The organism is Nicoliella sp. ESL1149, from assembly GCF_058107265.1.
This window is the reverse complement of sequence record NZ_JBYLUE010000004.1, coordinates 460,761-518,431: the sequence shown is the minus strand read 5'-3', so window position 1 is coordinate 518,431 and position 57,671 is coordinate 460,761. Positions and strand designations below refer to the sequence as shown.

Annotated in this window: 4 protein-coding genes (2 of these 4 cut by a window edge); all 4 read right to left on the bottom strand. The window is 43.5% G+C overall.

The annotated features are described in order from the left end of the window. A protein-coding gene (locus tag AC3B6G_RS08260; protein ID WP_489849941.1) for a hypothetical protein crosses the window boundary here: on the bottom strand, positions 1-2,846 show its 5' portion. It extends 1,060 nt beyond the left edge of the window; the window shows 2,846 of its 3,906 coding nt (coding positions 1-2,846); it begins with the start codon at positions 2,844-2,846; its stop codon lies off the left edge, out of view. 113 nt (positions 2,847-2,959) lie between these two features. Then, on the bottom strand, positions 2,960-7,438 hold the full coding sequence (locus AC3B6G_RS08255) for a hypothetical protein (RefSeq protein ID WP_489849940.1): 4,479 nt from the start codon (positions 7,436-7,438) through the stop codon (positions 2,960-2,962). Positions 7,439-7,442: 4 nt separating this feature from the next. Next, on the bottom strand, positions 7,443-17,399 hold the full coding sequence (locus AC3B6G_RS08250; protein WP_489849939.1) for a beta strand repeat-containing protein: 9,957 nt from the start codon (positions 17,397-17,399) through the stop codon (positions 7,443-7,445). 377 nt (positions 17,400-17,776) lie between these two features. Beyond that, positions 17,777-57,671 carry the 3' portion of a DUF5776 domain-containing protein gene (locus AC3B6G_RS08245; RefSeq protein ID WP_489849938.1) on the bottom strand. The gene runs 1,967 nt beyond the window's last position, so the window shows 39,895 of its 41,862 coding nt (coding positions 1,968-41,862); its start codon lies beyond the right edge, outside the window — the gene reads right to left on this strand; it ends in the stop codon at positions 17,777-17,779.

The following is a 57,671-nucleotide window of genomic DNA, read 5'->3' as shown; positions in this document are numbered from 1 at the left end:
TGGGTATTAGCACTTTGAGCAACAGTGTTAGCGGAACTTACAACGGCAACTTCACTATTTACAGCGGAGTCAGCATCAGAAGCGGTTTGCTTTTGAACTTGCGCATCAGTATTAGCACTGTTGATGACGATCATGGCACTAGATGCAACAGCAGAAGCACTCTTGATCGTGGAATTAGTAGTATTAGCACTGTAGAAGCTGTTGATCTCATTAGCAGTTTGACTGTTAAGGACGGCATTAGAACTTACTACTGAAGCAGCAGAACTAGCAACTGCAGCATAACTATCAGCAGCTGACTTATCAGCACTAACTGAAGTTACATCATTAGAAGTTGCGCTAGCAGCGGAACTAGCCGCACTAGATGCAGAACTAGCAGCCTTAGATCCCTTAGAACCATTATCAGAAGCAGAACTAGCCGCACTCGAAGCACTGGAAGTTACGCTAGCATTGAAGGATACGGTTTGAACATCAGCAGATGCTTGTGCAGCAGCCTTACTTGCAATGTTAGTGTAGCTTTGGATGGCAGTGGAGTTAGCTTCAATTTGTTGAACGTATGAACTAGCAGAAGCAACTTGAGAAGTAGCATCCTTAGCGTAGCTATCACCTTGAGCGGTACTACCAGCTAAGTAAGCGGAATTAGCTAAGCTGTCGTAATTATCTACAGCACTGGATGCGGCAACTACACTAGCGTTCAATGCGGAGTTAGCGGAATTGATCGTTTGAGCGGAACTGTTAGCACTAACCGCGATACTAGATTGAACGTTAGCATCACTATCAGCAGCACTAACGGCAGCCATAGCAGAACTGGCAAGCGTAGCATAACTAGCTAAGGAAGTGTTAGATGCGTTTTGACTAGCTAAAGCACTAACGCTGTTGTATGCCTTTTGAGCATCGGCAGTATCTGTATTAGCAGTCTTAGCGTATGAAACAGCTTCACTAGCATATTGACTAGCTAAGTTAGCATTCGTTTGAGCCCCAGTTGATGCAGAGTTAGCAGCACTCTTAGCAGAGTTAGCAGAACTACTATTGGCACTGGAACCACTATTAGCGGAACTAGCTTGACTAGCAGCACTCGAAGCATTCGAGGCATCACTAGCAGCGGAACTAGCAAAGGCAGAAGCAGAACTTTCATCAGCGATGGCCTTTGCAGCAGCACTATCAGCAATTACCCGAGCCGAACTAGCGGCGATCGAAGCGTTCGAGGCATCAGTTTCGTATTGCGCCATGCTGGCAGCAGACGTATTAGCTTGGTTAGCGTAGATACTTCCACCAGCAACATCACCGGCAGCATAAGCACTATTAGCTTGACTGATCAAGTTGTTAACGTTTGAATCAGCCGTCGAAGCATTCGTGTTAGCTTGGTCGGCACTTCTAGCAGCGGAACTAGCAACTTGGTAAGCACTAGTTGCGATGCTTGCTTGAACGATCGCATCTGAATTAAAGGCTGATACTTGAGCCGCAGCAGAACTAGCCGCACTATTAGCACTAGCGACCACACTGTTCTTAGCATTGGCACTAGCAAAACTAGAAGCAACGGCAGCTTCACTCGTAGCAGCACTGTTGTAACCAGAAGTTACGGCCGCAGCAGAGTTAGCTTCACTGGCATCAGTACTTGCTTTGGCAGCATCACTATCAGCACCAGAAGCATAAGTAGCGGTCTTATCAGCAATACTCTTAGCACTGGCAGAAGCACTGGAGTTACCAGAAGTACCGGAACTAGCAGCCGAACTAGCACTGGATGCGGAACTGGCCGCACTGGAAGCCGTACTATTAGCGGAACTAGCGGTACTGTTATCGCTAGAAGCCCGACTAGCAGCCGAACTGGCCGCACTGGATTGGTTCTTAGCGTCATTAGCAGCACTGGAAGCAGCATTAGAGTTGATGATGGCATTGGATGCGGCACTAGATGCGATACTTGCATCGGTCGAAGCTTTCGCACTGTCACCCTTTTGAGCAGCAGAACTAGCATCAGAAGCAGCACTGGATGCTAAGGAATTATCGGAACTAGTAGCACTAGCAGCAGAACTGGCAATTGCATTGTCACTTTCGGCGGCACTAGCAGCGGAACTAGCATCCTTGCTTGCGGAGTCAGCATCAGAAGCAGCTGAACTGGCAACGGAAGCGGCACTCTTGGCAGTCGAAGCAGCGGAACTGTAAGCACTGTTCCCAGATGCGATACTTGCAGCTTCACTAGCAGCGTTAGAAGCAGAACTTGCTTGAGCATGGGCAGAACTAGCATCGGAACCAGCAGCATCAGAAGCCTTCTTAGCATCGGAAGTAATGGAACTTACCGTTGCGGAATCCTTCTTAGTACCGGCATCAGCACTAGAAGCAATGCTTGCATCACTAGATGCATTAGAAGCATAACTATCAGCACCACTAGCAGTCGAAGCAGCACTCATCGCAGCAGCGATCGAATCGTTCAAAGCACTAGCTTGAGCTTCGTCACTCAAAGCAACGGAAGAAGCATCTTCAGCAGCCTTCGTAGCAGTAGCGGCATTGGAAGCGTAACTACTTACCGTCGCCACGGAGCTAACGACTTGATCAGCGTAGCTCGTAGCTAAGCTATTGAACTTGGTGATATCGGAAAGATTACCAGCTTGAACGGCTTCACTAGCTTGCGCAGCATAAACACTGGCCATGTTCGCATTGGAAACGGCACTCGCATTAACACTATCAGCAAGACTAGCAGCAGTACTTGCCACACTGTAATCGGAAGCAGCAGAACTGTTAGCAGCATCGGCGTTCTTGGCAACCGAGCTCAAAGCAGCACTGGCACTTTGGAAGTTGGAGTTAGCAGTACTTACAGCGGAGTTACTAGAGTTATTGGCAACATAGCCACTCATGATGGCACTGTCTTGATCAGCAGTGTTGGAGTAACTGTGAACGACACTGGTTGCAGAACTAGCAACACTAGCAGCTTGGCTAGCGACCTTAGCATTAGCATCGGCCCCACTAGCTAAGCTAATGGTGGCAGCACTTCCGGATGATGCAGCAGAACTGGCGGAACTAGCAGAACTGGAACCACCACTAGTGGCACTACTTTGAGCCGCACTATTAGCAGATGATGCAGTGGAGGCAGCGGAACTAGCAGTACTGTTATCATTTGAAGCAGCACTCTTAGCACTGTCAGCATCAGAAGCGGCACTCTTAGCAGCACTGGCAGCGGAACTAGCCTTGTTGCTATCACTGGATGCAGCACTAGCAGCGGAACTAGCAGCAGATTCAGCAGAGGAAGCAGCCGAACTGTTACCACTTTGCGCAGCCGAACTGGCAGCAGAAGCGGCACTAGATGCGATCGAAGCTTGAGAACTGGCATCGGAGTTAGCGGAACTAGCATCGGAGTTCGCAGAACTGGCAATGGAGTTAGCGGAACTAGCGATACTTGATTGCTTAGAAGCATCGGAAGCAGCGGAACTAGCAATTGAAGCCGCACTCGATGCCGAGAAGCATCAGAGGCGATCGAACTGTTAGTTGGGTTAGCAGAAGCGGCACTCTTAGCAGCACTAGCTGCGGAACTGGCATCGGAAGCATGGGAACCAGCTTGACTAGCAGCAGAGCTAGTTGCACTAGAATCACCACTAGTATCAGCGGAAGCTGAACTAGTTGCAGCGGAAGCACTGGAAGTACCGTTAGAACCAGCGGCACTCGATGCATTGCTTGCTTCACTCGATGCTTTCTTAGCACTACTATCAGCAGCACTAGCATCTGCAGCGGAACTAGCTTGAGCACTGATGACAGCTAAGACGCTGTTAGCAGCACTTTCATCGGTGATGGCTTGGGTAGCTGCACTTTGAGCAGCCTTAGTTTGCTTGTCGATATCATTAGCAGAATTTTGGGCACTACTGAACAAGGTGTTGGCACTGGCAGCAACCGCAGCATTGGAACTTTCGTCCTTCGCAACGGCACTGGCGTCACCAGCAGCAGCGTCATTTGAAATTTGCGTAGCAAGCGAGTTAGCAGAAGCGACGTAACTCTTTGCAGTGGCGTCAGCACTAGTTAAACCATTGTAATCAACAACGGCATTACTGTATGCAGCACTGGCAGCTTGGTTTTGGTTAGAAGCATCGTTGTTCAAGCTGTTAAGAACGACGTTAGCACTTGAGATCGCAGCAGATGCACTCGTAATAACGGGGTTAGTAGCATTTGATGAGTTCGTGTTATCGTTCATGATGCTATTAACAGTCGTAGCGTAACTGGATCCCTTTGCGGAATCAGCATTAACAACAGTTGCAGCAGAACTTGCTGCGATACTTGCAGCTTTGGCAGCATCTACATCGCCACTAGCAGAAGTTGCTAAGGAAGCAATGCTGGAACTGATACTGTTGATAGCCGAACTGGCGGAACTACCACCACTGGCATTACTTGCATTGGAAGCAGCTTTGATGGCGATATCAGCCATGGAACTAGCGACGTTTCGATCACTGATGGCCTTCGAAGCAGCAACAGAAGCACTCGTAGTGACACTAACGGCAACGGAAGCCGCACTCGTAGCACTAGTTTCATAAGCACTCATACCAGCGATCAATGCACTAGCTTGAGAAGCAAAGGTACTACCAGTACTATTGTCACCCTTGCTGAAGGCACTATTAGCTTGCGAGATCAAAGAGTTAGCTTGACTAGCAGTGTAACTAGCATTGGCATTGTTACTATTAGCAACACTAGCAGCACTAGATACCGTAGCGGAGTAACTCAAAGCAGCGGAAGATTCAACGATGGCATCGGATAAGGCTGCACTAGCGGTATTAGATGCGGATCTAGCCACACTGTTCTGACCACTGACCACGGAGTTAGTTGGGTTAGCATTCGCAATACTTGCAGCAAGCGAAGCATTGTTGCTTACTGTGGTGTTGAAGCCACTAGTTGCGTTCGCAGCGGAAACCGCTTCACTAGCGTACTTGGATGCGTCAGAGTTAGCAGCATTGGCAGATGATGCTTGAGCACTCGTAGCATCAGACATACTATTAGCGGAACTGGATGCTCCACTATTAGCCCCACTTTGGGCGTTACTGTTGGCACTGGATGCCGTGGAAGCAGCGGAACTGGCGGTACTTGCCGCACTGGATGCAGCGGCACTAGCAGAACTAGCATCGTTAGCCGCCTTGGATCCATCTGTAGCAGCTGATGAAGCCGCACTGGAATCAGCCTTAGCCTTGGAATCGGCAGATGAAGCAGATTGTTCAGCCGATGAAGCTGCGGAGCTATCACCATTTGAGGCCGCAGAACTAGCAATACTGTGAGCGATGCTGGCTTGACTAGCAGCAGAACTAGCATCAGAAGCCGCACTGGATGCAATACTGTTATCGGAAGCAGCCCGACTAGCGGCACTGGAGGCCTTCGAAGCATCAGATTGAGCATCAGAAGCAGCGGAACTAGCAATACTGGAAGCACTCTTAGCAGTCGAAGCAGCGGAACTGATGGCACTGTTACTTGGGTTAGCAGAGGCAGCACTGGCAGCCGCACTAGCGGCACTGGATGCGATACTAGATGCAGAGTTTGCACTTTGGGCACTGTTAGAAGCAGCGGAAGCATCTGAACTAGCTTGACTAGCAGCGGAACTAGCTTCAGAAGAACTACTACCGGCACCATTGGAACCAGTAGCGGCACTGGAAGCTTCACTGGCTTCACTAGCAGCCTTAGAAGCAGAACTATCAGCGGCACTAGCAGCTTGAGCACTAGTCAAAGCAGCGTCAACGGAAGCCTTGGCAGCATCGGCAGCAGCTTGATCACTAGCAGCCCGGACCGAAGCACTGGATGCGGAACTGGCAGCAGATTGGGCAATCGAAGCTTGTGATTGAGCGTTCGTAGCATCTTGAGCAGCAGCATTACTTGCATCAGTAACAGAATTACTAAATGCGTCTCCAGAGGATTGGTTACCAGCGGAGTAGTAACTATTAGCAGTCGAAGCAGCACTAGATGCGATCGAAGCTTTGCTACTTGCATCAGCAGCATAACTATCAGCACTCTTAGCAGCAGTACTTGCGGCACTATTAGCACTAGCAGCGTCACTAGATGCGATCGCAGCGTCACTGGAGGCACTGGATACAACGGCACTCGCAGAGTTAGCCGTACTTACCGCATTGCTGATAACGGGGTTACCAGAGTTAACGGCTGCACTTGCGATACTTGCGATCTCACTAGAAGTGGAACTAACGTTAGTGGAATCAGCGATGACTTGTGCATCAGCGGAACTAGTTGCGCTAGCGGAATTGGATGCTTCTACAGAATACTTATCAGCATCAGTAGCAGCAGCAGAAGCTTCGTTCGCAGCATTACTTGCATTCGCAGCGGCATGGGAAGTATTAGATGCACTCCCACTTCCGGCACTGGCAGCATTCGAAGCCGTATTGGCTGCAGAACTGGCCGTATTAGCAGCGGAACTAGCGGTACTACTATCGTTAGCAGCCGCATTACTTGCCGCACTAGCGGAGTTCTCTTGACTTTGGGCGTCAGAAGCCGCACTAGCGGCCGCACTCGATGCACTGGATGCAATGATCGAATCCGCACTCGCAATCGCTTCAGCCGATGAAGCAGCGGAACTATTTCCTTGACTAGCAACAGAACTAGCCACACTAGCAGCCGAACTAGCATCCTTAGCAGCAGAACTGGCTAAGGAAGCCGCACTACTTGCGACAGTATTATCAGAAGCAGCCCGACTGGCAGCAGATGAGGCAATGATACTTTGTGATTGCGCATCGGAAGCAGCGGAACTTGCTTGACTAGCGGCACTCTTAGCAACTGACGTTGCTGAACTGACCGTGGAGTTCTTTGGATTTGCAGAAGCGATCGCAGCCGCAGAGTTAGCGTCGCTTTCCGCAGCACTGGCATTCGTAGAAGCACTTTGGGCGTTCTTAGAAGTACCTTGAGCATCATTAGAAGCAATGGTAGCAGCCGAACTAGCTACGGATGAACTAATTGCAGCCCCAGAAGCAGACGCACTAGCTCCACTAGCTTCAGTAGCTGCCTTTTGAGCACTACTATCAGCGGCACTAGCAGATTGGGCACTAGCAACTTCATTGCTGATCGTAGCTAAGATACTGTTAGCGGAACTTTCATCATTGATAGCTTGACTAGCTGCACTTTGAGCAACCTTAGTTTGACTGTCGACCCCATTAGCGTAACCTTGGGCACTACTGAACAAGGTGTTGGCACTGGAAGCAGTTTGCGAATCTAATTTTTCATCATTTGATACTGCAATGGCATTTCCAGCGGCAGCGTCATTAGAGATTTGCGTAGCAAGCGAGTTAGCAGATACAACATAACTAGAAGCAACACTTTGGGCACTCGTCAAACTATTGTAATTAGTTTGCGCACCGGAATAAGCCCCACTGGCAATGGAACTTTGTTTGGTAGCATCAGCGCTTAAACTATTGAGTGCACTATTAGCATTGGAGATCGCTGCTGAAGCACTAGCGATCACTGAGTTCGAACGGTTCATAGAATTAAGGACTCAAATCGGTCATCTTAGCGACCGTTTCAGCATAACTAGCACCTTGACTTGAATCCGCACTGACAACCGCAGAAGCACTTGCTGCTTGGGAATTAGCGATCGAAGCTGCAGTGATGTCGCCACTTGCGGAATTAGCTAAGGAAGCAATGTTAGAACTGATACTACTGATAGCGGAACTAGCAGAACTACCACCACTGGCATTACTTGCGTTCGAAGCAGCCTTGATGGCAATATCAGCCATCGAACTGGCGACCGCTTGGTCGCTGATGGCCTTCGAAGCAGCTACTGAGGCACTTGCAGTCACACTACTTGCAACGGAAGCGGCACTCGTAGCAGCACTTTGGTAACCACTCATACCAGCTAAGGCAGTATTAGCTTGGGAAGCAAAGGTACTACCCAAACTATTGTTACCTTGCGCAAAGGCACTATTTGCTTGCGATACCAAGGAGTTGACTTGACTAGCCGCAAAACTAGCAGTGGTATTATTACTATTTGCCACACTAGCCGCACTGGATACTTCTGTGGAGTAACTTAATGCAGCGGATGATTGAACGATCGCATCGGATAAGGCCGCACTAGCAGTATTAGATGCCGATTTAGCAAGACTATTTTGACTGGATACCACGGAATCACTAGTGTTAGCACTGGCAATACTTGCAGCAAGCGAAGCATTGTTACTTACTGTGGTGTTGAAGCCACTAGTAGCGTTCGCAGCAGAAACCGCTTCACTAGCGTACTTAGAAGCGTCAGAGTTAGCAGCATTGGCACTGGAAGCAGCCGCACTCGTTGCATCTGACATACTATTAGCAGAACTAGAGTTCCCACTGTTGGCTCCACTTTGGGCGTCACTGTTGGCACTCGAAGCTTGACTGGCAGCGGAACTGGCAGTTGAATTATCGGCACTGGCAGCATTAGATGCGTCACTAGCAGAATCTGCAGCACTCTTAGCCGCACTAGCAGCGGAACTTGCTACACTAGAATCAGCCTTAGCCTTGGAATCAGCAGAACTAGCGGATTGTTCAGCGGATGAGGCAGCGGAACTATCCCCTTGTGAAGCAGCCGAACTGGCGATACTGTGAGCAATACTTGCTTGTGAAGCAGCCGAACTAGCATCAGAAGCCGCACTGGATGCGGTATTAGCATCTGAACTAGCTTGACTAGCATAACTAGAAGCCTTAGATGCATCTGATTGGGCATTCGAAGCAGCGGAACTGGCCGTACTTGCCGCACTCTTAGCAGTCGAAGCAGCGGAACTGATCGTACTGTTACTTGGGTTAGCAGAGGCCGCACTTGCGGCGGCACTAGCATTGCTAGAAGCTGCACTAGCTTCAGAACTAGCACTTTGGGCACTATTAGAAGCCGAAGCAGCATCAGAAGCAGCGGAACTGGCAGCCGAACTGGCGATCGATGAACTACTACCGGCTCCATTGGAACCAGTGGCAGCACTGGATGCTTCGCTGGCTTCACTGGAAGCCTTGGAAGCATAACTATCGGCGGCACTAGCAGCTTGGGCACTAGTCAAGGCCGCATCAACGGAGGCCTTCGCAGCATCAGCAGCTGATTGATCACTAGCCGCACGAACCGAAGCACTAGAAGCCGAACTAGCGTTCGATTGCGCAATAACCGCTTCACTTTGTGCATTCGTAGCATCTTGAGCAGCAGCTTGTGAAGCAGTATTTACAGAATTACTGTAAGCATCTCCAGAAGCTTGGTTACCAGCCTTGTAGTAACTATTGGCAATTGAAGCATAGCTAGAAGCGTTCGATGCCTGGTTACTTGCATCGGAAGCATAACTATCAGCACTGGAGGCAGCAGTACTTGCCGCACTCTTAGCACTAGCAGCTTGACTAGATGCGATCGCAGCGTCACTAGAAGCACTGGAGGCAACTGAACTTGCTGAAGTAGCAACACTAGATGCAGATGCAATCACGGGGTTACCAGAGTTAACGGCATCGTTAGCGATTGAAGCAATGGCACTAGATGTAGTATTGATAGCATTAGAATCATTGATGACTGCAGCATCAGCAGAACTAGTAGCACTAGCGGAATCAGAAGCGATCTTAGCATAACTATCAGCCGAGTTAGCAGCTGTCCGTGCTTGGTTAGCAGCGTCACTGGCATTCGCAGCCGCGTTAGAAGTGTTAGATGCACTATTGCTACCTGCGGTCGCAGCACTAGCGGCCTTGGAAGCAGCCGAACTAGCACTATCGGCAGCATTGGAAGCAGCGGAACTATCATTAGCAGCGGCCGTAGATGCAGCTTGCGCCTTACTGTCTTCATTCTTAGCGTCAGCAGCCGCATTACTTGCGGCGATCGAAGCACTTTGGGCAGAATTAGAATCATTGCTTGCGACAGCAGCAGCGGATGAAGCCGTGGAGCTATCACCCTTAGAAGCAGCGGAACTTGCCACACTAGCAGCAGAACTGGCATCGGAAGCTGCTTTACTTGCGATGGCAGATTGTGAACTAGCAACCTTGGCATCGGAACCAGCTTGACTAGCCGCACTGGATGCGATCGCAGCTTGACTAGATGCATCGGAAGCAGCCGAACTAGCGACAATAGATGCAGATTGAGCGACAGAGTTAGCAGAGCTTATCGTGACATTACTTGCGTTCGCAGCTGCAATGGATGCCGCAGAACTAGCATAACTAGATGTCTTAGCGGAGTTACTAGATGCACTTTGGGCATTAGCAGAAGCCGAGTTAGCAGCATTCGATGCATCAGAAGCATATGAACTAGCTTCAGAAGAACTACTACCGGCTCCATTTGAACCAGTGGCAGAACTAGCAGCGGAACTAGCGTCACTCTTAGCAGCAGAAGCATAGCTATCAGCAGCACTGGCATCTTGAGCGGAATTCAATTCTGCTTGAATGGTTGCATATGCTACAGCAGCACTTGAAGCATCCAAGGAAGCTTGCTTTGCAGCAGAATCAGCAGGATTTTGATCAGCAGTAATTTGATTCGATGCCACACTTGCTTGAGTCATAATTGCATTAGCATTATCTACATATTGGTTAGCAGAATTCAATAAGGTTTGCGCATCTGACATATTACCAGCAGCCACGTCTGATTTAATATTTACTTCCAAACTATTAACTAAACTAGCATATGAACTACCGACAGCTGAAATACTGCCAATAGAACTATTTTGATTTGAAGCATCAGTATATGCCGAGTTAGCGACTGAACTTTGATTAGTTACATCAGCCGATAAACTAGTTAAAGTTCCAAAAGCATTACTAATAGCGGTTGAAGCACTTGTGATTATTGGATTGCCTGAGTTAACTGCATCATTAGCAATACTAGTCATGGTTGAAGCATCTGATGAACCACTGGTGTAGTAATTATTTACCGAAACACTTGCTGAATTAGCAGAAATACTGTCTTGTTTAATCTTATCAAATTCTGCAGAAGCAGCACTGCTAATAGTGTTAATTTGACCTGAAATACTGCTTGCAGCACTACTTGCACTTGAACCACCACTTGATGCTGAACTATTTGCTTTAGCGGCATCATAATCACTTTGAATAGCACTAGATTGAGCACTCATCTTATCTTTAAGACCACTCATTTTGGTATTCAAATCTGTTAAAGCTTGCGAATCTGCTTGAATAGTCGAGTTGTCATCAGAAGCCTGTGTTGCCATTGACATTGGTTGAACAACTTCAACATTACCTGAAGTTAAATTATCCTTAGCTGAAGCACTATTCCCGGCATTGGCATATGAAATTGCAGCATTTGCATAACTTTTGGCACTTGTGACCGTGCTACTAAAACTAGCCATATCAGAAGCAGATTGTCTAGCGATAGCAGCAGTAATTGTCGCGTTGTAAGAAGAAGCCGTTGAACTTAGAGCCTGCATTGATTTCCAATCCACAATCAAAGAAGCATAGGCAGTGGAAGCATTTTGACTATACGATTGAATTGCAGTATTAGAAGCATTATTAGTTGCTAAGGAAGTCATTTGTGATTCGGTAGCAGATGCTGAATTGTAAATATTTTGAGCATCATTATACCCGTTCGTAATATCACTGTAAGTTGCCTTAGCACTTGAAGCAGCAATGTCTGCACTAGCAGATTGACTAGCAAACGTTGAGCTTGCTGAATTAGCTTCAGAAATGATCTTATTAGCGGCATCAATATCTGCGCTACTGTTATATGCAAAACTACTTAGTGATCCAGCATTGCTTGTAATTACATTTAAAGCATCTGCAGCAGCACTAGCAGCAGCTTTGGCAGTGCTTGCAGCTTCCTTTGCCTTAGCAGCAGCTGATTGCGCTGTAGAAGATGCTGAGTTAATGGAATCAACTTGTGCTGAGGCAGTACTTGCTGCAGTTTCCGCAGAAGATAGGGCTGATTCAGCTTTGCTTTGAATCTCTGATGTATTTGATCCTCCACCACTTAAAATAGCTTTTGCACTTGAAACAGCAGCACTAGCACTAGCAGATGCAACTGAAATTGCACCAGATGCCGAAGTAATTGAAGCAATTTGTGAATTGGCAATTGATGCTTCACTTTGAGCTGCACTACTTGCACTTTGGGCAGTCGATGAAGCTGCTGATGCATTTGAAGCAGCACTAGCAATGGTTGATGTAACAGCAGAAATTGCAGCGCTATTGGCTGGATTCATTGAAGCTTCAGATTCAGCTTTCGAAATGGCAGAACTAGCGTTAATAGAAGCTTTCCCTGCCGTATCGGTAGCACTACTTGCTGCATCACTTGCAACCGTACTGGCACTTGTAGCTTCTGATGCATCATTACTAGTTGACGGTTTAGCACTATCAGCTATAGCTGCCGCAGAAGAAGCAACAATTGACGCCATACTTGCAATTCCATCAGCTTTATTACCGTTGGCAGCAACAGAACGGGCAATTGATGCTAATTGACGTTCAACATAGGCAGTTGAACTGGCAGCAATTGATGTGGTTGTCATTTGACTATCAGCTGCACTTAAACTTGCAAACGCATTGGAAATTGCCTTAGAGTCTTCATCTACTTTCAAGTTACTTACTTGAGTTGCATCTACATAAGAACTTAAAACAGCTGAGTTAGATAATGCCAATTGAAGAAAGGCCCCAGCTTGTAAAGCAGTTGCACTATCTTGAGCAAATGATCTAGCAGTGCTCATATTTGCAATCGCTTGAGATGCTTGAACAGTTGCATCAGTAGCTTGAACACTAGCTTGGTTATAATTTGAAATCATATCAGCAATACTTGCACCAAGTGATTGATTAATGGCATCAATTCCATCAGCTTCACTGTTTAGTGAATCATTATACTTACTAAGAGCTGTTACAACTGTCCCAATATATTTAACTTGCAAATCTTTAATGGTTGGATCATCATTGTCAAATTGGGCAATTGCTTGAGCAGAGTTCACATTTCTCTTAGCAATTGAAGCAAACGAAGACGTGTAGCTAACGTAGTAGCTACCATTTTGGTTAAACGAAATAAAACCAGTAGAATTTGGATAATTAGTGGCTGACTGTGCAGCATCAGATTGTTGAATGGCATAAGCAGAAGCAGTGTTGGCATTACTTGCGGCAAAACTAGCATCTTTATCAAATTCATTGGCCAAATCAGTGTAAGAATTATATGCTTGTGTTTGTCCTATAGCGGATGCTGAAACAGCTAAGCTTCTCATTGTACTTGCATAGGCACTATCAGCTTTAGCATATCCACCATTATAAGCACTAGAACCAGTGGAAGATCCCATTTCAGTAACAAAACTATTATTAGAGTCGTAATCGCCACTATTAAAGGTAGCCGCAGCCTTATTTGCTGCTGAGGCAGAACTACTCGTGGCATTACTTGCTAAGGAATAACTGTTATCTGCAGCAGAAGCATTCTTAATTGTGGCATCCTTATTTGGATTAGCAGAAACGTCAGGTTTATTGGTATAACCATTTTCATAACCTAATTGATAGTGAATTGATCTTTGATAAATTCCATTATCAAAAGTTAAAGCTGCTTTACCAGCCGTGTATCCATTGTTATAGTCAATCCCATTCTTATAAGAATCTTTATCAGCATCAGTACTATCATTGCTATTTGAAGCATCATTTTCACCATCAAGATAAGCTTGAAGGTTAGTAGTCGAAAATTGATCCTTAACGTTATTTAAATGAGAATAAACAAGAGTTGTATAGTTATCGTTGGAAGCTTTAACTGCATTTCTGAAATTTTCTGGAACAGTGAAGCTCCAGTTACCTTTGGCATCAGTTTTAGCAACATACAGGTTCTTAGTGATTGGCTTTGTGCTAGTATCAGTTGGATCTGTGTACATTTTGTCAGTTGTGATATTAACTGTTTGTGGAGCAATATTTCCCGTTTGAGGAGAAACATAAGAAGCACGAATATATGAACCTGGCGTAGCATAACCAGTCATAACACCAGTAATTGGATCATACTTAAGACCACCAACTAAGGTATCTGCAACATGATCCATTTCTAGATATCTATTAAAGGTGCTTCCGGCAGGCATAGCAGTTCCACCTGAAATAGTACCAGAGTTACTTACCGTAACGTTCGTGTTATCATAACCAAAGTTAGCAGTCTTGAATGGTCCATACACATTTCCATTTTTATCAGTTACGGAAACGTAAGTTCCATTGAAGAATGAGGTACTACTCATTAACTTACTTCCACTGGCTGTATTATTGTGCAAGTCAAGGATAATTTGTTGTGGATTTTGAACATTAAAAGTGGCCGCACAATCAAATACGGTTGAGTTACATGTCGAATCCCCATCCATTCCTAAATCAAGATTAGAGGTATTCGTAAAGTTAAAGATTGATCCATGTTGCATATGAACTAATGAAATTTGAGTACCAGTACCAGTATTAGAAATATTAGCTGCTAATTTACCTTGATTATCCAAAGTAACCGTTGAATTAGGTGATAGGTCAATTAAACCTCTTCCTTGATGAACATCACCATTACTAGGCCCCCATTGACTATTTACTAAATCATAAACGTTCCCGTGAGCATTGGTTGCACCACTACCCTTAGCAACAATGTTAACCGATGCACCATTAGTAATGTTAACGTTTGCAGCACCATTAGAAACAATTGCCCCCTGTAATTGAGAAGCGTTAACAGTTTGTTGTTGTAATCCCGAATTTTCTTGCCACTGTGAATTAACTGTGGCTGTAATTGAATAGTCAGGAAGCATAATCGGCGTAATGTTTAGATTTGCACCAGCATTAACGTTTACACTACCCTTGTTTAGAAGCATAATAGCAGAATCCAAACCGCTAGAATTATTTTGACCAGTACCAAAACCAGCGATATCCATATTAACATTTGTTCCGTGATCAATCGTTGCGGTTCCACCATCTGCAATGGTTAAAGTATTACCATCATAAGTATAGCCTGTATATGTTACTCCTGGTAAAAATTCAACATTTTTAGCAATGACAGTGTCATTCCCATTACCATTACCTGTAAAACTATTTCCATTCGCATCGTTAGTGTTACTATTATCATTTGGATTAGTAAAGTGAAATCCATTCACATTGTAAGAATTACCGTCACTACCAGTTCCAGAATTATTGATCGTGTAATTTTCACCAGTATGAACATTGATCGTACTTACTGTTGGATTATCACCAGTTGCATAATTAGGATTCTTGGTATCTGATGTATTAACTTGATTCCCAAAGTAAACGTTAGCAGTATTATTGTTAAATAATGCCGCACCGGTATAACTAAAGTTATCATAGTACATATTGGCACTTGTAGCTGTGGTCGTAACAGGACCATTTTCATTCGTTCCATAAGCACCAATGTTTTCCATTGTCACATTTGAAGTAGCTAATTGATAAGATGCTCCTCCGAAGTCGATGGCATTACTACTACCGTTCATCTGAAGTCCATTAATTACAAAACTACTTGCGCTGTTAGCAACTGAAACATTAGAATCTGTAGAAGCAGCATAAGAAGATTCCAAGTTAAAGCTAGAATCAACGTTAATTTGCGTAATAGCTGTATTTTGCATTGCGGCATCAAAATCCGTTGCATTGGAAACATTAACGACTCCAGAAGCAGCAGACATGTTACCGGCAAAAGCATTGGCATTCGATGCAATTGTACTAGTAGCATTCGATGCACTTACTGCATAACCACTAATAGCAGTTGACCCAGCTTGTAAACTGCTCAAGACGCCGTTAGCATTTGCTGAATAAGCACTGGCATTGGAAATAGCAGCACTAACTTGGGCTCCAATACTAACAACACTATCTTGATCAGGATTGGTTGCCGAAGACAAACTATTAATTTGAGTTGACAATGATGTGACTGCTGAATCAGTGTAGCTGACATAAACACTATCGATCAAAGCTTGATTATAGTTAGATTTTTGTTGATCATATTCTGTAACAGCAGCTTTATAAGCTGAACTCGCAGCAGAATTTGGATAACGAATTGCTAAAATTCTAGCTTCATTAATTGGTGCGGCTAAATTACTAACTAAATCTTGAGCACTTTGTACTGTTGTTTTAGCACTATTAAGAGTTCCGGCATTATTGAGGCTTGAGATGGCTGCTTGAATGCCTGCAATCGTGGTATAACTATTAGTAAAATTTTGATAATCAGCATCTCGATAAGTCAATTCAGTTTCATCAACAGCACTAGAAGTTGAAGCAAATGCTACTACCATGGCATCATTAATGTCCGGATTATTATTCAAAATCGTTTGTAATTGTGCAAAAGCCGAAGCAGTACTATCAACAGCAACCGAGTCATCATTAACTTGGTTTGCTCTCGTAACTGCTACACTAGCAGCTGACATTGCTAATTTAGCATTATCAACGTTACTCATGTTCATACTTGCTTGTTGAGCATCTAAACTGGCATATTCATGAGTTTGAAGGTTTGCAGAAAGAACCGCAGTGGTATTAGCACTTGCGGTTAAATTATGCATGGATGCAGTTTGAACATTAGTATTCAAAGTAGAAAGTGCACTATTAGCGAGTGATTGGGTATCACTGTCACTAAACTTTGTCCAAAGAGCTTGAGCAGTAACTGAGGCATTAACGCTTAAACTGTTCATAGCAGACGAAGCGTTATTAGAGTTCATTACAGCGTTAGCTAAAGCATCGTCAGCAACTGAAACAGCGCTCTTACCATGATCACCGGCAGACAAACTAGATGCTGATGAACCTTGTGCATCAGCGGAATTAGAACTGTTGGTATTCGCAGAGCCTAAAGAAGCAGTTTGATTAACTGTTGTTTGGACTTTTTGCACTTGTTCTTCACTAGAAGTAGTAGCATTGGCGTTTGCTTGTTGAATCGTACTTTGGTTCAACTCATTAGCATTAGCACTATTACTAGCACTTTCATTGTTACTGTTACTACTTACGACTTGATTAGCTTGCGTAGCGTTATCATATGTACTACTTGGGACAACGCTTGAAGTATTTGCATTTACGCTAACTTTATCATTTTGACTACTTACGTTCACGCTAGTGTTATCGCTATTGCTACTCTTAACAACATCACTTTGACTGCTATTAGAATTATAAGCACCAGATACTTCTGCATTTTTTTCAGTGGTAATATTACTAGAAACATTTGCATTCTCTTCGCTTGAACTGGAATCAACTGCCGTATCACTAGAAGTAGTATCAGATGAACTAGCAGTTACTTCACTTGTACTTTCAGAAGAACTAACTGCATTTGAAGAACCTTCATCTGATGATTGAGAAGCAACAGAAACTGGTGCTGAAGAAATACTATTACTACTATCACTAGAATATGAACTTCCATGATTGGCATCAGATGTAGTATCGGCATGAACCGTCGTCGCATTGGATTGAATCATGTGAGTTAATCCATATCCTCCAATGACAGTGAAAAGGGAGGCAGACACAACAACCCATTGTTTCTTAACTTTTTTCATTATTTTTTTATCGTTAACTTTTTTAAATTCAAATTTATTATATATCAAGTATATTCACCCCATTAAATTTACTTAAATGATTTTATATAAATGTATGTAAACACTATTTTCTTTATAACTAATTTAATTTTAGCACAATCACATAGTCTTATGAAATATATTGAACAATTTAAACCTTTTTAATCATTTACTATATCTTTCATGAAATACATTCTAAATATTTATCATAAAAAGCTAGATTTAAAAATCTATACATATTTTTTAATAAATAGTTTCATTCATATTCTATTTAAAAATTAGACATTCCGTTTAGATAAATATTTTTGTAAAATAATTATTCTTTTTACGCATATTACACATTTACGTAATTCCTTTTTTTAGAATTAATTAAAAAGGACATCCCCTTTTGGAGATGTCCTTTTTAATTAATCAATTGCCTTAACCCATTTCTTATTACTTGTAATATAACGACCATCACTTAGATAGAATCGTGTAATTGATCCCTGGGTCACGGTCCTTACAATCTTAAATTTACGTCCTCTAGCAACCCATTTTCCTTTTCCATTAAAGTCTTTAGATGAGTGGATTTGAATTCCCCCACGTTTAGTGACTTTAATCATTTTTACTTTATCACTTGGTTGATAATAAACGTTGTAGAAATGATTTTTTTTAAGGATATAATTACCATCAGCTAATTTATAGAAAGTCTTTCCGTCAACTATAACTTCTCCAACGATCTTAAATACTTTTGCTTCATTTAATTTTGTTGGATTATAGTAGCGAACTCGAGGTCCATTAATGTTTGGTTCTTGATATATTTGAATCCCTTCAGTTGAATAAATGTGTTTTACACCAGCATCTAAAACAACATCAGATGATGAACCCGGAATCTGATTCTCAGAAGCAGAATTAGTTGGAGTTATTGAACCGCTATAGATATAACCGTCATTACCACCATTTGAAATGTAATTCGAACTTGGAATAATGCTATTTGAAGCACTCGATGCATTTGAGCTAGATGATGCATGACTACTATTCGATGATGACGAACTCGAAGCACTTGAACTTGCATGACTACTATTCGATGATGACGAATTTGAAGCACTTGAACTTGCATGACTACCGGAGGAAGCACTTGATGCATTTGAACTAGATGATGCATGACTACTATTTGCCGATGACGAACTTGAAGTACTCGAACTCGTGTGACTATCGGAAGAAGCACTTGATGCATTTGAGCTAGATGATGCATGACTACTATTCGCCGATGACGAACTCGAAGCACTTGAACTAGATGATGCATGACTACTATTCGCCGATGACGAACTTGAAGCACTTGAACTAGATGATGCATGACTACTATTCGCCGATGACGAACTTGAAGCACTTGAACTAGATGATGCATGACTACTATTCGCCGATGACGAACTTGCAGAACCAGAGTTTGAACTATTGCCAGAAGAAGCTGAACTAGATGAATTTGAACTAGCAGCTGAACTAGCAATACTATCATCACCAGCAGCAGTAGAATCAGCAGAAGTTTCTTCACTAATTAATTTAGCATATAGATCACTATTAATCTCTATACCAGCATATACTGATGTCATTGCAGCACTAGCAGATTGAGCAGTGACACTATCCAAACTACCCTTGGAAATATCACCAGATGCTAAATCAAATTTAGCTTGTGCACTAGCACTATTTAAAATGGTTGATAAACTAGCAATGTTAGCAGCCCCACTATTCAACTGATTCTTTGCGTTCACAGCAGCGCTAGCATAACTACTTGCTATTGCACGTTCTTTTTGAGCAGCTGCACTAGCAGAAGCAATAATTGGATTAATTGTAGCAATCAAAGGACTAACATTAGCATTGGAAATAACAGCAAATTTGTTCACATTTGAATTTAATTGAGAACTAAGGGAATTAATAGAATTCATAATACTATTAACCGTTGAAGTAATCATTGCTGCATTGGAATTCCCAGCAGAAGCAGTACTGTCAACTCCAGACATGATGGAATTAGCAACACTAACATTGTCGACAGCAACACTCATTGCTGAAGCTGCAACACTATTGGCAGCACTAGCTCTTTGACTAGCCAATGTTGCTTGACTATCAGCACTGACCGCACTACTTGTCATTGTATCAACAATTTGAGCAGCAGAACTTGCAGCTACTTCCGCAGATTGAACTACATTAGTGTCATTTGCAACTGTTATAGCAAAATTATCACCACTTGTAATTCCATTACGATATGCTAATACAGCTTGACTTGCCATGTTATTAACATTTGTAGCAGTAGATTGAGCAATTGCATTATTGTCATCAACTATTTCTACTGCTGCAGAAGCTTGGGCATGTGCATCATTTGCAACTTGCTCAGCTGAACTAGCAGTTATACTCGTCATATTAACAGTACTCATTGCATTGCTAATTACAGCACTTGCACTAGCTACAACAACATTTTGACTACTATTCAACGCTAAGCTATTAACAATCGTTGCCGCAGATTGAACTAATGAAGTTGAATGCTCAACCAACGCATTCATTACACTAGTTTCCACTTCTGCTCTATCAGCATTGCTCATCGAAGCATTTGCTTGCGAAGCAATGATCATGGCTTGTGAAGCAGCACTATCAGCAGCTTGTTTTTTAGCATTAACACTATCAATTTTAATATTCATTACGATATAAGAAGCAGAAGAAAAGTCACTACTAATCGATGCTTGTTGATTGACAATCATATTATCAATTATCTGGGCTTGACTAGCAGCTTGAACTGCTTGTGAGCCATCTGAACTAGCATTATTCATGGCAAATGATAATTGACTCATCGCTCCATTCAAATCTCTGATTGCGTAACTAGCTTGTTGCATATAAATATCACCAATTGCTTTTTCACCGGCTCGATAAGCATCATTAGCTTCAGTAGTATTTCGATTTGCAATTGAAATTGCTTGATCAGCAAAACTAGCTTGAATATTTGCCAAACTAGCTGATCGATCAGCACGACTTGCAGCATCACTAGCATTATTAGCAACACTAGCTAAACTTCTAGCAGCATTACTAATATTATCAGCTGCACTTTGAGTTGCAATATTCATTGATGATAAAGCAGAATTCGAATAATTATTAGCGAATGAATTTACCATTGCTGTTTGACTAGCGGTTACTGGAATTAAGCTTTGGACTTGACTATTAACGCTATTAGCATAACTAGCAGCTTTATTTGCATCAGTTGCAATTGAATTAACTTCGTTTAAATCATTAGCGACTTGAGCACTCATAACAGCAATGCTGTTAGCTATAGAATTAGCACTATTATTACCATTACTATTTCCAGCTGACGTTAAGCTAGCAGCTAAGTCTTCGTCTTGAATCCCTTGGCTAGCGGCACTAGAAGCAACCTTAGTAGCAGTACTAATATTACTTGAAACTGAACTAGCACTAGCTGATGAAGCAGTTGCACTAGCTAAACTAGTTTGATTAGCAATTGAAGCACTTGCAACAACTGAAGCTGCACTTTGGGCCAAACTAACGTTGTATTGAGCAAGGTCATTTTGAGCATTAGCACTAGCTAAATTAGCCATCGATACATAAGACTTCATTTCAGAAGCAGCAATCGAACCAGTCCGATAATTATCGTTGGCTTCACTAGCTTCCATACTTACCGCCGTCGAAGCCATCACAATTTCTTGTTGAACTTGTTCAACGTATCTCGTAGCATTTGAAGCAATCGTGTATTGACGTTGAGCATCCCGAGCGAGACTTGCTAATACTTCGTCATTCTTTGGATTATCAGCATAGTAACTAGCAACTTGACTAGCCGCAGAGGCAGCGATACTTACATAATCATTAGAAACACTCGCATTCAAACTAGCTTGAATCGAGGAACTAGTTAAGTCTCCGTTCAAACTGTTGATCTGCATAGTTGAAGCTGCATTGGCCTTACTATCAGCAGCAGCACTACTTGCAAGACTATCAATTGAACTACCTGAACTAGCAGGAGTTACAGATGACTTAGCAGCAGAACTAGCGATACTATTAGCCGAACTAGCAATGGAGTTCGCAGCGGAAGCAGCATCGTTAGCAGAACTAGCAATTGAAGCAGCGGAACTAGCTTCACTAGCGTGAGAACTAGCTTGGCTGGCCGCACTCTTAGCCGCTGAAGCAGCGGAACTAGCGATACTAGATTCAGCACTAGCCTTACTTGCTGCACTGGATGCCGTTGAGCTATCACCACTAGAGGCAGCCTTACTTGCCGCACTAGCAGCATTTGAGGCAGCTGAAGCAGCGGAACTGGCGGCAGAAGATGCAGATTTAACACTCGCACTGTCTTGACTAGCCTGACTAGCTGCAGAACTAGCAGCATTCGAAGCCTTTGATGCATCACTAGCAGCAGAACTAGCTTGACTGGCCGCACTCTTAGCCGCTGAAGCAGCAGAACTGGCCGCACTGTTACCAGAGTTAGCTGAGGCCGTTGATGCAGCCTCACTAGCAGCTGAACTAGCGGCATTAGAAGCGCTGGATGCTTCACTAGCAGCAGAACTAGCCATGGAATTAGCACTAGATGCTTCACTATCAGCGGAACTGGCCATGGAACTAGCTGATGAAGTATCATTACTGTTCGATGCAGCAGAACTTGCATCACTATTAGCACTAGATGCCTGACTATCAGCTCCACTAGCAGCACTAGCCATACTCATTGCATTACTAATAACACTCATTTCAGCACTGGCAGCACTTTCGTCAACAACTGCCTTCGATGCCGCATCCTTAGCAACACTCGTAGCAACCGAAGCTGCTACACTTGCATTGGCAGCGGATGGCACAACTGCATTAGCATTTGAAGCATAAGCTGCCGCCCTAGAACTAAAGTCACTGGCAGCTGCAAAATCATGATTACTATTAGCAACAATGGCTTGTGTAGCATATGAACTAGCCATTGCAGCATCTGATTTCACGATTACATTGTAACTATTAACGATTGCTGCAGCAGACTTAGCATGAACTTCAGCTAAGCTAGCAATGTCATTTTGAGATTTGGCATCAGCATTGTAACTACTAATAGCAGCACTAGCATTGCTTAATGACGTTGCGGCACTCTTAACAATATCATTATTAGGATTGTTAGCAACGTAACTATTCATTGAAGCACTATCTTTCGTGGCTTCAGTAGAATCGCTATTAACGACTGTCGCGGCACTCGATGCGATTGAGGCATAACGATTGGCATCTTCAGCACTATTGTTAGCAGAAATCGCATAACTATTGACCGTTGCACTGGCGGCAGAAGCAGCAGAACTAGCAGAGTTAGCGGAACTGTTGTTACCACTATTAGCAGAAGCCGATGAAGCAGCGGAACTAGCAGCACTGTTGGCACTACTGATCATTAAACCAGCAACACTAGCATTCTTCTCGTCATCAATAGCTTGACTAGCCGCACTTTGTGCAATACTTGTCGATCTCTTAATGCTTGCAGCCGCACTAGAAGTCGTTACCGCAGTCGAACTAATTTGAGCAGCTTCACTCGCAGCTTGCGAAATGAACTTAACTCCAGTAACAGCATCCCCAGCAGCATAAGCACTGGATGCTTGTTCAGAGTAATAGCTAACAACCTCATTGCCACTATCTACGACCATACTTGCGTATGAAATAGCATTCACAAGGTTATGAACATTAACATCAGCTCTGGAAGCAATATTATTTTGAACTTGAGCATCACTGTTAGCATGATCAATAATGACCATCGCACTTGAAGCAGCACTAGAAGCACTGGCAATCACAGCATTCGTTGAATCATCATGAGCATAACTATTGATGGTACTGGCAAGTTTACTGTTATAAACGGCGGTGCTTGAGACTACCGTAGCAGCTGAACTTGCAGCACTAGATGCTTGATCAGCAAGGGATGCATCCGCATTGGCAACACTGTAGTCACCTGAAATAGAAGCACTATTAGCACTTGCTTCACTAGCAGCAGAACTTGCAGCCGAGTTACCAGAAGTAGCTTGACTGGCAGCAGAACTTGCAGCCGAGCTAGCGGCACTATTAGCAGAATTAATTTGAACATTGATTGCCGCAGCAGAAAGTTCGTCAGCAATTGCTTGAGCCGCAGCGGAACTAGCAATCGTATTAGCATTAGAAACATTTGCTGATTGAGCCTTGGCATCATTTTCAAGTGATGTCATTGCACTCGCACTAACAATAGCTTGAGTTGCGTAAATACTACCAGCTACGATATTGCCAGTATTATATGCGGAAGTTGCTTGACTAGCTAAAGCATTCACGTTCACAGCCGTACTAGTAGCATCGCTGTTATCTTGAGCAGCCTGAAAAGCTGCATAACTAGCAACAATGTAAGCACTGTTAGCAGAGCTGTTTTGACTTTGTGCATCAGCGTTCAAACTATTAATAGCGATAGCTGCAGAACTAGCAACGCTATTAGCACTATTAACGATGTCATTATTAGCGTTAGCTTGTTTCAATGTGGCAATGGCAGCAGAGTTACTGTTAGCGTTGTTTGCATAACTAGTCGTTACACTGGCAGCGGAACTAGCTGCACTAGCATATTGACTAGCTAACTTAGCGTCAGTAGAAACGGAAGTAGCAACCACTGAAGTAGCACCGGCAATGCTATTAGCAGAGCTGGAAGCCGCACTAGCACTATTAGCACCAGACTTACCAGCTTTCGCAGCACTGGAACCAGCTGTTGAAGCCGATTGAGCAGCACTATTGGCACTGGAAGCGATACTATTAGCAGAATTAGCGTCATTATTAGCACTGGCTGCAGCACTATTAGCGGAACTAGCAATGTTAGCAGCAGCACTGGCAGCGGCACTTTGTTTCTTTGCATCGGCAGCAGCAGAACTAGCAATTGCAGAATCATTGGCAGCAGTACTTGTATCACCCTTAGCAGCGGCACTGGCTGCAGCACTGGATGCTGAATCAGCATTCGCACTATCATTGGCAGCAGCACTATTAGCACTATCGGCCGTGCTAGATGCAGAACTAGCGACATTAGCAGCAGAACTAGCAAGACTTGCCGCACTGGATGCAGCACTATTGGCTGAGCAAGCGATTGCATTGGCACTTTCGGCTGCACTAGCTGCGGAACTCAAAATGGCGTTACTTGGTTGAGCATTAGCAGCACTAATGGCCGCATTGGCAGCAGCGGAAGCAGCCGCATTGTTAGCGTTAGCAGCATCTGCACTGTTGGCAGCAGCACTAGCATTATTGTTAGCAGCATTGGCTTCACTATCAGCTTTACTATTATCATTTGAAGTTCCACTAGCAGCACTGGATGTAACTACACTATCACTGGCAGCATTAGACGCGTTGCTAGTTGCACTCGCAATGTTATTGATAGTAATAATTGTTGAAGCCGCAGAACTTTCATCGGCAATCGCATTAGAAGCAGCACTAGATGCAATCACGGTCGCACTAGCAGTAGTAGATGCTGCAGAACTAGCGATCATACCTGCTCCAGCAGCCACACTGGCATAACTAGTAGCACTTTGGTTGAGTTGATCAGCCTCAGCATAGTTAGATGCACTATTAGCAGAACGGGCTTGACTAGCAAATGTTTGAGCTATCGCAGCGTTAACACTAGCGACAACGCTAGCACTATTAGCCACACTAGCCGTTGCAACTGCCACACTAGCAGCCGTACTTGCCATTGCCTTTTGTGCATTGGCATCTTGACTGTAACTATTAATAGCAGCACTAGCACTGTTGAAGGCACTAACAGCAGCTGCAATGGAAGCATTACCACTGATGTTAGCGACAAAACTACTCATTTTAGCACTTTGAACCGCAGCACTAATAGCGTAACTATTAACAACCCTTGCCGCACTGGAAGCAACATTTGCATCACTAACTGCAGAAGATGCATTCGCACTGGCAACACTAGCAAAGTTAAATGTTGCATTGTTTGCGGAAGTTGCCTTTGAAGCAGCTGAACGAGCTGCACTGGAAGTTGCACTGGAAGCATTGTTAGCAGCATTTGAAGCATCTTTAGCAGCATTGCTAATCGTAATTCCTGACACGTTTGCGGTGTTTTCATCGGCAATGGCTTGAGCTGCAGCAGAACTAGTAATGTTCGTATAACTAATCGTAGCACTAGACGCATTTTCAGCTGTAATCATTGCCGCATTGGCAATGATAGCTGCGGATTGCGCAATTGATAATTGTTGAGAACCAATCGTGGTATCGCCAAACGCATATGCTGAAGCAGCTTGACTGTAAGCACTGTTAGCAATTTGAGCAGCATTAAAGGCAACGCTATTAGCAGATGAAGCGGTACTTACTTGTTCTGAAGCTGCATTGTATGCATTATCAGCAATGTTAGCTTGCTTTTGGGCATCAGAGTTAACGGAATTGATCGTTGCCATTGCACTATTAGCAACACTTGAAGCACTGATCATGGTACTGTCATTAGGGTTAGCACTAAAGTAACTATTGATCATGCTAGTAGTTTGACTGTTAGTAGTAGCAGTGGAATTTACAACACTCGCTGCAGAATCAGCGGCACTATCGTTAGCGGAAGCAGATGATAAGTTAGCGTTAGCTTTACTGTAAGCAACACTGGCTGCATTTGAATCAGCATTGGCACTGGAAGCAGCGGAACTAGCGGAAGCAGATCCACTGGCGTTACTGTTATCAGCACTAGAACCAGCGGCGCTCGCACTCGAAATTACAATGGCCATGAAGCTAATGTTAGTGACATCGGCAGAGGCTTGAGAAGCAGCGGAACTAGCAACACTGGCTAAACTATTGATGGCAATCGCATTGCTACTCATTACAGCAGCAGTTTGAGTTGCTTTGGCAGCCGCTGATTTAGCGTTAGCAGCATATGAATCACCTAATGAATTCTTGCCAGTTGCGTAAGCCACATTCGCTTGACTATCGTTAGCTGAAACTTCGGCAACGCCACTTGTAATTGCAGCACTGTAACTATTATCAGCAGCACTCAACGAATCAGCTTGAATGACTGCCTCATTAGCCACACTAGATTGATGACTAGCATCACTAGAAGCATTATTAACGACCGCCATTGCGGAACTAGCTTGGGCAACAAAACCGGCTAAGGAGTAGTTGCTTGGATTATCAGAAGTTAACGTGTTCAAACTATCAAAGGCAGAGTTAGCTGAGTTAGCAACACTAGATGCTTTAGCAGCATATGAAACGGCAGATTTAGCGTAACTGTGAACTAATTGATCATTAGTGAAGTCAGCCGAAACAACGCTCGTAGCAAGGCTGTTAGCATGACTAGCAGCCTTACTGTTAGCCCCAGAAGCATCACTATTAGAGCTGTCCTTAGCAGCCGCTGAACTAGCAGTACTTGTGGCAGAACTAAGGATGATAGCAGCAGCACTAGCAGCCTTTTCATCAGTAACTGCTTGAGAAGCTGCTTTACTACCAACGACAGTTGTTGAAGATGCAATACTAGATTGACTAGCAGCATCTGCTTGATAGCTTTGCATGTTCTTAACGCCAGCACTAGCTTGATCGTTATAAATATCACCGGTCGTAATATCACCATTGTTGTAAGCACTGATTGCTAAGGAAGCTAATGAATTAATTCCAGAAGCAGCACTAACGGCCATTCTGTTATCTTGATCAGCTTGAGAAGCAGCCGTACTTGCAGTGATATAGGCATCAGAAGCCGTACTCTTTTGAGCTTGAGCGTCTGAATTGTGACTAGCTATTTGCGTAGCAGCACTTGAAGCGACAATGGCAACACTACTGATCACAGCATTACTTGGGTAGTAATCAGCAAAACTAGAAACCACAGCAGCTTGACTGATGGCAGCACTATTATAACCAGAAGTTACGCTAGCAGCTGAACTAGCAACACTAGCATAGTCACTAGCGTTGACGACATTCGTATCAGCAGCCTTTGCTTCTCCGGAAATAACTACCGCAATACTGTTACCAGAGATTGCATTGTTAGAAGCCTGAGAAGCACCGGACTTACTACTATCAGCTGCAGAACTAGCCGTTGAGTTAGCACTTGTGGCAGTTGAAGCAGCGGAACTTGCATTACTATTTTCCTTCGATGCTTGACTCGCTTCGGAGCTAGCAGCACTATTATCGCTTTGTGCAGCACTAGCGGCACTAGCAGCAATTGAACTAGCATTCTTAGCAGCGGAAGCAGCAGAACTAGCGATATTTTCAGCACTAGATGCGTTTGCACTATCACCTTTAGAAGCGGCAGCACTTGCGGCAGAAGCGGCACTGTTGGCAGTTGAACTAGCGACAGAAGCATTTGTGCTAGCGGAACTAGCAGCAGAAGCTTCAGAACTAGCATGATTAGCATGACTAGTTGCTTGACTAGCATGACTGGAAGCTGCATTAGCAGCAGCACTGGCAGCACTGGCAGCACTTTGGGCAGCAGCTGCCGCACTCTTGACAGCATTGTTGTTAGAGTTAGCAGAAGCAATCGAAGCAGCAGAGTTGGCAGCATTGGCAGCAGAGTTAGCGGAACTAGCAGCAGAATTTGCATTCGAGTTTGCATTAGCGGCATGCCCAGTTGCTGAAGAAGCAGCGTTGGCAGCAGTTGAGGTACTACTATTAGCACCGTCAGATGCGGCACTAGCAGCAGAAGCTTCGTTGGCAGCCTTCGATGCATTCGAAGCAGCAGCACTAGCAGCAGAAGCTGAACTAGTTGTACTATCAATGGTGGCATTTAATTCCTTCGCCTTATTTTGATCACTAATGGCTTGGCTAGCAGCAGTTTGAGCAGCTGAAGTTGCACTTGAAGTAGCGTTCGCAGCAGAGCTAGCAACATCAATTTCATTTTGCGTATCGATTGCATATGAAGCAGCAGTTGAATTAAATTGACTAGCTAAACTGTAGTTATGGTTATTATTTGCAATGGCAGCTTGACTAGCATATACACTTGCCATATTGGCAGTCGAACTAGCAGCAACACTGGCACTATCAGCAGCACTAGCAGCGGAACTAGCAACGACGTAATCAGAACTAGCGGCAACACTTTGCTCATTAGCATCGTTATTAACACTACTCAAGGCTGCACTGGCAGTATTAAAGGCACTGGCAGCACTGCTAATAACCGCATTGCTACTGTCTTGACTAGCGAAGCTACTCATTAAGCTGCTTTGTTGATCAGCATGAGCAACGTAACTATTAACGATCGTTGCAGCTGAACTAGCTTGACTATTAGCAATGGAAGCAGCTTTTGCATTTGCATCAGCAGCTTTATCATAGCTATTAACAGTAGCGTTTGCACTAGAAGCAGTTGACTTAGCAGCACTAGCGGAGCTAGCGGCACTGTTATTAGCACTACTATTGGCACTGGCTGCAGAACTAGCCGCACTGGCAATGGAAAGTGCTGCAACACTAGCAGTCTTTTCATCTTCGATCGCACGTTGCGCAGCACTTTGAGCTGAAATGGTAGTGTCTTCGGCATTACTTGCTAACGTACTGGTGATTGAAGCAGTAACACTGGCACTCTTAGCAAATGATTGAGCTTCACTCGTGTAGGTGGAACCAGCAATCAAGTTTCCAGCAGCATAGGCACTATAAGCAGCGACGTAATAACTGTTAGCAGAACTGATTGCGTTTGTAAGAGCGACACTGGCAGCAGAAATTGTATTAAATGCGGAGTGAACTAATGTATAAGCACTAATAGCGATGACGCTTTGAACTTGAGCATCAGCATTCGCACTATTGATCGTTTGCATTGCAGTTGAAGCAGCAACTGAAGCATCCTTGAAGACCATGTTATTAGAATCAGCGTTGTAGTAACTGTTGATTGCGTTAGCGATACTGTTGTTAACAGTGGCGGTGTTACTTACGACATTTGCAGCGGAACTGGCTTGACTAGCAGCAATCGAAGCAGCTTGGTCATCCCCACTGGCAGCGTTGTAATTAACGTTGATTGCCGAACTAGCCACACTGGTTGTACTGGATGCCGAACTAGCAGAGTTAGAACCACTAGTTGCACTAGATGCATTATTATTAGCAGCATTAGATGCACTACTCATGACACTAGCCTGAACACTAATGTTATGGATGTCAGCAGCAGCATTAGAAGCGGCCACACTGGCGATTTGAGTATTACTTTGAATTGTAGCATTATTTTGAACTAAAGTATTTGCAGCAGCACTAGCTTGAGACACAGCATTCCGTGCTTGGGCAGCATAACTATCCCCAGCAGATCTATCACGGTTACTGTAAGCAGCATTAGCTAAACTATCAAAGTTAGCAACTTGACTAGATGCAGTCGCAACACTATTCATTAAGCTGTTCGTGTTAGCGTTGATACTATTAGCATTCGAAGCAGCACTATTAGCAACGCTGGATTGAACATTAGCATCAATAGCATAACTATTAACCGCACTATTAGCAGAACTAGCAATGATAGCATAACTAGTGAGCGCCGAATTGGAGTTTTGCGTAGCTAAGCTTTGAACGGCATTATTTTCAGATGATACCGTCATGGAAATGATATTGGCTTCGTTCGCATAACTCGTGGTTGCTGAAGCATATGAATTAACAGCACTAACATTCGTAGCAATTCCAGTAGCAGCACTGTTAGCAATACTATTAGTATCATTGGCAGCACTATTGTTAGCACTGGAAGCTGCAGAACTTGAGGCACTAGAGTTCTTACTTGCTTCACTAGCAGCAGAACTTGCTGCGTTACTTGCAGAACTAATTACTAAAATGTATGAACTAGCACCACTTTCATCGGCAATGGCTTGAGAAGCAGCAGAGCTGGCGATGTTCGTTTGTGATTGAGCAACCGCAGATTGAGCCTTCGCATCGTTCTCATATTGAACTAAGCTAGCTGCCATGCTGGTAGCTTGTGAGTTCAAGAGACTACCATTAACAGCATTGCCAGCAGCAAAGTAGCTATTAGCTTGGGAAGCAATGTTATTAATGTCCTTAGCACCTTGACTAGCAGATTGATTATCTTGATCAGCCTTGATCGATGCTACAACTGCAGTAGAAGCAGCTGAAGATGCAATCGTGGATTGATTTTGAGCATCCGCATTTAAACTATTGATCTTAGCAGCCGCACTAACGGCATCGTTCTTCGCACTTTGAACGGTTGCATCAGCTAAGTTATCGATTGCTAATGAATTAATCATTGAAGCTTGAGTAGAAGCTGTATTGTTATATGAACTAGTAACGATAGTAGCGGAACTAGCGATTTTAGCATCAACAATTGCTAATGAAGCATTCGCAGTCGTAGATGTGGCAATCACCGTTGTTGCAGAAGCAATGCTATTAGCGGAACTAGAAGCTGCTGAAGCACTACCACTTCCAGCAGTTGAATTAATTGCGGCATTCGAACCAGCAGAGGCAGCAGAACTAGCAATGCTATTAGCGGAATTGGCAGCACTATTATCTTTGCTTGCCCGACTATCAGCAGAACTAACGACAATCGCATTGCTTTGAGCGGCACTAGCAGCGCTAGCAGCCTTTGAACTATTAATGATAGCTTGACTAGCTGCAGATGAAGCAATTGAAGCAGCGGATGAGGCAGCAGAACTATCGCCGTTTTGAGCAGCCTTACTTGCCTCGCTAGCGGCACTTGATGCCGTTGAATTATCATCATTAGCCGCACTATTAGCAGCACTTGCTGTACTGTTATCATCACTAGCTTGACTAGCAGCCTTACTTGCTGTTGCAGAATCACTTTGGGCTGCACTATTAGCGGAACTAGCAATTGATGCCGCAGATGATGCGGTCGAAGCAGCAGATGAGACAGCGGAATTATTCGAGTTAGCAGAGGCGGTTGAAGCAGCATCGCTAGCCGCCTTGCTGGCTGCACTATTTGCAGCACTGGCAGATCTGGCATTGGCAGAAGCATCACTATTAGCGGAACTAGCAATACTGTTGGCAGAACTAGCAGTAGAAGTGGAACTAGATGCCTCACTAGTAGCACTTGATGCAATTGATGAAGCATTAGATGCATTCGATGCATCACTAGCCGCACTATTAGCATTATTAGCATCAGAACTTGCAGAATTGATCACAACAACTTGTGCATTCGCAGCACTTTCATCACTATCAGCCTTTGCAGCTGCACTAGATGCGATTTGGGTCGCAACACTAGCAGTTGTTGAAGCAGCATTTGCAGAATCGACCGTTGAAGCAACGATAGCAGCGTAACTAACAGCACTCTTGTTAAGATCACTAGCTAATGCATAGCTACCATTACTATTAGCGGAAGCAGCTTGTGAAGCAAAGACACTAGCCATATTAGCATTCATTGCAGCATTGGCATTAATACTATTAACGACGTTGGCAGCACTAGATGCAATCATAGCTTGAGCACTCGCAATTTGATGTTGAGCTTGAGCATCTGATGCTAGGCTGTTAATCGCTGCACTAGCACTATTGATAGTGGTGCTAGCACTTTGAAGCGTCGCATTGTTTGGATGAGCGGAGTTGAATGCACTTACTTGAGCACTTGCTCTATCTGCATCAGCTGAATCACTGGCAACCACGGCAGCAGCACTACTTGCGATGGATGCGAATCGAGCAGCATCACTAGCAGATTGAATTGTAGCTCCAGCATAACTCCCAATCGAAGCACTAGCGGAAGCAGCATTGCTACTTGCAGAACTAGTAGCACTACTGTTAGTAGCACTGGATGCGGAAGCGGCACTAGAAGCTGCAGAACTAGCCGCACTGGATGCAGAACTAGCATTGCTATTAGCATTGCTGATCACGATCACAGCATTACTTGCTACTTTTTCATCAACAGTAGCTTGGCTAGCGGCACTAGAAGCAACACTGGTCAATGAAACGACGGCATTCGATGCGTTCGCTGCATTTTGCACAGCGAAACTAGCAACGTTAGCGGCACTAATGGCAACTGAAGTTGCGATGCTTCCATCGTTATTATCACCCTTAGCATAAGCACTAACGGCATCTTGGTAAGCCTTATTAGCAGCACTCGTGGCATTGGCAGCAACGTCATTCGCACTAGCAACCGCACTTGCTTGTTGAGAAGCATTAGCGTAAGCATTAGCGGCCGCATTCTTTTGAATTTGGGCATCACTGTTAGCACTATCCATAACGGCCTTCGCACTGTTAGCGGTACTCAATGCACTATTAATGGCACTGTTACCAGCATTTTGACTAGCGTAACTGTTGATCGTATTAATAACGGCACTCATTGAGTTCGCATTGTTATTAACGACTACGGCAGCGGAACTTGCGGTACTATTGTAATCAGAAACAACTGATAAGTTCGTAGTGGCTCCACTATACGTCAAACTAGTTACACTGGCAGCAGAACTAGCAGCATTAGATGCACTATTAGCTGAACTACTACCATTATTAGCATCTGAAGCCGTACTTGAAGCTGCGGAACTATTACTGTTAATTTCACTAGCTTGTAAGCTAATCGTATTAATATCGTTAGAAGCTTGAAAAGCAGCAGAACTAGCAACACTTACTAATAATTGAATATTAGTGGCATCACTGAACATTTGGGTAGCTGTAGCACTAGCACTTTGAGCGTAAGCCTTAGCACTAGCAGCGGCAGCATCCCCACTCGTAACATTCCCCGCATTGTAGTAAGAGTTAGCAACATTATCATAACTAGTTACTAAAGCTGCATAACTTGATACAGCAGTGGACCCAGCAACATCAGCACTACTTAATGCATCAGCTTGAGTAACTGCTGAGTTAGCAAGACTAGATTGTTTCATGGCGTCATTAGCAGCAGAGCTGATCAATGACAATGCGACACTAGCAGCAGAAGCATATCTTGATAATTCGGTATTGCTTGGATAAGTTGAAGCAATACTGTTCAACTTCCCATCAGCAACGATGGCACTTGCCGCGTTGGAAGATGCAATCGTAGCGTAACTAATGGTATCACTAGCATAACTGTGAACCAAGTCATCGTTATTAGTATTAGCACTAACAACGCTATTGGCAACGTTACCAGCATGACTAGCGGCACTACTGTTAGCAGAGGTTCCAGAAGCATTCGCACTAGCAGATTTAGCAGTATTAGAAGCACTGGCACTTGCTGCAGCTAATGAAACTTCAACTTCAGACGCGGAATTCATATCGGCAACCGCCTTAGAAGCTGCAACACTAGCGGTGGTGGTAGCAGTAGCTGCCGTACTAGATTGAGCATTCGCATCTTTTTCATAGTTAACAATGTTATCAGCGATGACCTTAGCTTGTGTATTGAAGTTGTCACCACTAGAAATGTTTCCAGTTTCGTAAGCACTGGAAGCTTCACTAGCTAAGCTATTCGCAATCGAAGCTCCAGATGACGCAAAGGCATTGTCTTGATCTGCCTTAGCAGCAGCAATACTTGCGACAATGTAAGCAGTGGCAGCAGTACTGCTTTGAACTTGGGCATCACTGTAATAACTATTAATGGCACTGGCAGCAGATGAAGCAACTGCGTTAGCACTTGATATCACTTCATTGGAACTGTATTCGCTAGCGTAGCTTGAAATGTTCATTGATTGAACGAAGGCTTGACTGTTGAAGCCAGCAATGACACTCGTAGCTGAACTAGCGACTTTGGCATCTGAACTAGCGGAACTAGCATTAACATCAACCGAAGTAGCTTCGTGACTAATAACGGTAGCCTTACTGTTGGCACTGGAAGCAATTGAACTGGCACTATCAGAACCATTGGATCCGGCATTAGCAGCGGATGAAGCCGCATTCGAAGCGGAACTAGCGGCACTGTTAGCAGAACTAGCAGTACTATTAGCGTTTGAAGCATCACTAGCAGCCGAACTAGCAGCACTAGCATGACTCTTTGCAGCACTAGTGGCACTAGATGCAGCAGCACTAGCGGACTTAGCAGCACTGGCAGCGGAACTAGCTTGACTAGCGGCGCTGGATGCGGTTGAACTATCACCATTGGAAGCGGCAGAACTGGCAGCACTGGCAGCACTCGAAGCGGTACTGTTATCAGCACTAGCAGAAGCAGCGGCACTAGATGCAGCAGCACTAGCGGAAGCAGCAGCGCTGGATTCAGCACCGGCTTTGCTTGAGTCAACAGCTGCTTTACTTGCAGCAGCACTAGCGGCACTGGCAGCGGAACTAGCTTGACTAGCAGCACTGGAGGCAGCTGGGTTAGCAGAAGCATGAGAAGCAGCGGACTTAGCAGCTGCGGAAGCACTAGCAGCTGCGGAAGCAGCACTTGAAGCAGCACTATTAGTAGCTGTGGATGCTGAAGTAGCCGCACTATTGGCGGAACTAGCAGCTGAATTATCACTTTGAGCTCCACTATTGACACTTGAAGCATCTGATGCAGCACTGGATGCCTTGCTTGCATCACTTGCAGCACCTGAAGCAGCACTTGCTGAGTTGACCGTGTTACTGATCAAGATGCTTAAAGCACTGGCCTTAGCACGATCACTGTTGGCAACAGAAGATGCACTTTGGGCCACAGAAGTTTCGATTGCTACACTTGCAGCAACGGAACTAGTCGTTGCAATCAACTTATTGGCAGCATCTGCATAGCTAGCCGCATTAACGTTAAAGGAACTAGCTTGAGCATAGTTACCATTAGCATTTTCAGATTCAGCTTGAGAAGCATAGAAGCTTGCCATGTTTGCATCTGAAATAGCAACGAAATTATCGCTGTTGACCACACTAGTAGCGGAACTGGTAAGTTGATAGGCAGCTTGGGCAGCGGAATTAGCACTTTGGATATTGGTATTGATATCGTTCAAGGCGTTGCTTGCACTAGTAAAGGAACTAGCAACACTTGAGATCAAACTATTATTAGGATTTTGGGCAACATAGTTACTCATTTGAGCACTTAATGTCGTTGCTGTAGCAGAGTAGCCATTAACGACGTTCGCATCTGAGTTTGCAACACTAGCGGCTTCACTAGCAATCTTGTCGTCGGTATTGGCACTATTAGCGATACTGATTGTTGCTGATGCGGCACTGGATGCATTAGCTGAAGCAGAACTTGCGGCACTAGAGTTATTGTTACCTGATCCAGCAGCACTCGCAGCGGAACTAGCCGCACTATTGGCAGAAGTTGCTGTACTACTATCGACAGTGGCAGCACTATTAGCTGAACTAGCAATTGCAGCAGCACTGGATGCATCGGCAGCTGCCTTAGAAGCAGCGATACTTGCTGATTCAGCATTAGCAGCAGCAGCACTAGCAGCACTGGCAGCAATAGATGCAGTTGAGCTATCACCTTGGGCAGCAGCGGAGCTAGCAATTGATGCTTGACTAGATGCAATCGCGTTGGCAGCACTAGCGATCGATGTTTGACCAGAAGCAATCGCGTTATCTGATGATGCTTTCGTAGAAGCAGCGGAGGCTTCACTAACATAACTTTGAGCATCACTAGCGGCACTAGATGCCGTGGATGCAGCACTCTTAGCAGTCGAAGCAGCACTACTCAAGGCTGAATTATTAGCGTTAGCACTAGCCGCACTAACCGCAGCGGAAGCAATCTTAGCAGCGGCACTTGCATTATTGTTAGCATTGGAAGCTACATTCTTAGCAGCGCTATTGTTGGTTGAAGCAGCATCGTTAGCACTGGATGCAATTGATGATGAACTATGAGCTCCACTATTAGCACTCGAAGCAGCATTCGAAGCAGCGGAAGCTAAGGCACTGTTGATAGCAATCGAAGCAGAAGCAACGATGCTTTCATCAGTAATGGCCCTTGAGGCTGCGGTGCTGGCAACGTTTACTAAACTATGGGTCGCAGAAGCGTTATTAGATGCGATAGTTGCGTTAGAACTAGCAACGATTACTAAGGAATTAGCAATACTGTTGAAGGCATCCCCGGACTTAGTATTTCCAGCAGCATAGTAACTAGCAGCGGTACTGTAATCGCCGTTAGCAGTTGAAGCGGCGTTTGAAGCAGCCATGTTAGCACTTGAAGCAACGGCATAAGCACTGGCAACCGCAGAGCTGGCACTCGAAGCAATACTACTTTGCAAGTTGGCATCGAAACTATTTACGTTGATCGTGTTCATGGCGCTATTAGCAACACTGTTAGCACTCTTGAAAGTAGCGTTATTAGTATCGATAGCGTAGATGCTATTAACTTCACTAGCAACTTGACTAGCATTAGTAGCTTCATCACTAATTGCAACGGAAGCGGAATGAGCTTCAGATGAGTACTTCGTAGCATTACTACTATCAGTAGAAACCCCACTGAAGGCAACTGAAGCAGCACTCGCAGCAGAGCTTGGGCTACTAGAATTACTACTACTATTGTTAGAAGCCGCACTTGAAGCAACGGAACTAGCTGAACTTGTAACACTAGCTTGGAAACTAATGGTTTGAACATCCTTGGATGCTTGAACCGCAGCCGCACTAGCGACACTGTTGTAACCAATAATGGCCGCACTTTGGGCAGCTAAGCTAATAACAGCATTACTTGCATCACTAGCCGCACTAGCGGCACTAGCAGCAATCATACTACCAGCCATGGAACTTCCTTGTTCGTAATACGAGTTAGCTTCACTAATGTAAGTAGCAGCGTTACTAGAATCAGCGGAAATTTGAGCGGCAAGACTAGTAGCAAGACTGTTATCACTATTAGCAGATGATAATGCTGCATTGGCGATCGAGCTTTGAACTTGCGCATCAGCATTCGCAGAGATGATCAAGTTGATTGCTTGACTAGCAATGTTCGCATAACTAGCTAATGATGGGTTCGTCTTATTCGCATTCGCAAGACTGGTCAAATTACTGTAAGCTTGTTGAGCTGATGCCGTATTGGTTGCAGCTTGAGCAGCGTAACTATTTGTACTATTAACATAGGCACTGATTGATCCCATGTTAGCATTAATGCCACTATTAATATTAATTGCAGCTGAATTAGCAGAACTAGCGGCACTACTATTAGCACTAGCGGACTTACTGTTAGCACTGGCGGAACTAGCTGCAGAAGCGGCAGAACTAGCGGCAGAATTTACGACTACAAGTTGAACAGAAGCACTCTTAACATCCTTTTGTGCTTGCATGGCAGCTGATTGAGCTGACGTCGTCAACTTAGCAAAGATTGATGATTGAGCACTAGCATCACTATCATAATGAGCACTTTGCATACTGTCGTTCGCACTAACGGCTTGAGAATAGAAGACGCTTCCGGCAATCTCATTGCCTTGGTTATAAGCATTACTACCTTGAGCAACTAAACTATCGATCGTTTGAACTGCAGCGCTGGCATTGATACTATCTTGACTAGCCTTATTGTATGCCGATTGTGCAGCACTGTAAGCACTAGCAGCAATGCTCGATTGAACTTGGGCATCCGCATTGTAACTGGATACTAATGTGTTAGCACTTTGAGCAACAGAGTTGGCCCTGGCCACAGCACTATTTTGTTGATTAGCACTAGCGATACTGGCAGCAATTGATGCTTGAGTCGTAGCAGAAGCACTATAATCAAGCGTGGTATTGGCAGCAGAGTTAGCAATACTATTAGCACGACTAACTGGAGCAATATCCATTGAAGCAAATGCATCAGAAGTGGCATTAGCGACTGAACTTCCAGCAGCGGAAGCGGAGCTGGCTGAACCGGAATTAGCACTATTGGCATTGGCAGCACTGGTAGCGGCACTATTAGCAGATGAAGCGGCACTATTAGCACTGGCGGCATTCTTACTATCAGCACTAGCAGCATTATTAGCTGAACTAGCAAGCGATGCTTGGTTTGCCCCATCGTTAGCAGCTGTAGAAGCAGCGATTGAAGCAGATTGCGCAACGGAAGCGGCGATGCTGGCTGCAGAAGCGGCACTGGCGGCAATAGAACTGTTGCCCGCAATGGCAGCAGAACTAGCAATCTTATTAGCGTTATTAGCAGCGGTGTTTGCTGAACTAGCAAGCGATGCTTCACTTGAAACAACAACATCATCACTAGCAGCCTTGCTAGAAGCACTTGAAGCCTCGTTAGCATGACTTTGAGCAGCACTAGCGGCACTGGCTGCAGTAGAAGCCGCATTCTTGGCCACACTGGCAGCGGAACTAACGGCTGCGTTACTTGGATTTGCACTTGCTGTATTAGCAGCACTTGCAGCGGCGTTAGATGCTGAGATGGCTGCATTATTAGCAGAACTAGCAGTTGAGTTCGCAGCGTTGGTATTTGCACTAGCGTCATTAGCATTATTAGCAGCGTTAGAATTAGAATTTTGAGCACCACTATTAGCCATTGAAGCAGCTTCGTTCGCAGCGGATGCTAAAGCACTGTTGATTGCGATAGATGCAGAAGTGACCGCACTTTCGTCACTGATAGCTTGAGCAGCAGCGGAACTACCAAGACTTGCATAACTATGGACGTCATTAGCCTTAGTTGAAGCAATCGCAGCTTGAGCACTGGCACTATTAACTAGTTGATCAGCATTTGATGCGGTTGCATCCCCAGCTGAAGTGTTCCCAGCAGCATAGTAACTAGCGGCGGTACTGTAATCATTGTTAGCACTAGCGACATCGCTAGCGGCGATACTATTAGCGATTGAAACATCAGTTGCTACTGATGAAATGGCTTGACTAGCACTGGCGGCAACACTACTTTGTTTGCTGGCATCGTAACTATTGATATTAATGATATTAACGGCACTATTAGCAACTGCGTTGGCACTCTTAATAAGCGCATCACTAGTGTTATTAGCGTAAAAGCTATTAACTTGCGATGCGATTGAAGTTGCACTAGTTGCTTCTTGACTAACGGCAGTCGAAGCGGAGTTAGCTTCTGATGAATACTTAGCAGCGTTATTACTATCGATAACGACGCCACTGTAAACGGCAGAAGCAACACTAGCTGCAGAGTTGGCAGAACTAGCACCACTACCACCATGATTAGAAGCAGTACTGGAAGCAGCAGAACTAGCAGAAGCAGTTACACTTGCTTGAAGACTAATAGTTTGAACGTCTTTAGATGCTTGAAGAGCAGCAGAACTAGCTGTCTTAGTATCTTCAGCGATTGCGGAACTCTTAATTGCTAAATTGGAAACGGCTGTACTAGCATCCTTAGCAGCACTGGCAGCGGAACTTGCCATTGCAGCCCCAGAACTAAAGTTTCCATCATCATAGTATGAGTTAGCTTGGTCATCGTAATTCTTAACGTTGTTCGAATCGGTCGTAACTTGCGTGGCAAGACTCATAGCAAGACTGTTATCACTATTAGCTGAAGCTAACGCGGCATTGGCAATCGAGCTTTGACTTTGGGCATCACTATTAGCTGAGTTCACTAAGCTCATTGCTTGACTAGCGAGGTTAGCATAGCTAGCCAGAGATGCATTGGCTTTATTATTATTGGCTAAACTAGTTAAACTAGCGTAAGCACTGTCAGCCGCAAGCGTATCGTTAGATGCTTGAACTGCGTAGCTATCAGCAGATTTAACGTAAGCACTGATTGATCCCATATTAGCATCGATTCCAGCAGAAACGCTGTTAGCAGCAGAAGCCGCAGATTGGGCGGCACTACTGTTTGCACTTGCAGAACCACTATTAGCACTGGCTGCACTAGCAGCACTAGCAGCGGCACTAGTATCAGAAGTAACACTGTCTAAGGCGATCTTAGCATTCGAAGCATCGATCGATGCTTGACTAGCGGCTGATTGAGCCACACTACTCAAGGTACTGAACGTATTGGATTGAGCATCTGCATCACTATCGTATTGAGCATTTTTCATGCTGGTTGCCGCACTGGCAGCTTGAGAGTAGAAGACGCTTCCGGCGATCATGTTCCCTTGATCGTAAGCATTACTACCTTCACTGATGAAGTTATTGATCGTTTGCGTTCCTAAAATAGCGTTCTTACTATCTTGACTAGCTTGAGCATATGCACTTTGAGCAGCACTGTAGGCACTGGAAGCCTTAATGGATTGAATTTGAGCATCACTGTTATAACTAGATAATAATGAAGCTACACTAGAGGCAGCCTTAGCGGCATTAGTAACCGCACTATTAGTATAGTTAGCTGTTGCGATACTGGAAGCAATCGATGATTGAACAGTTGCAGAATCATTGTAACTAGCAGTTTCACTTGCAAAGTAACTAGCAGATTCGTTGTTAGCACTAACTGGTCTCAAGTCCATTGAAGCAAATGCGTTTGATGTCGCACTTGAAATGGCTGCTCCAGAACTAGCAGCTGAACTAGCTGAACTGGCATTCTTACTATTTGCATTCGCAGCACTGGAAGCTGCACTATTAGCGGAACTAGCATTAGAGTTAGCGGATTGAGCAGTACTGTTAGCGGAACTAGCAGCGTTATTAGCTGCACTTGCGATAGATGCTTGATCAGCTCCATCTTCAGCAGCTTTAGAAGCAACAATACTTGCTGATTGGGCGATAGAAGCATCATTGCTTGCCGTAGAAGCAGCCATTGAAGCAGTCGTTGAGTCACCCTTTGAAGTTGCAATGCTTGTAATTGCATTTTGAGAAGCAGCATTAGCAGCAGCCACACTAGCAACATCAGCAGCACTAGATGCAACGCTACTATCAGTGTGAGCTTTAGTATCAGCACTAGCGGCTTGACTAGCAAGACTTTGGGCTGCAATGGCAGCTGAACTAGCAACTGCTGCATTGCTCTTAGCGACAACAGCAGCTGAACTAACGGCCGAGTTACTTGGGTTTGCACTAGCAAGACTAGTGGTTGCGGAAGCTTCACTAGCAGCAAATGATGCAGCTATACTTGCGGAAGAAGCCATTGAGTTAGCTTCGTTAGCGTCGGCGTTAGCATTGCTTGAGTTAGTATCTGCTTTAGAAGTTGAACTTTGGGCCCCACTGTTAGCAACGGAAGCGGTTTGGGTCGTAGCGGATGCTAATGCACTGTTAATGGCGATCGATGCGGAAGTGACAGCACTTTCATCGCTAATAGCTTGAGAAGCCGCACTACTTCCTACTGTAGTTAAACTAGTGATAGTTTGAGCTGATGCAGAAGCATTTGCCGCTTCAACACTAGCGCTGTTGACTAACTTATCAGCAGCTGCAGCCATTTGATCTCCGGCGGCAGTGTCCCCCTTAGCGTAATATGTCGCTGCATCACTATAATCACTATTAGCAGCACTTACTAAACTATCGGCAACGCTATTAGCATTAGAGACATTAGCAACTGCGTTGGAAACTGCAACACTAGCACTAGATGCGATGGTACTCTGTTGTCCGGCATCATAACTCTTAACATTGATAGTGCTGATTGCACTATTAACAACACCATTAGCACTTTGGACGATTGAATCCTGGGTGTTAGTAGCGTAGATACTATTTACTTCTGAAGCAATCGATGTGGCGTTAGTTGCTTCTTGGCTAACGGCCGTTGAAGCGGAATGCGCTTCAGATGAGTATTCAGTGGCTTTCCCACTATTGACTTTTGCTCCGCTAAACGCAGCAGAAGCAATACTCTTGGTGGAACTAGCGGAGTTGGCCCCACTTCCACCATTGTTGGAAGCTGTACTTGAGGCAGCAGAACTAGCGGAATTGGTAACGCTAGCTTGAATACTGATTGTTTGAACATCCTTAGATGCCTGAAGAGCAGCAGAACTAGCCACATTAGTGTAACTAGCGATGGCTGAACTATTGTGGATCAAAATATCTGCAGCAGAACTAGCTTCTCCAGCAATTTGAGCAGCTAAACTTGCATATTCTTGACCAGAAGCTGAATTACCATTATTGAAGAATGAATTAGCAATACTATCGTTCAATGAAACGCTGCTGGAATCAGCCGAGATGTCTCCAGATAACGTGGTTGCTTCGCTGTCAGCACTGTTAGCAGCAGATAATGCAGAATTAGCGATTGAGCTTTGGCTTTGGGCATCTTGGTTAGCTGAATCTACTAATGACATTGCTTGACTAGCTAAGTTAGCATAACTAGCTAAGGAAGCGTTGCCCTTATTATTATTAACTAAACTAGTCAAACTGTTGTATTGGATAGTTGCGGAACTAGTGTTTTGTGATGCTTGAACCGCGTAGCTATCAGTAGACTTAACATAGGCACTGATTGAACCCATATCAGTTTTAACCCCAGAGGCTACAGAATTTGCAACTGATTTAGCAGAGGTAGTTGCACTGCTCCGGGCACTGGCAGAGCCACTGTTATTATTAGCAGAACTGGCTGCACTAGCAGCGGAACTAGCATCTGAAGTGGCACTAGCTAAAGCAATCTTAGCGTTCGCAGCATCAATAGATGCTTGCGTAGCAGCTGATTGGGCTGATGTAGTCAAGCTCTTTAAGGCATTTGATTGAGCTTGGGCATCCCCATCGTAGTTGGCACTCTTCATACTATCAGCGGCACTAACTGCTTGTGAGTAGAAGACGCTTCCCGCAATTGTATTTCCTTGGGCATAAGCGGTACTACCAGCAGCATTCAAACTATTGATAGTAATGACACCGGCACTCGCATTCTTGCTGTCTTGATTGGCAAGTGCATATGCAGATTGAGCAGCGATGTAATCATTAGATGCAATTACTGATTGGTTTTGAGCATCGGAATTATAACTAGATACCGCTTTAACGGCACTCTTGACGGCACTATTAGCAGTAGAAACTGCATTGTTACTGCTATTAGCAGCTGCGATGCTAGCCGCTATGATTGCTTGAGCTTCAGCTGAATTATTGTAACTAGCGGTTTCACTAGCAAAGAAACTAGCGGAACTATTGGCAACACTAACTGGCTTCAAGTCCATTGAACTGAATGCTGCAGAGGCACCACTTGCAATGGCAGCTCCAGAGTTTGCAGCGGAACTAGCAGAACCAGAATTCTTACTGTTGGCACTTGCGGCGCTGGAAGCATCACTATTGGCCGAAATTGCAGTACTATTGGCAGAGCTGGCTTGACTATTAGCTGAGCTAACAGCGCTGTTGGCAGAACTAGCAATCGATGCTTGACTAGAACCATCCGCAGCAGCTGATGAAGCAGCCTTACTTGCTGATTCAGCAGCGGAAGCAGCGGAACTAGCAATCGATGCTTGACTAGAAGCCGCAGAACGATCGCCTTGTTTAGCAGCAGAACTGGCAGCACTGTTAGCAGCTGATGCTGCAGCAGCGGCGGAACTAGCGATTGAAGCTTGATCAGAAGCCGTCTTATGGTCAGCATCCACCTTACTAGATGCAGCAGAAGCTTCACTGGCGTGACTTTGAGCATCACTAGCCGCAGAAATAGCAGTATTAGCTGCACTCTTAGCCGTGGAAGCTGCAGACTTAACTGCGGAATTACTTGGATTAGCACTGGCTTCACTATCAGCAGCTGATGCCACTGCAGAAGCATATTTAGTAGTGTTCGAAGCATCGCTAGCAGTGGAATTAGCACTCGTAGCCGCAGACTTAGCAGCATTTGAAGCACTGGATGCCATCGATGATGAATTTTGAGCTCCACTATTAGCATTCGAAGCAGCTTGATCAGCCACAGAAGCTAACACACTATTGATAGTAATTGATGCGGAAGTTACCGAACTTTCATCACTAATAGCTTGAGCAGCAGCGGAACTAGCAACTGCAACGAAACTATGGGTCGCAACCGCATTGTTTGAAGCAATCGCTGCTTCAACGCTAGCACTATTGACTAATCGATCAGCAGCCGATACCGTTGCACTGGCAGCTTGCGTATTACCTGTTGCATAGTAACTAGCAGCAATGGCATATTGACTATTGGCACTGGAAATATCGTTAGAAGCCGCAATATTGGCATTATTTACATTAGCGTAAGCACTAGCAACTGCCACGCTGGCGCTAGAGGCAATTGTACTTTGTTGGTCTGCATCGTAACTCTTGATATTGATGGTGTTCATTGCACTATTAGCAATACTATTTGCACTTTGGAAGACCTGATCACTTGTGTTAGTAGCATAAATACTGTTAACTTCACTGGCAACATTGGATGCGGAGATTGCTTCGCCACTAACTGCCTTAGAAGCAGAATTAGCTTCAGATGAGTACTTGGTAGCATTACTACTATCCGTCGTTGCGGAAGTTACGGCTGCAGAAGCCGTACTAGTAGCGGAACTAGCAGTACTACCACCATTACTGGAAGAAGCACTCTTGGCCGCAGAACTGGCAGAATTAACGACACTAGCTTGAAGACTAATGGTCTTTACATCATTAGAAGCTTGTGAAGCTGCAGAACTGGCGATATTAGTATCATTTACGATTGCATCGCTCTTAGCACTCAAAGACTTAACCGCATCACTAGCATTCTTAACTGCAGCAGTTGCTGAAGCGTTCATTGCTGCTCCGCCAGCCATGTTCCCAGCAGCAAAGTCTGAGTTAGCTTCACTGTCATATTTTTCAACGTTACTAGAATCTGTAGCAATTTGGGTTGCTAAACTAGTAGCAATCACATTGTCACTGTTTGCTGCAGATAGAGCTGAGTTAGCTAATGAGCTTTGGTTTTGTGCATCCACATTGGCGGAATTGATCATGCTCATGGCTTGACTAGCTAAGTTAGCATAACTAGCTAAGGAAGCATTACTCTTATTAGTATCAACTAAGCTGGTCAAACTAGTGTATTGAGTATTGGCAGATTTAGTATTATTAGCTGCTTGGACCGCATAACTGGAAGCAGAATTAACATAGGCACTGATTGATCCCATATTAGCATTGATGCCGGCGGAAACGGAGTTGGCAACGGAGTTCGCAGAACTAGCGGTACTACTATTAGCACTGGCAGAGTTACTATTGGAACTAGCTGAACTAGCCGCACTGGTAGCCGCACTCGATGCATCACTAGCATCTGAGGTAACGTTAGCTAATTGAATGGCTGCGCTCTTTTCATCATTGATGGCTTTGTTTGCTGCAGATTGAGCTTTACTGGTCAAGTTTATAACAGAATTAGATTGTGCAATTGCATCACTATCATATTGGGCACTTTGCATACTTGCTAACGCACTGGCAGCTTGAGAATAGAAGACGCTTCCAGCAACAACGTTAGAACCTGCGTAGGCACTATTTCCTTGAGCAATGTAACTATTGATCGTGGAGTTAGCTAAACTAGCATTTTGACTATCCTGACTAGCTTGTCTTTGGGCATTTTGAGCAGCACTATATGCACTTGATGCAATCGAAGCTTGATTTTGAGCGTCAGAATTATAGCTAGATACAAGCGTAGCGGCACTGGAAGCCGCTTTATTGGCACTAGCCACTGCACTGATGTTCTGATTGGCAGCAGCGATACTGGCAGCCGTGGATGCTTGATAAATTGCCGCAACATTATAACTAGCGGTTTGGCTGGCAGCAGAACTAGCCGCGCTATTAGCAGAACTGATGGCAGATAGATTAATCGACCCATAGGCTGAAGAAGCAACACTCGCCATCTTAGAAGCAACACTCGTAGCCGTGGATGCATTCGAAGAATTAGCAGCACTGGAAGCCGCACTGTTAGCACTCGAAGCCGCACTATTGGCAGAGTTAGCATCACTAGCAGCTTGGGAACCATCGATCACAGCTGCTTTGGCAACTGAAGCCGCACTAGATGCTAAGCTTGCAGCATTCGTAGCAGCGTTGCTAGCGTTCGTTGCTGCTGATGCAGCCGAACTAGCCACAGAACGATTGAAACTAGCCGCATCACTGTTACCACTCATTGCGGCAGATTGAGCAGCGTTGGCAGCGGCACTGGCAGCATTGGCATCACTAGTAGCCATACTGTTGTAATTGGATGCAGCATTATTGTTAGCACTAGCAACGGAATTAGCTGAAATTACAATAGAGTTAGCAGTACTTGCCTTGGCGTTCGCACTGATAGCGGCACTAGCAGCATTACTTGCAGCACTGGCAGCGGATTCCACAGCAGAATTATCCTTATTCGCTGAAGCAATTGAAGCTGCATTGCTGGTCATATTAGAAGCATTATTGGCATCACTCGTTGCTTGTGATGCGTAAGCACTAGTTTCAGCAGAATAACTGTTAGTAGCTGAAGCAGCGGAACTAGCTTCGGAAGATTGTGACGTCATAATATTAGCGGTATTACTTGCGTCACTAGCAAAGGATGAGGTATCCGCAGCTTGACTGTCGGCAACACTGGCGTTGATAGCCTTATTAAGAGCATCACTGATAACTTCACTAGCCGCAGATTTTTCATCAGCAACAGCTTGACTAGCTGCAGAAACTGCACTAGGAACTAATGGATTAATTGTTACAATGGCATAAGAAGCTTGACCAATAATCAAATTAACGATATTAATATCAGAATTAATAACATTAACTTCACTAGTTACAGCAGATGAATTATGAGCAGCGATGTCATTAATTACATTAGAATTCAAAGAACTAATTAATGAATTATATTTATCAGCTACCACAGCAGTACTTGAAACAATACTAGATTGAGTACTCCCATAAACATAGGCACTAGAAGCAACCGAGCTTTGCATTTGAACATCCGAATCAAGATTGCTCAACATAGTGTTAGCACCGTTAATAGCAGCTATTGCCGAACTTATTACAGGATTATTTTGATTGTAGCTATCATTCATATAATTATTGACTTGAATTGATGCACTAGAAGCAGCAGCAGAATAACTATCAACTACTATTGCAGCAGAACTAGCAGTACTGTTGGCACTAGAAAGGATTGCAATGTCTTTTTGGGCAATAGAGTCCATGCCACTAATGACCGTATTAATTGAATTAGCAGTGGAAGCCGCATTTGATGCGATCGATGAAGCTGATGAATTATTTGATGCTGCAGAACTAGCTGCAGAGCTAGCAATGCTAGTATCTGCAGAAGCACTGTCCAATACAACGGCAGCCCGACTAGCATCATATGAAGCTTGACTGGCAGCTGCACTAGCTTGGATCGTTAAAATATTAACAGAGCTAGACATTGCAGATGCATCACTATCATATTTTGCACTCTTCATACTATTAGCAGCACTGACTGCTTGAGAGTAGAAAATACTTCCTCCAGTAATATCACCAGTATTATAAGCATTACTTGCTTCACTAATGTAATTATTGATAGCTTGAACTCCTAAACTAGCATTCTTACTATCTTGACCTGCTTGTGAATATGCAGATTGGGCCGCATTGTATGCACTAACAGCAATTTGAGATTGATTTTGTGCATCACTGTTATAAATGTAATTCATTGAATTAGCACTACTTGCAGCTAAATAAGCACTGTGAACTGCACTGTTTCCACTGTTAGCTGCATCAATACTAGCAGCAATTGACGATTGAATTGCCGTCGAAGCACTGTAATAAGTTGTAGCACTAGCTGCAGAACTAGCTTCACTATTTTCGCTACTAATTGAAGATAAGTCTATTAAAGTAACGGCCAACGAAGTAGCATTAGAAATTGAACTTGCTGCAGCAGATGCAGAACTAGCTGATCCAGAATTTTGACTATTGGCGTTAGCAGCACTATTTGCAGTACTGTTAGCAGCACTGGCAGCACTATTTGCAGAATCAGCCGTATTGCTATTATCACTAGCTGCGCTATTAGCAGAATTTGCAATTGAAGCTTGATTAGCACCATCAATAGCAGCAGCACTCGCAGCGGCACTCGCAGATTGAGCTATAGATGCTGCAACACTAGCTGCTGAAGCAGCACTGGATGCTAATGAACTATTTCCATTTTTAGTAGCTGCATTAGCAGTGCTGTTAGTTAAACTTGCAACTGCGTTTGCAGAACTTGCAATTGAGGCTTGGGAAGAAGCAATGACACTATCTGCAGTTGCCTTACTAGCAGCAGTAGAAGCTACACTGGCATTGCTTTGAGCCGCACTAGCAGCATTGCTTGCAATTGAAGCATTGTTTTGAGCATTTGAAACTGCAGAACTAATTACAGCATTGCTTGGATTAGCACTAGCTTCATTGGCTGCACTAGCAGCTGCATTAGATGCTGAATTGGCTGCACTTGTGGCTGAATTAGCAGTGCTATTGGCAGATTGAGCTGCACTATTAGCATCAGTAGCAGCATTAGATGCGATTGAATTAGATTGATTGGCACCACTATTAGCAATAGAAGCTGTTTGAGCAGCAGCAGAAGCTAATGCACTGTTGATTGCAATTGAAGCAGAAGCAACCACATTTTCGTCATTAACAGCTTGTGAAGCCGCAGAACTTGCTACAGATACTAAACTATGACTAATACTTGCGTTTACTGAAGCAACAACAGCTTGTGAACTTGCCTTATTTACTAATTGATCAGCATTTGAAGCGAATGAAGCTGCAGACTGATTGCTTCCTTCCGCATAATAACTTGCGGCGGTACTGTAATCCAGATTAGCACTTGAAACATAATCAGAAATTGCAACATTAGCACTTGAAACGTTTGAAACAGCAGTCGAAACAGCTGCACTGGCACTAGATGCAAGTGAACTTTGTTGGCTAGCGTCGTGACTATTAATATTAATTATATTCATGGCACTATTAGCAACACTGTTAGCATTCTTAAAGATAGCATTATTGGTATTTGTAGCATAAATACTATTAACTTCGTTTGCAATATTAGCAGCGGAGTTTGCCTCATTACTTACAACTGCAGAAGCAGAGCTAGCAGTTGAAGCATAGTTCTTTGCATTATCATTATCAATAATTGCAGTACTAGTGGCACTCGAAGCTACTGAATTGGCTGAATTGGCTGAACTGGCTCCACTACCACCACCATTGTTATTTGCACTGGAGGCAGCGGAACTGGCAGAAGTAGCCACACTAGCTTGAAGACTAATAGTATTAACGTCCTTAGATGCTTGAAGAGCAGCAGAACTAGCCCTACTGGTATATTCTGAAATTTCATTACTATATGCAATTAAAACGTTAACAGCTTTACTTGCTGAAACTACCGTACTTGCAGCAGAATTAGCCATTGCTTGTCCCGAAGAAATATTTCCAGCATTATAATATGAGTTAGCTAAACTATCATAATTAGCAACGTTAGCTGAATCATTAGCAATTTGACTGTTAAGAGCATTTACTTCTGTATTTTCTGTATTAGCATTAAGTAATTGATTATCAGCAATTGATTTTTGCATTTGGGCATCACTATTAGCAGAATTAATTAGCGTAATAGCATCACTAGCCAAGTTTGCATAACTAGCCAAGGAAGCATTCCCTTTATTTGCATTCGCTAAACTAGCAACACTACTATATGCTGTGTTAGCACTTGTCGTATTAGTAGCAGCTTGACTAGCATAACTATCAGCTGAATTAGCATATTCACTAAGTGAATTCATATTAGTAACGATTCCATCAGAGACACTATTAGCAACTGATGAAGCAAATGTTGCTGCACTACTATTATTAATACTTCCTGAGGCTGCAGAATTTGCCCCACTTGCATTACTAGCGGCCGAACTAGCATCCGAGGTAACACTAGCTAAAGCAATTACAGCATTCTTTACATCGTTAGATGCTTGAGTAGCTGCAGTTTGAGCAATGGAAGTTAAGGTTGCCACTTCACTAGACTTATTTTGAGCATCTTGTTCATAGTTAGCGCTAGCCATACTTGCAGTGGCACTATTTGCTTGAGAATAAAAGATACTCCCGGCAACTAGATTTCCTTGGGTATAAGCATTGCTCCCCTCTGAAATGTAATTATCAATCAAAGCGTTTGCAGAAGCAGCATTGACATTATCATTGCTTGCTTGAGAGTAATAAAGTTGTGCTTGAGCATAAGCACTTGATGCGATGCTAGATTGTTTTTGAGCATCGGAATTATAACTAGCAACTAAACTGGCCGCGGAACTGGCTGCACTATTGGCACTAGCAACTGCACTATTCCTACCATTAGCAGCTGCAATACTTGCTGCCGTGCTAGCTTGAGCAGTTGCAGAATTATTATAAGCGGCTGTTTGACCAGCTGCAGAACTTGCTTCTTGATAAGCATTTGAAATTGGAACTAAATTAATTCCAGCAAAAGCACTTGAAGTGGCGGCTGACATGCTAGCAGCACTGTTACTAGTTGCATTAGCATTAGAATTAGCGGCACTGGATGCTGCGGAACTAGCTGAATTAACAGCGCTCGCAACTAATTGAGCATCAGTACTTGCTCGATATTTTTCACCAGATGCAACTGAAGCCGCATTTTTGGCTACAATCGTAGCACTTGAAGCCACACTAAATTGAAGACTAGCATCACTAGCAATTGAATTCATATTATCAACTGTTTTAGCAGCTTGATCGGCATAAACAATTCCGGTAGTCACATTATGTTCAGCAAAATAGCTTAAAGCTGCTGAAGCTAAACTATGAGCAGCATTGTTATCATCATTGATCCGTGCATTGTCAACAGCTGCACTGGCGGCAGCTGCACTGGCAGAACCATAAGCACTATTAGCAATTGCAGATTGTAGATTAGCAATTGATGATGCAACTATAGCATCAGAAGCCGCTGACGATACTAATGAGGATGCAGAAGCGACATCACTATTATTTGGATTAGCAGCCACAATACTTTGTGAAATGGTTGAATTTAAAATAGCAGTATTAGTGTAACTACCGGCTTGAACAGCATCTTGAATTGCATCGTTATCGTAACTTTGAGCTAAACTATCAGATACACTAGCTCCACTAGCTGAAGCTGAAGCTACGCTATAAAGTGATTCAGCAGCCGAAGCAGCACTATTAGCTTTACTTGTTCCACTAGTATTGGCTGAAGAATTATTAGCTGCATCAGAAGCATCAGAAGTTGCACTATTAGCAGTACTATTTGCAGAAGAAGCTAATCCCGCATTAGTTACAACAACGTTTTCTGCTGAAAATGCTACATCAGCAGCACTTTTAGCAGAGGTAACTAAAGTATCAGCAGTACTTCGTGCACTGGCAGCGGTAGAACTTGCAACACTAGCAATCAATGCTGCTGAACTGGCTGCTGAACTATCTCCTGAAATTGCCGCAATACTAGCTGCAGCCGAAGCACTAGCAGCAGCAGAACTTGCCGAACTAGCTGCACTTGTACAACTACTCATAGTACTATTAGCCGAGCTAGCTATTGCATTCGCAGAAATAACAACTGAATTTGCTGAACTAGCAGTCGCATATGCACTTGCGGCTAAGCTAGCAGCACTAGAAACAATATTGATATCATTTTGTACGTTAGGATTAGTTGGATTATTAGAAGCAATTATCGAAGCTGAATTATATGCCTTCGCAGCATTGGATGCAGCAATTGAAGCAGCACTATTGAATGAATTGGCTTGCGAATTGTAGATACTAGTAGCACTTGCAGCTGAACTAGTAATGTTTGCATCAGAACTAACCTGTGCAGAATTAGAATTAGCTGAACTAGCTGAAGAATTAGTTTGATTAGCGTAACTATCAGCATAACTTGCATTCAAGGCTTTAGAATAAGCAGTATTTATATCAATTGCAATCGAACTAGCACTACTTTCATCTGAAATAGCATAGGAAGCTGCACTTTGAGCATCTTTAGTTTCATTAACAATAGCGGCTGAAGAAGTTTGAGCATTTGCATAAATATTATTAGCACTTAATACCAACGAATTGATTGAACTAATTTCATCAGAAACCGATGAGAAGTTACTTTGTGCAGCATAGCTTGCAACCGCATTACTCATCGAATCAAAACTTGAAAGTGCCCCATTACTTCCGTTGATAGCAGTTGAAGCAGAAGCAATTGCATCACTTTGTTTAACAGCATTACTATAACTATAACTTGCAACAAAGCTTTGCTCATGAGCATCACTATCAAGACTGGCTAGCATACTAACTTCTGTACTCATCGCATTAACGGCACTCTTAATAATCGCATTCGATGTATTGAATGCGACAGCATTATAACCATTCACTTGAACCGCTTTATTTTGAGCATCATGGTAATAACTATCAACCTTAGTTGAAGCCGAAGCAGCAGACGATGCGGCAATAGAAATTGGCATTACATCAGCAGATAAGTGCATCCCATTAATTCCGCTCTTAATAGAGTTAACAACTACGGCAGCAGAGCTAGCTTGACTCTTCGCTGTACTGGAAGCAGTACTATTAGCAGCACTAGATGCGTTCGCACCGGAATCAGCACCTGAAGCAATCTTAACGGCATTAATTGCTTTATCAGCATCTTGGCTTGCTCTTGTATTATCACTTGAAGCAGAATCACGAGCATTCTTAGTAGCGGAAGTAGCACTAGAAACAATGGAAACGTACGAGTTCGCAGATGTAACTAAAGAACTTAATTGTTTACTAACCGCGGATGCCTGGGCAGCATAAACAGAACCATTATTAACATTACCTGCTGCAAAATAACTATTAGCTACTTGAACCAAACTAGCAATTGTAGAATCGGCATCACTAACTCTAGCACTTGTAACAGCAACACTAATTGCAGCAGTTGAAGCAATAATAAATTCACTACCAGCAATAGACTCGTAACTATTAGCACTTGTAACAGCATCAGCTGCATCAGCATCTGCAGAAGATGCAATTGAATTTTGAGATTTTAGAACTTCATTACTAGAATTTTGAGATAAGTAAGTAGCTGCTAAAGCAGAATTAGCGTCAGCAACAGCTTTATAATTTTGCGTACTGTAAGCAAATGAAATGGCTTCACTATAATATTGGCTAGCCAAAGCAGCATCTGAATTAGCATTTGATGCGGCATCACTAGTTGCACTGGAAGCAGAATTAGCTGCACTGGAAGCTTTGCTAGCTTCACTGCTTCCGTTTGAAGATCCACTAGCAGCATTGGAAGCTGAACTAGCTGCACTATTAGCTGAACTTGCGGTACTCCCAGCGGAACTTGCGGTACTATTAGCTGAACTAGCTGCACTGGCAGCTGAAGCAGCTTTATTAGCAGCACTAGATGCAGTATTCTGAGCACTGGCAGCGGCACTGGCAGCATTGGAGGCTGCACTAGCATGACTCTTTGCTGCACTAGCAGCGGAACTTGCCGTAGAACTATCACCAGTTGAAGCAGCACTGGATGCTTGAGAAGCAGCAGAACTAGCAGCACTATTCTCATCACTTGCAGCACTCGCTGCAGAACTTGCAAGACTATTAGCCGAACTAACTAAGCTATTAGCCGAACTTGCATCAGCAGATGCTGAATTAGCGGCACTGGCAGCAGAACTAGCAAGAGAAGCTGCACTTGATGCTGCACTAGCAGCAGATTGAGCAGAACTATTATCAGAATTAGCAGAAGCAATCGAATCAGCCTCACTAGCTGCTTTACTAGCAGCACTATTTATACTATTAGCTGAACTTGCTGCAGAACTAGCAGTACTATTATTGTCAGAAGCACTTGTAGCTTCTGAGTTAGTGTTAGAAGCAGCAGAATTAGCTTCGGATTTAGCAATAGAAGCAATGTTAGCTGCACTTTCCGCATCGGCAGCCTGTTTAGCATTACTGATAGCTACAGATAATGCTGAAGCACTTTGTTCATCAGCAATCGCCTGTGAAACTGCAGAACTAGCAGTATTAGAAGCATTGGTTACAACAACAGCTAAACTGTCAGCATTCGATAAGTTCACTGCTTCATTTTTAGCTAATTGACTTGCTAAAGTAGCAGCACTAGCGGCACTAACAACATTATTATTACTTTCAAATCCAGTGATTGCATCACTTAAGCTTGCCACTTCAATTGAATCACTATTAGCAGCAGAACTTAAGTTAGTATATGTTGCAGCCGCATTGCTAATTGTTGTAGCAGCTTGGGCAGCATAAATTTTTTGAATCGTTGCGTCAGAATTTAAAGAATTCAAGCTTGCCATATTGTTATCAGCTTGGCTGGATAAACTCTTAAGAATTGTGTCTGTTGGATTATTGTTAGCATAATTATCAATAACATTAGCACTCTTTTGTGCATCAGTTGCGTAACTATTAACAACAGCCGTTGCGGAAGCAGCAGAAACTGCAGCATTGGAGGCACTAGTAATATCGTTAGCAGCATTGTTTGAATCCGCATTAATTTTAGAATTTGCATTACCAATTAAACTCTGGGCACTTGAAGTATTAATAATTGCAATCATAATCGCACCACTGGTAATTATTCCAGCATCATAACTTGCACGAGTGTTAGCGGATTTGAGTGCATTGGCAGCTGTACTAGCATTAGCATTAACATTAGATGCACTAGTTGTTAATGTTATTGCACTTGAAGCATAGTTAACTAATTGATCATATTCAGAACTTGCAGCACTATCATATGCCTTCGCAGTATTAATGTCACCGGTAATATATGCAGAACTAGCAAGACTAGTATTCTTATTAATATCAGAAGTCAATCCATCAACAGTAGCATTATTACCAGCCATTTGATTAGCAATTGAAACAATTGCCACACTATCACTATTAGCATCAGTAATATAATTTGCAACGCTAAGCTGCGAAGCATTAGAAACAGCATTGTTAACTGAATTAATCTGAGCCATTACTGAAGTATTATTAGCGTTAACAGAAGCTAAGCTATTAGCTATATTAGCATTATTAGAAGTAATAGTGTTGTAAGAATTAATATTGGCATTGTATGAATTAACATCATTATCTGCAGAACTAACAAAGCTTGTACTAATTGATGAACCTGTTGCTGAGACTTTTGATGTATTAGATTTAATTCCACTATTAATAGCACTTTCACTATTAACGGCACTAACGTTACTGTTAATGATGTTTGCTTGGCTATCTAAGGCTTTTGCAGCACTTGATGCTAGACTTGATTGTAAAATAGCCTGTCGTTCAGCACCAGAAGCTATTAAATATTGTGCACTAGCATCCGCACTTAATGTTGCAATTAAACTGTTGGCAGAACTAGCCACATTTTCAGCTGAAATAGCTACGCTAGCTTCTGCTGAAGCATCAGAAGGATTTCCACTAGTAGCTTTGCCACTATCAATATTAGCCTGTACAACGGCTCCACTAGCAATGATTGCAGCTGCACTAGCTGCACTTAAAGCACTTGTTGCTGATGATTGGTCTGCATCAGCTTGAACTTTGGCATTAGCAATTGCCGTGGATGCAGATTGTGCCGCTGAATTAGCTGAAGTAATCGTACTATAATTCCCATCAGCCGCACTTGCTGCTGATGTAATTAATGTATTTGCAGAACTTGTAGTTGCGAACCTATTAATTGTCGCAATCGTTACACTAGCAGAACTAGCAATTGAAGCAGTGGAAGAAGCTGCTGAAGCTACTTGACTAGCTAAAGCATCGACACTAGCAGCACTTTTTGCTAATGAATTAGCATTAACAGAAGCACTAGATACATAAGTATTAGCATTATTAGCTGCATTAATAGCAGCAGAAGCATAGCTAATGGTGGCACTAGCAGACGCTGCATCGCTTAAAGCACTATTAAAAGTTGAACGATAAGTGTTTGCAGTGTTTACTTCCTTCTTCAAGTTCAAGTTAGCATCTGATAAAGCATTAGAGGCCGTGTTAAAACTAGCAATGTCATTTTTAACCGTTGTAGCATTTATATTGGCGTTACTAATATAACTAGCAGCCATCGAATTATAATAACTAGCTGATGTATAGTTTCCAGGCTCATTACTTTCTGAATTCGCCGTATTTGCCAAGCTAGCAAAAGTGGATGCATTCGAATAGTTTTGAGCTAGAACAGCACTATCACTAATAACTTCACCAGCATATGAGGAAACCAAAACTGCTTCAGAACTTGCATTCGTCGAATCAATATTTGCATTCTCTACCAAAGCACTCATTGCTGAACTAGCGGAACTCATTGTGTCACTTGCTGAGACCATTAGGCTATTACTATTATTGTTTTGATTGATATAACTGGTAATTAATGATGCTTGTGAACTGACAACAGAAGCATCACTACTTATCGTATTGTAATATGAACCAGCTTGACTTAACTCTGCAGAAGCGGATCTATTCGAAGAAAGAAAGTTTGCGTAAGCAGTAGATTCAGTGGTCTGACCATTTGAAATTGACGTTATTTCACTAGTGATAGAGTTCGCATTTACGACGTGAAGAGAATTAGCTAAGGAAATTACTCCAGCTTCAACCGAAGGTACACCTATATAATTACTACCAGCAATTGCCATAGAAACAGTTGATGTACTACTTAAACTATTATTATCAACGTTTACGGAACTAGAGTTTACCCCAGCAATATTAGTATAAAAACTAACGGCATTAGCTTGACTATGTGCAGTACTATTATCAGCACTAAGCTCACTAACATACGAACTAGCTTTGGACATCGCTACACTTGCTGAAGCAATGTCACTACTAATGCCATTACTATCTGTTTCAGAACCTAACTTATTATAATAAGATGTGGCAATATCATATTCACTATTAGCACTTTTAACTGCATTACTCATGGCCGTGTTTTTAGCAGCAACATTTGAATTAGCTGCCGATGCAGATGCATACAATCCAGCAATGGTATTAGATTGTGCTTGTATATTATTCTGCAAAGAAGCTACACTACTAATTACTGAATTAACAAAACTATTGGCGTTGCTAAAATCTGAATTAGCCGGATCAGTTATATGATATCCATTGATTGTATTAGCATAATTAGATACATTTGATAATTCCAAGTTGGCCAATGAGTACGCCGTACTTGCTGCACTACTGTAAGCAATAATACTATCAATATTAGCACTTACTGAAGTAGCTGAAGCTGAATTAGCGGCTTGACTAGAAGCAATATTAGGAACGTAATAAAAATTTTTAGTAATCGTAGCGCTGGATTTAGTCAAAAATCCATTGGACAAATAATTAGCAATATTAATTGATCCAGTATAAGCACTTGTTCCTGAGGCTACAACCAAACTCCCCATTGATTCACTTGGTGTAACAAGATCAAAGTTAATATCCGTTGCTATTGGAGATGAACCTGATGAAGTCATTCCAGAATTACTTAAAGTCCAACTCCATGCACCTGAGCTTGCAATTGAAGCAGCACTTCCAGAACCAATTACCCCATTAGTTTGTGAAGCAACAATTGTTTGTGAAGCAGATGACATAACAGAACCAGTAGTTGCATCGATGTAATTGACTACTTCATTAAAGCTTGCACTCTGGGAAACTTGAGCTACTGCTTTTTTAACATGGATAATATAACTGGGTTCATACGTGTCATTTCCAAAAGCAATCGTATTTCCATCAAATGAAGTTCCATCAGAATTTGAAGCTGGGCTAATTCCTCCATCAACTGCATAAACATTAGTTCCAACTATTTTATTAATTTGATCCTTAGGATCGTACGACATTGACGTACCTGTAATACCCTCTACGGTTTGTTCAGCAAGATAGATTGGAGCTCCACCATTAGAAGCTGTATCTACATCATTATCATCAACATAGTAAAAATGTTGTTTTTGAACTGGTGAATATGAAAAATTCTGAAATCGCATATAAGATTGACCCTGATTAGCAGAACCATCACCAGCGGTGACATTCATATAATATGGAGTTGCATTATTAGTTACAACGTTGTTATCAACAAAT

Excerpts from the sequence above, each read along its gene's own strand:
- AC3B6G_RS08255 (WP_489849940.1), bottom strand. The coding sequence starts at position 7,438 with ATGAACCGTTCGAACTCAGTGATCGCTAGTGCTTCAGCAGCGATCTCC.